The sequence below is a fragment of the Streptomyces sp. NRRL S-37 genome, assembly GCF_000721605.1.
Taxonomy (GTDB): domain Bacteria; phylum Actinomycetota; class Actinomycetes; order Streptomycetales; family Streptomycetaceae; genus Streptomyces.
The window spans coordinates 1-45756 of the sequence record NZ_JOIZ01000036.1 but is presented as its reverse complement, the minus strand read 5'-3'; the positions used below and the strand labels follow the sequence as shown (position 1 = coordinate 45756).

Here is a 45756-nt window from a genome sequence, read left to right as displayed (position 1 = left end):
TGCGCACGGCCATCGTGTGGGAGGGCCTGCGCGAGCCGGTGCAGGTGGTGTGGCGGCACGCCGAGCTCCCCGTCGAGGAGGTACAGCTCGACCCGCACGACGCCGACCCGGCGCGCGAGTTGGTCGCCCTGGCCGGATCCCGCATGAACCTGGGGCGAGCCCCGTTGATCGGTCTGCATGTGGCGGCCGTGCCGGGCGCCGACCGGTGGCTCGCGCTGTTCCGGGCGCACCACACGGTGCAGGACCACACGGCCGGCGTGGTGATGCTCGAAGAAGTGCAGACCGTGCTCGCCGGGCGGGCTGCCGAGTTGCCGGAGCCGCTGCCGTTCCGGAACTTCGTCGCACAGGCACGGGCCGGCCTCGACAGTGCGGAACACGAGGCGTTCTTCGCCGATCTGCTCGGTGACGTCACCGAGCCCACCGCACCGTACGGACAGGTGGACGTGCGTGGCGACGGCGCGGGCGTGAAGCGGGCCGGGGAGACGTTTTCCGGCGAACTGAGCGCGCGGTTGCGCGAGCTGGCGCGACGGATGGGCGTGAGCCCGGCCACGGTGATGCACGTGGCGTGGGCGCGGGTCCTTGCCGCGGTCAGCGGCCGGGACGACGTCGTCTTCGGCACCGTCCTGTTCGGACGCATGAATGCCGGTGCGGGGTCCGACCGGGTGGCGGGTCCGTTCATGAACATGCTGCCGGTGCGGGTGCGTCTGGGTGACGGTACGGGTGTCCTCGCGGCGGTGCAGGCGATGCGGGGTCAGCTCGCCGCGCTCCTCGAGCACGAGCACGCGCCGCTCGCCATGGCCCAGCGGGCCGCCCAGGTGGCGTCGGACGCCCCGCTGTTCACCTCGATGTTCAACTACCGCCACGAAGGCGGTCGTGCGTCGGCCCGAACACCGGAGGAGGAGCAGCGGCAGGGGGGTCTCGACGGGGCCAGGACCGTGCTGGTCGTCGACCGCACCAACTACCCCTTCTCGGTCGCCGTCGACGACGACGGTGACCGGCTGCGGGTGGTCGTCGACGCGGTCGAACCGATCGACCCGAGCACGGTGGGCGTGCTCGTCCGCACGACCACCGAGAACCTGGTGGGCGCACTGGAAGAGGCGCTGGACGGCGGGCCCGACGCTGCGCTGAACGGCATTCCGGTGCTCGACGAGGCCCGGCTCAGCCGGGTGCTCACCGAGTGGAACGACACCGCGGCCGACATGCCGCCGATGGCGGTGCCGGAGTTGATCGAGGCGCAGGCGGCTCGCACTCCGGACGCGGTGGCGGTCGTCGCTGACGGCACGGAGGTGTCGTACGCGGAGCTGGACGCCCGCGCCAACCGTCTCGCGCACCACCTCGTCGGCTTGGGGGTGGGGCCGGAGTCGCTCGTCGGTCTCTGCCTGCCGCGCGGCGTCGACATGATCGTGGCGATCCTCGCCGCGTGGAAGGCGGGGGCCGGATACCTGCCGATCGACGCGGAGTATCCGGCCGAACGGATCGCCTTCATGCTGGCGGACAGCGGGGTCGCGGTCCTGCTGAGCGACGAGGAGGTGCTCGACGAGCTTCCGGTGGGCCGAGTGCATGCCATGGCACTGGACGACCCGCTGGTCTCCACCGCGGTGGGCGCGTGCCCGGACACCGCGCCCGGAGTGCGCGTCGGGCCGGACAACCTGGCGTACGTCATCTACACCTCCGGCTCGACCGGCCGCCCGAAGGGCGTGGCGGTCACCCACGGGGGTCTGACGAACTACGTCGTGTGGGCGAGCCAGGCCTACGGGATGCAGGACGGTGGCGGGGCGCCGCTGCACTCCTCTTTGGCGTTCGACCTCACGGTGACCAGCGTGCTGGTGCCGTTGGTGTCCGGTGCCGCGGTGGTGGTGAGCCGGCCGGGAGGAGCCGAGGGGCTGGCTTCCCTGGTCGGTACCGGCGGCGGATTCGGGCTGATGAAGCTGGTTCCCGCCCACCTGCCGCTGCTGGCGGAGCTGGTGCCGGACGACCGGATCGCGGACGCGGCGCGCAAGGTCGTCGTCGGCGGCGAGGCGCTGACCGGGACCGTCGTCCGCTCCTGGCTGGAGCGGGCGCCTCACTCGACCGTCGTCAACGAGTACGGTCCGACGGAGACGGTGGTCGGGTGCACCGTCTTCGAAGTGGAGGCCGGCCAGGACGTCGGCGAGTCGGTGCCGATCGGCAGGCCGAACGCCAACACCCGGGTCTATGTGCTGGACAGTGCCCTCCAGCCGGTGGTCCCCGGTGTCGCCGGAGAGCTGTACATCGCCGGAGCGCAGGTGGCTCGGGGCTACGTGCGGCAGCCCGCGCTGACGAGTGGGCGCTTCGTGGCGTGTCCTTTCGAGCCCGGCGGGCGCATGTACCGGACCGGGGACCAGGTCCGGTGGACCGAGGCCGGACAGCTGGAGTACCTGGGGCGGGTCGACGAGCAGGTGAAGGTTCGGGGCTTCCGGATCGAGCCCGGCGAGGTCGAGGCGGCCTTCCTGGCCCATCCGTCGGTGGGCCGGGCCGCGGTCGTGGCCCGCGAGGACACGCCGGGCGACGTTCGTCTCGTCGCCTACGTCGTACCGGCCGAAGGTGAACACTCGGCTGACGAGGAACTCTTCGATATCCTGCGGAAGTTCGTGGCCCAGCGGCTGCCCGAGCACATGGTGCCGGCGGCGGTGGTCCCGCTGGAGCGGCTGCCGTTGACACCCAACGGCAAGCTGGACCGCAAGGCACTGCCCGCTCCGGAGTACACCGGGGCGGCGTCCGCGGGCCGGAAACCGTCGACGCCGCAGGAGCGGTCGCTGTGCGAGGCGTTCGCACATGTGCTGGGCGTGGACGACGTCGGAATGGACGACGACTTCTTCGAACTGGGCGGCCATTCGCTTCTCGCGGTCCGTCTGGTGAGCCTCGTGCGTGCGCGGCTCTCCGTCGAAGTCCCGTTGCGGGTACTGCTCGACAACCCGACGGTGGCAGGTCTCGCACAACAGCTTGGAAATCTGAAGTCAGCTCGGCCGGCGTTGCGGCCCATGCGTAACCAGGGGGAGTCCTGATGTTTCCGTTGTCATTCGCGCAGCGCCGTCTGTGGTTTATCGAGCAGCTCGAAGGGCCGAGCTCGACGTACAACATTCCGCTGGTCGTTCCGCTGTCGGGCGGCGTGGACCGGGAGGCGCTGAACGCCGCGCTGCGGGATGTGATCGCCCGTCACGAGGTGCTGCGTACGGTGTTCCCCACCGTCGACGGCGAGCCGTACCAGCACATCCTCAAACTCGACGACGTGTCCTGGGAGCTGTCCTTCGCCGAGGTGGCCTCGCATGAACTGCCGGCAGCCGTCCGCGAGGCGGTGGCCCGGCCGTTCGACCTCTCGAGCGATGTGCCGATCCGTGCCTGGCTGCTCACCACCGGGCCGGATGCGCACCTCCTCGTCGTGGTCGTCCACCACATAGCCAGTGACGGCTGGTCGACCCGGCCGCTGGCCCGGGACGTGTCGATGGCGTACGCGGCGCGGTCCGAGGGACGGGCGCCGGAGTTCGATCCGCTGCCAGTGCAGTATGCCGACTACACGCTGTGGCAGCGTGAGCTGCTGGGCGACGAGAACGACTCCGACAGTGTGATCTCCCGGCAGATGGCGTACTGGCGCGAGCAGCTGGCGGGCATCCCGGACCAGCTGGGGCTGCCGTACGACCGGCCGCGTCCCGCGGTGGCCGACTTCCGTGGCCACACGACGCCCCTGACGGTGCCCGCCGAGGTGCACGCACGGCTCGCGGAGGTTGCGCGCGGGTCGGACGCCACCATGTTCATGGTCGTTCAGGCGGCGCTTGCCGCGCTTCTGTCCCGCCTGGGAGCCGGCACCGACATCCCGATCGGTGCCGCGGTCGCCGGCCGTACCGACGTGGCCCTGGAGGACCTGGTCGGTTTCTTCGTGAACACGCTGGTCATGCGTACGGATCTGTCGGGTGACCCCACGTTCTCCGAATTGCTCACCCGGGTGCGCGAGACCGGGTGGAGCGCGTTCGCGCACCAGGACGTGCCGTTCGAGCGGCTGGTGGAGGAACTCGCACCGACACGCTCCCTGGCCCGGCATCCGCTGTTCCAGGTGATGCTCACCATGCAGAACACCGCCGACGCGGCTCTGGACCTGCACGGCGTGCAGGCCGGGGGCGCGGCGGCCGGTGGCCGGGGCGACCTGCTCACGGGCACCCTGGCAGCCAAGTTCGACCTGGAAGTGAGTCTGTCCGAGGCGTTCGACGCCGACGGGCGGCCGGCCGGGCTGCGCGGCGAGATCGTCGCTGCGGCGGACCTGTTCGACGGCGCGACGGTCGAGCGCCTGGCCGCGCGCCTGGGACAGCTCCTGGAGACGGTCGGCGCCGCTCCGGAGACCCGCTTGAGCGCACTCGACGTCCTGGACGCGGAGGAACGCCGCCGGGTCCTCGTGGAGTGGAACGACTCCGCCGTCGAGGTGCCGCAGGCCACCGTGGCGGAGCTGTTCGAGGCTCAGGCGGCCCGCACCCCGGGCGCGGTCGCCGTGGCGTGCGACGGTGCCGAGCTGACCTACGCCGACCTGGACGCGCGCGCCAACCGACTGGCCCGGCACCTGATCGGCCTGGGCGTCGGCCCGGAGTCGCGGGTCGCGGTGTGCGTGGAGCGCGGCGCGGACGCGGTGCCGGCCCTGCTCGGCGTGCTGAAGGCGGGCGGCGCGTACGTGCCGGTGGACCCGGCCTACCCCGCCGAGCGGATCGCGTACATGCTGGCCGACGCGGAGCCCGTGGCGGTCCTCGCCGACTCGGCCACCGCTGAGTTCCTTCCGCCCTCCGGGCCGCGGACGGTGGTTCTCGACGCTCCGGAGACCGTCACCGCACTCGCCGCGCTGCCTTCGCAGGCTCCGGCGCAGGACGAGCGGGTGGCTCCGCTGACCCCCGGGCATCCGGCGTACGTCATCTACACCTCCGGCTCCACCGGACGTCCGAAGGGCGTCGTGGTGGAGCACCGGTCGGTGGCGGGGTTGCTGGCGTGGGCGGCCGCCGAGTTCGGCGGCGCGGACTTCTCCCGGGTGCTCCTCTCGACCTCGTTCACCTTCGACGTGTCGGTCTTCGAGCTGTTCGGACCGCTGGTCACCGGCGGATCCGTCGAACTCGTCCCCGATCTCCTCGCACTCGCCGACGCCGCGCACGGCCCCTGGCAGGTGAGCCTCGTCAGCGGTGTCCCGTCGGCCTTCGCCCGCATCCTGGGCCGCTCCGCACCCGAGCTCCGTCCACGCACCGTGGTCCTCGCGGGCGAGGCGCTCACCGCCGACGCCGTCGCAGGCATCCGCCGGGAACTGCCGGGTGCGCGGGTGGCGAACATCTACGGCCCCACCGAGGCGACCGTCTACACCACCGTCTGGTATGCCGACACCGATGCCGAAGGCGCCATACCCATCGGCCGGCCCATCTCCAACACCCGCGTGTACGTCCTGGACGACCACCTGTCGCCGGTCGCGCCCGGAGTGGCCGGTGAGCTGTACATCGCCGGCGCCGGCCTGGCGCGGGGCTATCTGCACCGCCCCGCACTGACCGCCGAACGCTTCGTCGCCGACCCCTACGGGGCCCCCGGAGAGCGCCTGTACCGCACGGGCGACCTGGTCCGGTGGAACGCCGACGGGCAACTGGAGTACCTGGGCCGCGCCGACGAGCAGGTCAAGATCCGCGGCTTCCGCATCGAGCTGGGCGAGGTCCAGTCGGCGGTGGTCGCCCACCCGTCGGTGTCCCAGGCCGTGGTGGTGGCCCGGGAGGACGTGCCCGGTGACAAGCGCCTCGTGGCCTACGTCGTGACCGACGGCGAGCCCGAGGGGGACCTGTCCGCCGCGGTGCGGGCCCGGTTGGCGGAGCGGCTGCCGCACTACATGGTGCCGTCGGCGGTGGTGGCCCTCGACGCACTGCCGCTGTCCCCGAACGGCAAGCTGGACCGCGCGCAGCTGCCCGCCCCCGAGTACGCGGCCGGTTCCGGCCGCGGGCCGTCGACGGTCCGTGAGGAAATCCTCTGCGAGGTGTTCGCCGAGGTCCTGGGCCTGGACAGCGTGGGTGTCGACGACGACTTCTTCGCGCTGGGCGGCCACTCCCTGCTCGCCGTGCGTCTCGTGGAGGTCCTGCGTACCCGTGGCGTGGCGCGGCGAACGTCGCCGACATCTACCCCCTCGCCCCCCTCCAGGAGGGACTGCTCTTCCACCACCTCCTCGCCGACGGCGGCGAGGACGCCTACGTCCTACCGACCGTGGTGAGGTTCGACTCGCGCGCGCGGCTCGAGACGTTCACCGAGGTCCTCCAGCAGGTCGTGGACCGGCACGACATCCTGCGGACCGGAATCGTGTGGGAGGGCCTGCGCGAGCCGGTGCAGGTGGTGCGGCGCCGCGCCGCCGTGCCCGTCGAGGAGGTCTCCCTCGACCCGCACGCCGCGGATCCGGCGGCGGAGCTGGTCGCCCGAGTCGGCTCGGTCATGGACCTCCGGCGGGCGCCGCTCGTTCACCTGCACGTGGCGCCGGAGACGGACAGCGGAGCGTGGCTCGCGCTGGTGCGGATGCACCACATGGCGCAGGACCACACGGCGCTCGAAGTGCTGCTCGCCGAGGTCGAGGCGCTCCTGTCCGGACGCGGCGACGAACTGCCCGAGCCGCTGCCGTTCCGCGACTTCGTCGCGCAGGCACGCGGTGGGGTGGCCCGCGCCGAGCACGAACGTCACTTCTCCCGGCTCCTCGGCGACGTGACCGAGCCGACCGCGCCGTACGGCCTGGTCGACGCTCACGGCGACGGCGCCACGGCGGTCCGCGCCCGGCTGCCCATCCCGCCGGCCCTGGTGCAACGGGTGCGTGCCGTCGCACGGAGCCTGAGCGCCAGCCCCGCCACCGTGCTGCACGTGGCGTGGGCGCGGGTGCTCGCCGCCGTCAGCGGCCGCGAGGACGTCGTCTTCGGCACCGTCCTGTTCGGGCGCATGAACGCCGGCAGCGGGTCGGACCGCACGCTGGGCCCGTACATCAACACGCTGCCGGTGCGGATCCGTACCGGTGAACTCGGTGCGGCCGACGCCGTCGCCACGATGCGCGGGCAGCTCGCCGAACTCCTCCACCACGAGCACGCGCCGCTCTCCCTGGCCCAGCAGGCCAGCGGCGTGCCCGGGGACACCCCGCTGTTCACCTCGCTGTTCAACTACCGGCACAACAGCAGCCGTCCGATCGACACGGCCGTGGCCGAGACGAGCGCCGCGGGAACCGCGGGCATCAGGACGGTCTTCTCGCAGGAGCGCAACAACTACCCGCTGACCGTCTCGGTGGACGACGACGGGGCCGACGGCATGTCACTGGCCGTGGACGCGGTCGCCCCGATCGACGTACGGGCCGTGGGCGCGCTGTTGCACACCGCCGCCCGGAACCTGGTGTCGCTGCTCGAAGATGTTCTCGACGGAGGCCCGGACCAGCCGCTGCGCACCGTCGACGTGATGGACGCCGACCAGCGCCGCCGGATGCTGGTCGAGTGGAACGACACGGCGGACGGCACGCCGCTCCGGCCGGTGCCGGAGCTGATCACGGAGCGGGTGACCCAGAGCCCGGAGGCGGTCGCCGTGGAGTGCGACGGCGCCGAGTTCTCCTACGGCGACCTGGACGCGCGCGCCAACCGTCTCGCACACCTGCTCATCCGCCACGGTGTCGGTCCCGAGTCGGTGGTGGGACTCTGCCTGGAACGCGGTGTGGACGTCCTGGTCTCCGTCCTCGCGGTGTGGAAGGCCGGCGGCGCGTACCTGCCGGTCGACCCCGAGTACCCCGCGGAGCGTGCCGCGTTCATGCTGACGGACGCCGCGGTGACGTGCGTCCTTGCCGAACGCGGCACGCGCGACCGGCTCTCGGAGTTCGAACGCCGGTCGGACGCGCCGGTGCTGGTGCTCGACGGTCCCGACGCGTCGGCCGGGTCGGCCGATCTGCCGGAGACGGCGCCGGCGCCGGCGTGGGACACCGGCACCGCCCTGGCCGCCCGGAGCGCCTATGTCATCTACACGTCCGGCTCGACGGGCCGCCCCAAGGGCGTCGTGGTCACCCATGGCGGCCTGGCGAACTACGTGACGTGGGCCTGCCGTGCCTACGGCATGGCGGAGGGCGGCGGCGCTCCGCTGCACTCCTCGCTCGCGTTCGACCTGACGGTCACGAGCCTGCTGCTGCCCCTGGTGTCCGGCTCCCGAGTCGTGGTCAGCGGGGACGGAGGCCCCGAGGGCCTCGCGGCCCTGCTGCGTGACTCCGAGCCGTTCGGACTGGTGAAGGTCGTGCCGGGGCATCTGCCGCTGCTCTCCCGACTGCTGCCGGAGGGACGGCTCGCCGGGGCCGCCCGGCGCTGGATCGTCGGCGGTGAGGCGCTGCGGGGCGCCGATGTGCGCGCCTGGCTCGAACAGGCGCCCGAGACCGTCGTGGTCAACGAGTACGGGCCGACCGAGACGGTGGTCGGATGCTGTGTCTTCGAGGTGGCGGTTGGCCAGGAGGTGGGGGAGTCGGTGCCCATCGGGCGGCCGATCGCCAACACCCGTCTGTACGTGCTCGACAGCGACTTGGCACCGGTCCCGGTCGGCGTCGCGGGTGACCTGTACATCGCGGGGGCGGGCCTGGCCCGTGGTTACGCGGGTCGGTCCGGGGCCACCGCCGAGCGGTTCGTGGCGTCACCGTTCGCGCCGGGCGAGCGTATGTATCGCAGCGGCGACCTCGCGCGGTGGCGGGCCGACGGCGAGCTGGAGTACCTGGGCCGCTCCGACGAGCAGGTCAAGATCCGTGGGTTCCGTATCGAGCCGGGCGAGGTCGCGTCCCTGCTGGCCGAGCACCCGCTCGTGGCCCAGGCGGCGGTCGTGGCGCGCGAGGACGCCCCCGGTGACAAGCGGCTCGTGGCCTATGTCGTGCCGGACGGCGGAGCCCGGACCGGTGAACCGGCGCAGGAACTGCGCCGGTTCGCAGCCGAAGCGCTGCCCGCGCACATGGTGCCCTCCGCGGTTGTCGTCCTCGACGAACTGCCGCTCACCGTGAACGGCAAGCTGGACCGGGCGGCGCTGCCCGCACCGGAGTACGCGGCGGGTGCGAGCCGAGGGCCCGCCAACGCCCGCGAGGAGATCCTCTGCGAGGTGTTCGCCGAGGTCCTCGGCCTCGAGCGGGTCGGTGTCGACGACGACTTCTTCCGCCTCGGAGGGCACTCCCTGCTCGCGGTGACGCTGGTGGAGAGGCTGCGGTCGCGAGGCGTCTCCGTCTCGGTCCGGGCGCTCTTCGAGTCGCCGACGGTGGCCGGCCTCGCCGGGGACACGGCCGCCGCGCGTGTCGAGGTCCCGCCGAACCTGATCCCGGCGGGCGCTCGGGCGATCACGCCGGAGATGCTGCCGCTGGTCGACCTGACCGCCGAGGAGGCCGAGCGGATCGTCGCCACGGTCGAGGGCGGCGCCGCCAACGTGGCGGACGTCTACCCGCTGGCCCCGCTGCAGGAGGGCCTGCTCTTCCACCATCTGATGGCAGGGTCGGGACGCGACACCTACGCGGCTCCCACCGCGCTCGAGTTCGACTCGCGCGCTCGACTCGACGCCTTCGTGGACGCACTTCAGCAGCTGGTGAACCGGCATGACATCTACCGCACCTCCGTGGTGTGGGAGGGGCTGCGGGAACCGGTGCAGGTGGTGTGGCGCAACGCCCGGGTGCCCGTCGAACACGTGACGCTGGACCCGGACGGCGCCGGCCTGGTGGAACAACTCCTCGAACTCGGCGGCGCCACCATGGACCTGAGCCGGGCGCCCCTGGTCGACGTGCACGTCGCGGCCGTCCCCGGCAGCGACCGCTGGGCGGCGCTGCTGCGCATGCACCACATGGTGCAGGACCACACCACCCTCGAGGCCGTCTTCGAGGAGCTCCAGGCCTTCCTGAGCGGCCGGGGTGCGGAACTGGCGGACCCCCTGCCGTTCCGTGACTTCGTCGCCCAGAGCCGCGGCGGAGACAAGCGTGAGGAGCACGCACGCTACTTCGCCGAGCTCCTCGGCGACGTGACGGAACCGACCTTCGCGTACGGTGTCGCGGACGTGCACGGCGACGGCAGCGACCTCGCCAAGGCCCACCTCGGCTTCGAGCCGGATCTCGACGCCCGGGTGCGCGACACCGCCCGCCGCCTCGGAACCAGCCCCGCGACGCTGCTGCACGTGGCCTACGCTCGGGCCCTCGCCGCCGTCAGCGGCCGTGAGGACGTCGTCTTCGGCACCGTCCTGTTCGGCCGGATGAACTCCGGCGCCGGCTCCGACCGGGTGCTCGGTCTCTTCATGAACACACTGCCGGTCCGGGTGCGGGTGGCCGGCGTCGGAGTCCTGGAGGCGGTCGGCGCGATGCGCAGCCAGCTGGCCGGGCTTCTCGAGCACGAGCACGCACCGCTCGCCGTCGCCCAGGGTGCGAGCGGCGTCACCGGCGACACCCCCCTGTTCACCACTCTGCTGAACTACCGTCACAACACGACGAGACCAGCGGCCGCCCGCGCCGCGGACCGCGGCCAGGAGGAGGGCTTCGAGGGCATCCGCAGGCTGTTCATGCGGCCCCTCAACAACTACCCGCTGACCGTTGCCGTGGACGACAACGGTGACAGCATGGGCCTGGCCGTGGACTCCGCCGACCCGGGCGACCCGCACGCCGTGGGCCTGCTGGTGCGCACCGCCCTGGACAACCTGGTCACCGCGCTGGACTCCGCGCTGGACGGCGGCGCCGAGCAGCAGCTGAGCTCGGTCGACGTGCTGCCCGAGGACGAGCTGCACCGGGTCCTGGTGGAGTGGAACGACACAACGGACGAGGTGCCTTCGCGCACGGTCGCGGCTCGTTTCGCGGAGCAGGTGGCGCGTACTCCGGATACGGTGGCGGTCGTCGCCGACGACACGCGGGTGTCGTACGCGGAGCTGGATGCCCGCGCCAACCGTCTGGCTCATTACCTGATGGACCAGGGCGTGGGTGCGGAAGCGGTGGTGGGCCTGTGCCTGGGCCGCGGGATCGAGATGATCACGGCGATCCTGGCCGTGTGGAAGGCGGGCGCCGCCTACCTGCCGATCGACCCCGGGCAGCCCGCAGACCGGGTGGCGTACGTCATGACCGACAGCGGTGCGGCGCTCACGCTGACCACCGAGGAGATCCTGGACGATCTGCCGGCGGGCAAGCGGCTCGTCGCACTCGACTCACCGCTGGTGACGATGCAGCTGGCCGACGCCGAGGAGACGGCCGTCCAGGAGGCGGTGGCCCCGGACGGGCTCGCCTACGTGATCTACACCTCCGGGTCGACGGGTCGTCCGAAGGGTGTTGCGGTCACCCATGGCGCGCTGGCCAACTATGTGGCTGCCGTGCCGGGCCGGGTCGAGTTCGGCACTCCGGGCGACCGGTACGCGCTGCTTCAGGCGCAGGCCACCGACCTCGGCAACACCACGGTGTTCGCGAGCCTGACCACAGGCGGCGAGCTGCACATCCTGGACGAGGAAGCGGTCACCGATCCGGAGGCCGTCAGCCGCTACCTGGCCGAGCACCGCATCGACCACCTCAAGGCGGTCCCCTCCCACCTGGCGGCGCTCGGTGCGGCGGGGGACCTGGCCGGGGTGCTGCCCGCCAAGTCCCTGGTCCTCGGCGGCGAGGCCGCCCAGCCCGAGTGGGTACGGACCCTGCTGTCCGCCGCGGACGGCTGCGCGGTGTACAACCACTACGGCCCGACTGAGACCACGATCGGTGTGGCCACGACCCCGCTGACGGCCGAACTGGTGGCCGACGGCGTGGTCCCCGTCGGCACACCGCTCGCCAACACCCGCTTCTACGTCCTGGACCACCGGCTCCGGCCGGTGCCGGCCGGAGCGGCCGGTGAGCTGTACGTCACCGGTGCGGGTCTGGCGCGTGGCTACGTGGGCCGCCCCGACCTGACCGCGGAGCGGTTCGTGGCCAGCCCGTTCGGCCGGGCGGGGGAGCGGATGTACCGCACCGGCGACCTGGCCCGCTGGGACGCGGACGGCCGGCTGGTGTTCGCGGGGCGCTCCGACGAGCAGGTGAAGATCCGCGGTTTCCGCATCGAGCCCGGCGAGGTCCAGTCGGTCCTGGCCGCCCATCCCCTGGTGGCCCAGGCCGTGGTGATCGCCCGCGAGGACGTGCCCGGTGACAAGCGCCTCGTCGCCTACGTCGTGGCCGACGACCCGGAGGACACGCAGGACCAGGGACTGCCCGCGACGATCCGGAAGTTCGCCGCGCAGCGCCTGCCGGAGCACATGGTGCCCTCGGCGGTGGTGCTCCTCGACCGGCTGCCGCTTACGGGCAACGGCAAGCTGGACCGCAAGGCCCTGCCCGCTCCCGACTATCACGGGACCTCGCAGCCCGGGGGCCGGAACCGGTCGGCCGGAGTCCGGGAGGAGATCCTCTGCATGGCCTTCGCCGAGGTCCTCGGAGTGCCCGCGGTCGGCGTGCACGACGACTTCTTCGAACTCGGTGGCCACTCGCTGCTCGCGGTCCGGCTGATCAGCCGGATCAGGACGCTGCTCGGCGTCGAGGTGGAGGTCCGCGACCTGTTCGAGGCGCCGACCGTCGCCGGGCTCGCCGAGCTCCTGGCCGGGGCACGCGAGGCCCGGCCGCCGCTGACGGCCGGCGCCCGGCCCGACCGGCTGCCGCTGTCGTACGGTCAGCGACGCCTGTGGATCATCGACAAGCTGGAAGGCCCCGGTGACACCTACAACATCCCGGTCGCCGTACGCCTCGAGGGCGAGGTGGACCACGCGGCGCTGAACGCGGCGTTCCGGGACCTCATCGCGCGGCACGAAGTGCTGCGCACCGTGTACGCGGTCGTGGACGGCGAGCCGTACCAGCAGGTCCTCGACCCGGTCGCGCTGGAGTGGGACCTGACGGTGACCCGGGTCGCCCCGACGGAGCTGTCCGGTGCGATCGCCGACGCCCAGCGCCACACCTTCGACCTCTCGGCGGACGTGCCCGTCAAGGCCTGGCTGTTCGAGACGGACGGGCAGGACCATGTCCTCGTGGTGGTGATCCATCACATCGCCACCGACGGCTGGTCCTGGGCACCACTGGCCCGCGACCTGTCCCTGGCGTACGCCGCGCGCAGCGAGGGCCGGGCCCCGCGGTGGCAGGAACTGCCTTTGCAGTACGCCGACTACGCGCTGTGGCAGCGCGAGGTGCTCGGTGAGGCGGACGACCCGGACAGCCTGCTCTCCCGCCAGGTCGCCTACTGGCGAGAGGCCCTTGCCGGCATCCCCGAGGAGCTCACGCTGCCGACCGACCGGGGGCGCCCGGCCGTGGTCGGCCACCAGGGGTATCGCGTACCCATCGAGGTCCCGGCCGAGGTGCACGCACGGCTCCTGGAGGTCGCGAGGGCCGAAGGCGTGACGATGTTCATGGCGTTGCACGGCGCGCTCGCGGTGCTCCTGTCCCGCCTCGGCGCGGGTACCGACATCCCCATCGGATCGGCACACGCGGGCCGCACCGACGAAGCGCTCGACGACCTCGTCGGCTACTTCGTCAACACCTTCGTCCTGCGCACCGACCTGTCGCAGGACCCGACCTACAGCAAGGTGCTGGAGCGGGTCCGGGAAGCGGGCCTGGGCGCGTTCGCGCACGCGGACGTTCCCTTCGAGCGGCTCGTCGAGGAGCTCGCCCCCGCCCGGTCGCTGGCCCGTCACCCGCTCTTCCAGGTGATGCTGCTCCTGGAGAACACCGCGGAGGCGGTCGTCGACCTGCCCGGCCTCGACACCCGCGCCGACGTCCCGTCGCGGCCGGCGTCCGGCACGGCGCCGGGCGACGTGTCCGTGGCGGAGGCGGTGGTCAAGTTCGACCTGGACGTCAGCATGGTCGAGACGTACGACGCCAAGGGCGCCCCCGCGGGTCTGCGCGGCACCGTGACCGGCTCCGCCGACCTCTTCGAACCCGCGTCGGTCGTGCGCATCGCCGAACGCCTCAACCGCGTCCTCGCGACCCTGTCCGCCGCGCCGGACACCCGGCTCGGTGCCGTCGACGTCCTGGATGACGACGAGCGGCACCGCATGCTGACCGAGTGGAACGACACCGCGGCCGAGCTGCCGGACACCACGGTCGGTGCCCTGTTCGAGGCGCAGGTCGCGCGCACCCCCGACGCGATCGCCCTGACCTTCGGCGACACCGCCCTCAGTTACGCCGAGCTGGACGCGCGGGCCAACCGCGTGGCCCGGTACCTGGCCGGCCGGGGCGTGGGACCGGAGTCGGTCGTCGCGGTCGTCTTCGACCGCACCGTCGACCTGGTCGTGGCTCTGCTCGGCGTGGTCAAGGCGGGCGCCGCCTACCTGCCGATCGACCCGAACTACCCGGCCGACCGCATCGCGTACGTCATCGCCGACTCGGGCGCGGTGTGCGTGCTCAGCGGCGAAGGCATGAGGGACCGGCTCGACTCGTTCTCCGTGGACGCCGACGGCGACGCCGGATCCGGCGTGCCGGTGGTGCTCCTCGACGACCCCGAGGTGACCGCGGAGCTCGCCGCCCTGCCGGATCGGGCCGTCAGCGACGACGAGCGCACACGGCCGATGTTGCCCGGCCACCCGATGTGGGTGATCTACACCTCCGGATCCACCGGACGCCCCAAGGGTGTGCTCGTCGAGCACCGCGCGATCGTCAACTTCCTCACGGCGATGCAGAATTCCTTCCCGCTGGCCGCCGAGGACCGGCTGCTCGCCGTGAGCACCCACGGTTGCGACATGGCCGGATTCGAGTTCTACCTGCCGCTGCTCAACGGCGCGCGACTGGTCCTCGCCGCGCAGGAGCAGGTCCTCGACCCGTGGGCCCTGCGGGAGCTGATCCGCACCGGCGGTGTGACGATGGTGCACGCGACACCGAGCCTGTGGCGCGGCCTCGTGGCCGACGCCGACGACCCGGTGGACCTCAGCCGCGTCCGGGCCATGATCGGAGCCGAGGCGCTGCCCGGCGACCTGGCCCGCACCCTGCTGTCCCGGACACCGACCCTGACGAACCTGTACGGCCCGACGGAGACCACCACATGGTCGACCGCCCAGGTGCTGCTCCCCGACGCGGCCGACGTCACGTCGATCGGATCCCCGATCGGCAACACCCAGGTCTACGTCCTCGACGACGGCCTGGCCCCGGTGGCGCCCGGCGTGGCGGGCGAGCTCTACATCGCGGGCGACGGACTGGCCCGTGGCTACCTGGGACGCGCCGGCCTCACGGCGGGACGCTTCGTGGCCTGCCCGTTCGGTGCCGAGGGGCAGCGGATGTACCGCACCGGCGACGTCGTCCGGTGGACCGCGGATGGTGCACTTCAGTACGTCGGACGCGCCGACGACCAGGTCAAGGTGCGCGGCTTCCGGGTCGAACTCGGTGAGATCGAGGCCGCCCTGGCCACACACCCCGCGGTCGGCCAGGCCGTGGTCGTGGTCCGCGAGGACACCCCGGGCGACCACCGCCTGGTGGCCTACGTGGTGCCGGGCTCGGCCACCGACCCGAAGGCGGCGGAGGACCTCAGCCGGGAGGTGCGCGGCCTGGCCCAGGGGCGCATGCCGCAGTACATGGTGCCGTCCGCGGTGGTGGTCATCGACCGGCTGCCGCTGATGCCCAACGGCAAGCTGGACCGCAAGGCGCTGCCCGAGCCGGGCGTCACCGCCGCCGAGCCCACCGGCAACGGGGCCGTCACCGCCTTCGAGTCCAGCCTGTGCGAGGCGTTCGCCGAGGTTCTCGGGGTGGAATCGGTCGGAGTCGACGACGACTTCTTCGCCCTCGGCGGGCACTCCCTGCTGGCGGTCCGGCTCGTGGAGCGGCTGCGGGAGCGGGGTGTGTCCATCGCGGTGCGCGACGTCTTCTCGGCGCCGACCGTGGGTGAGCTGGTGAAGGGGATGAGCCTGTCGTCGGTGCGGGACGCCCTCGACGAACTGCTGCCGATCCGTACCGAGGGCAGCAGGCCGCCGTTCTTCTGCCTGCACCCCGCTGATGGCCTGAGCTGGTGCTACATGCCGCTGGCCCGGTACGCGCCGGCCGACATGCCGCTGTACGGCCTCCAGGACCGCGGGCTGCACGGAGCGGACCGACTGGCCCGGTCGGTAGGGGAGATGGCGGACCGCTACGTCGAGCAGATCCGCCGCGTGCAGCCCTCCGGCCCGTACCACCTGCTGGGCTGGTCCTTCGGAGCGGTGGTCGGACACGAGGTCGCCGTACGGCTGCGTGCCGCCGGTGAGCAGGTCGCGGCGCTGGTCCTCCTGGACCAGAACCCGGCCGTGGCGGACCCCGAGGCCGAGCCCCTGGAGGCCCCCAGCGAGGTCCCGGACGAGCTGTTGGCGAGCCTGACGGAAATGGTGCGCCATCAGGCGGCGGGAGCCCTCGGGGCCACCACGGACGAGGAGTACGAGAACATCGCGCGGGTCCTGGTCAATCAGCGCCACATCCAGCGGCGCCACGAGCACGGCCGGTTCGAAGGCGACGTACTGCTGATCACCGCCGACCGTGAGGACCGCGCCGACCCGGTCACAGAAGAGGCGTGGCGGCCCTACGTCTCCGGGGAGATCCACCGGACCGGTGTCGACTGTGTCCACCACGAGATGGGCACGCCGGACGTCCTGGCGAAGGTGTGGTCCGCCGTGGCGGACTGGATGAGCCTGGACGACTGACCGCTGCCGCGGTGCACGCCACCGCGGCAGCCCCCGGCGGACATGCCGAAACGGGCCGGGCGCCTCGACGACTTGAAGTCGTCGAGGCGCCCGGCCCGCCGTTCGTGCCGCCCGCCGTCCTCAGCCGCTGCGCGCCTCCTCAGACCGCAGCGGTGTCCGGGGCGGAGACCTCCTGGCCGGCCAGCAGTGCGGCAGCCAGACTCGGCTCGACGTTCCCACCGCTGAGCAGCACGCCGACGTCCGTGCCGAGGCGGGACGCGTGCTCCAGGGCGGCGGCGAGCGCCGCGGCCGCCGCGGGCTCGATGACCAGCCGGGCGTGCAGGAATGCGGCGCGCATCGCCTCGGCGATGGCTTCCTCCGACACCGTCTCGACCGCGGCCACCGCCCCTCGGGCGATGGTGAAGGGCAAGGCACCGATGCGGTCGGGGCGAAGTCCGTCGGCGATGGTGTACCCGGCGGTCACGGTCACCGGACGGTCCGCGCGCAGCGCCGTGGTGAGTGCCGGCACGGCCTGCGGTTCGGCCCCGACCACGGCCACCTCGCGCCCCTCGGCCGTGAGACAGGCACCGGCGATCGCACTGCCGCCGCCGACCGGGACGACCACCGCGTCCAGGCGCGCGCCCTGCTCCGCGGCCTGATCGAGGAGTTCGGCCGTGGCGGTCCCCTGGCCGGCGACGACGTGAGGGTTCTGGTACGGGTCGATGACGTCGTAGCCCAATGTCCCGCGCAGGTCGGACACGGCGGCCACCCGGTCGGCGAGCAGGGTGCCCGCCGTCACCACCTCGGCACCGGCCTCCCGGATCCGGTGGATCTTGGCCGGTGGGGCGTCGGTGGGCAGGACCACGACGGCCGGGAGACCGTACTGCCGGGCGGCGAGCGCGACCGCGATCGCGTGGTTGCCGGTACTCTGCGCGATCACCCCGCGGCTGCCGGACATGGCAAGGTGCTCCACCGCCAGGAGCGCCCCACGGACCTTGAACGAACCCCCGCGCTGAAGATTCTCCGCCTTCAGCCACAGCCGTGCGCCGCACCGGGTGTCCAACGGCTCGCAACGCAGCACGGGGGTCCGCCATACCCGGTCGGCCAGGCGTCGTCCGGCCCGCTCGACGGCCGCACGGTCCAGGCGCGCGCCCTCCTCGGCGCCGTCCGGCCCGCTCGTCCCGCTGTGTCCGTATGTGTGCTCTCGCGCATGACCGATGCCCATGAACTCCCCATGATTGCCAGAAATTCGGTGCCGCGACGATGCCGGAAGAGCCGGACTGCATTGCCGGCACGAGTGGGCTGCAAAAAAGAACCGATGCGGCTCTGTGGAAACAGCGACGCGGCTTTTCGGAAAACCCTGTCGAGGGCAGATCTGGGCGTCATGCTCGCATACTTGCTTTTGGCTGGGAAGAAGTGCTGATTTATCGCGGTGAGTACGCGGATGCCGACCACCGGAACGGTGGTCGGCATCCGTGGTCGCAGGTTTTCCCCGGGGGATGTAGGAAAATCCTGCCCGTCATTCGCTGCGCAGCGCCTCCGCGGTGGCCATACGGGTCGTTGTACGCGCCGGGAAGTAAGCGCCCAGAACCGTGATCACCACGCCGACGAGGCTGAGGAGCAACAGAACCGGCGCCTGCCACACGTCCAGCATGCGTGCCGGCAGTTCCACCTTCGCCGCCTCACTGGCGATCGGCATGATCAGGCGGTGGGCGAGCACGCCCAGGACCAGCCCGAGCACTCCGCCGATCACCCCGAGCGCCGTCATCGACGTCACCGTCATGCCGACCACCTGACGAGGTGTCATGCCCAGGGACTGCAGGGTGGCCAGGTCGCGGCGGCGCTCACGGGTGTTGAGCACGACCGTGTTGAACACACCGAGGCCCGCCACCGTCGCCAGCATCAGTGCGAGGACCACCGACAGACCGATGACGGCCCTGGTGAAGCCGGAGGAGCTGTCCGTCGGGCGGGTGTAGAGGCCCGGGTCCGTCGACCGCACCGCATCGACGTACTCGGCGACGCTCGTGCCGGGGGACACCTGCACCAGGTACTGGAAGCGGGAGTTGAGCTGCGTGGCGTCCAAGTCGAGGGCGGACAGCGCCCGCCAGTCCGCGTAGAGCAGATCGCCGTTGCTCATCAGCGAGGCGACGATCGTGGCACGGACAGGCTTGCCGCCCACCTCCATGGTCAGCCGGTCACCGACGTGCAGCCCCCGCTCGCGAAGGAAGGCCGTCGACGCGGCGACCTGTCCCGGAGCCTCGATCTGATGCCCCGTGACGATCTGGTCCTTGAAGTCCAGCGCGGAGGTGTCCCCGCGCCAGAACTCGGCGACGACCTTCTTGGACCCGGTGATGGAGACCGGGACGTGCGCGCGGACCGTCACGCTCTTGGTGCCCTGAAGGGACCGCAGCGCCTTCTCCGTCTGCGCGTCGTCCAACTTGGGGGCCGTCTCGCCGAACTGCGGCTGGCCCGGCTGGACGACGAGCTGGGCCGAGGAGGCCGGGCTCTTGGCCTGCCCGAACTCGGTGACCGTACTGGCCAGACCGGTCGCGAAGGCCGTGGTGGTCGCCCCGAGGAGTACCGCGACCAGCGTCATCACCGTCCGGGCCGGACGGGTGAAGGGCTGCCCCAGGCCGAGGCTCACCGATCGAGGCAGGGAACTGCTGCTCAGACGGCGCTGGATCCCGAGTCCGCGGCCCCGGCGCGGAGCACTGCCCGCGCTGATCGCCTCGGCTGCGGACAGCCGGTGGGCCCGCATCGCCGGGACGGCCGCGGCCAGGACGACGAGAAGCGGCATGCCGGCCAGGGCGGCGACCGGCACCCACCAGCTGATCGCGACACCGCTGAGGTCCATGCCGGTGCCCTGGAAGGCGTTGGTCAGCAGCGGATCGGTCGCGAGGACACCGCCGACGGTGCCCAGCACGCAGCCGATCAGCGCGGGGAGGGAGACCATGAGCAGATAGATCCCGACCACCTGACGTGGCGTGAATCCCAGCGACTTGAGCACTCCGATGTGCCGGAAGCCGGAGACGACGGCGCCGCTGATGACGTTGGAGACGATCACGACGGCGACGATGAGGCCGAGGATGCCGAAGACCATCAGGAACGGGACGTAGACACCGGGACCCGAGGCCACGTCCTCCTTGATCGTGAGATACGACTGCGTGGCGACCAGCGAGCCCTTCGGCAGTCCCTCCGTGGCCTTCTCCACGCTCCGCTCGACGTCGGCCTTCGTGGCCGCCGACGAGAACCGGTACAGCATCTGCTGGGCCGTCGGGTGCAGCGCCGTCATCTGCTCGGGCGTGACCCAGGCGTCGGCGGTGCGGCTCAGGGTGTGGGCATAGCCGACGATGGTGAGCTTCGTGCCGTCCGGGGTCACCACCTTGGCGTCCGCCGGGAACGGCGGTGCGCTGCCGTTCGCGGGCGGGGTCTGGTTCACCACGATCTCGCCGGGCTGTTCAGCCCAGCGGCCGCTCCACACGTTCACCTTGTCCACGGGGCCGCCCGCGTCCGCCCGGCCCACCACCGTGAGCGGGCCGGACAGGAAGGCGGCACTGCCCGGAGCGATGCTCACCGAGGTCTGGCCGAAGGGGCCGGCGGAGGCCTCGACACCTGGCCGCTCGGCGGTCGCGGCGAGCCGCTGCGCCGAGACCTCGGCGGGATCGAACGCGGCGACGGCGTGGGCCCCCTGCTGCTTCCCGAAAGCCCGGTCGAAAGGGCGGCTGGCGGAGTCGAGGAGTCCCGTCGCGATGACCATCGTCGCGGTGGACAGCAGAACGACCAGGCCGATGACGAGCGTCTGCAGCCGACGACGCCGGACGGCGGCCCGTGCGGCATGCCATACGGCGCTCATGCGGCCCGCTCCAGGACCTTCTCGCGGGCGATCCGGCCGTCCTCGAACTCGATCAGACGGGTCGCGCAACGTTCGGCGAGGCGCGGATCGTGCGTGACGATGAGCAGCGTCTGACCGATCCGGTTGAGGTCGAGCAGCAGGTTCATCACCTGCTCACCGCTGCTGCTGTCCAGAGCGCCGGTCGGTTCGTCCGCCAGCAGCAGGGACGGCTTGTTCATCAGCGCCCGGGCCACCGCGACGCGCTGTCGCTGGCCGCCGCTGAGCGTCGCCGGATAGTTGTTCCGCTGGTCCGCGACGCCGAGTTCGCCGAGGAGGTCGAGCGCACGCTTGCGGGACTGCCGGGCCGAGGTGCCGGAGAGCTGCCCGGCGAGCGCCACGTTGTCCAGCGCCGTCAGGTCGTCGAGCAGGTTGAAGAACTGGAAGACCATGCCGATCCGCCGACGCCGGTACAGAGCCAGACCTGTCTCGTTGAGGCTGCCCAGTTCTTCGCCGTGGACGTTGACCGACCCCGCGGTGGGGCGGTCGAGACCCGCGATCATGTTCAGCAGGGTGGACTTTCCGCAGCCCGACGGTCCCATGACCGCGACCGCCTCGCCCTCCCGGATCTCCATCGAGACGCCGTCGAGAGCGACGGACTGCCCGTACTCCTTGCGCACACCGTCGAGCCGTACGACGACCTGGTCAGAGCCTTTCTCAGTGGTCATGAGGCGACCGTAGGCGGTGCGCCGGCGGGCGGACGTCGGTCCCGGGAGGTAATTCGGCCCAGCCGTCATCCTTGCGATGTACGTCCGGCAGACACGAACGGCCCCGCCCGGGGTCTGTCCCTCGGGCAGGGCCGTTCGGCGACGGTGGCCGGAGCTCAGCGCATCTCGGCGGGGACGTCGGCGTCGTCCGGGGCCTGCTGTGCGAACTGGGTGCGGTACAGGTCGGCGTAGAGCCCCTCGGCGGCGAGCAGCTCCTCGTGGGTGCCGCTCTCCCGTATCCGTCCGGACTCGAGGACGATGATCTGGTCCGCTTCGCGGATGGTGGACAGCCGGTGCGCGATCACCAGCGATGTCCGGCCGGCCAGGGCGGTCTGCAGAGCGCGCTGGATCGCCGCCTCGGACTCCGAGTCGAGGTGGGCGGTCGCCTCGTCGAGGACCACCACGGGCGGGGCCTTCAGCAGCAGCCGGGCCAGGGATATCCGCTGCTTCTCGCCGCCGGAGAGGCGGTGGCCGCGGTCACCGACCACTGTGTCGAGGCCGTTGGGCAAGCTGCTGACGGTGTCCCAGACACGCGCGGCCACGCAGGCGTCGATCAGTTCCTGCTCGTTGGCGTCGGGCCGCGCGTAGGTCAGATTGGCCCGCAGCGTGTCGTGGAAGAGATGGGCGTCCTGGGGCACCACACCGACCGTGTCGCGCAGCGACTGCAGGGTCAGCTCGCCGATGTCGTGCCCGCCGATCCGGATGGTGCCCGAGGTCGGGTCGTAAAGGCGCGGCACGAGGTTGATGAGTGTGGTCTTGCCGGCGCCGGACGGCCCGACGAGCGCGGTCATCCGGCCCGCGGGCGCACGGAACGTCAGCTCGTGCAATGCCGGCTCCTCGCCGCCGCGTTCCGGCACGCGCGTGCCCACCGACTCCAGGGAGGCGAGCGAGACCTCCTCGGCAGTGGGGTACCGGAAGGTGACCCGGTCGAACACGATGTCCGGCGCCTTGTGGCCGGGGCCCGACACGGCCAGCGTGCGGGCGTCGGGGCGTTGCGACACCGACGGTTCGAGATCCAGAATCTCGAACACCCGGTCGAAGCTGACCAGGGCGTTCATCGCGGTGACTTGCAGGCTGGACAGCTGGTTGACCGGTCCGTAGAGCCGGATCAGCAGGGTCACCATGGCGACGAGCGTGCCGATCGGCAGGACTCCGTCGATGGTGAGGGCGCCGCCCAGTCCGTACACCAGGGCCGTGGTGAGCGAAGTGAGGACCGTGACGATGATGAAGAGCAGCCGGCCGTACACCACACCGCCGACGGCGACGTCGCGCACCCGGCCCGCGCGTGCCGCGAACAGGCTGTTCTCGTCGTCCACGCGGCCGTAGAGCTTGGCGAGCATGGCACCGGAGACGTTGAAGCGCTCGCTCATCATCGAGCTCATCTCGGCGTCGAGTTGCATCGTCTCCCGGGTGAGCCGCTGCAGCCTGCCGGCGATCATCCGCGCCGGCAGCAGGAACAGCGGAATCATCACCAGCGCGGCAACCGTGATCTGCCACGACAGGTAGAACATCGCGCCGAGGACGAGGACCAGTGTCAGGACGGTCGTGACCGCGTTGGTCAGGAGCGTCGTCACCGCCTGCCGTGCCCCGATGACGTCGGCGTTGAGGCGGCTGACCAGTGCGCCGGTCTGCGCCCGTGTGAAGAACGCCAGCGACTGCTGCTGCACGTGTGCGAACACCTTGGTCCGCAGGTCGTAGACGAGCCCCTCACCGATCCGGCCCGAACACCAGGTCTGCACGTACAGGGCCACGGCGTCCACCAAGGTCAGCCCCGCGATGGTCAGGCACAGCCCGACCACGACTCCGAGCCGGCGGGGCACGATGCCGTCATCGATGACCATCTTGAGGATCAGCGGGCCGGCGGCAGCGATGACGGCGGTGGCGACCGTCGTCAGGAGGAGCAGGACCAGCGCCCCGCGGTAGCGTTTGGCGTACGGGAGGATCCGCCGGACGGTGCCGGCCCGGACCCTCTGCCGCGTGATCGAGTCGTCGTCGAACCGCAGACCCGCCGGTCTGACCTTGGTCACGGAAACCTGCCTCACTGTCGTGTCCCGTCGTTCGACGGTGACGTCGCTCGACGGGTCGGTACTTGTCGACGGATCAGTACTTGCCGAGGAATTCGACGATGGCCGCGTTGACCGCCTCCGGACGCTCGAGGTAGCCGAGGTGCCCGCACCCCGGGATGTCCACCAGATCGCAGCCGGGGATCGCGTCGGCCACCTCGCCGGCCAGGTGCGGCGGGCAGATGAGGTCGTCGGAGAAGGAGATGACACGGCACGGCACCGTGACTCCGCGCAGGGCCTGCCGGCGGTCGCCGAGCGACTCGGAGACCGAGTCCTGGCCGGAGGCCCGTCCGTTGTCCCCGGACAGCTCGAAGATCTCCAGCCAGGTGGTGACGGCGGCCTCGTCGTTGAGGGTCGTCGGCGACATCATCTCCAGGACCGTCCGGAGCGCCGTGTACGACGGGGGCAGTGTCAGGCCGCTCTCACGCAGCGCGCGATCAGCCGCGGACTGCGCGCGGCGCAGCGCGTCCGCCCTCGCCCTGGTGGACATCAGGACCGCGGATCGCACCAGTTCGCCGTGGCTGAGCGCCAGTTCCTGCGCGATCATCGCCCCCATCGAGGTGCCGACCACGTGGCACGGGCCGAGGCTCAGGGCCTCCATCAGGCCGACCGTGTCGGCGACTAGCTCGTCGAGCGTGTACATGCCGGGTGGGGCGTCGGATCCCCCGATCCCCCGGTTGTCGAACGTGATCGTCTCGTAGCCGGCCGCGTTCAACGCCGGTGTCTGGTGCATGGTCCAGACGCGGCCCGCGGCTCCCGAGCCCATGATGAGGAGGACGGGTTCCCCCTGACCCTGGCGCTCGTAGGCCAGGCGGATCCCATTGGTGTTCACAAAAGGCATGGCTTCCCCGACTCGTTTCACTGCCGTTGACGGAAGTGCGCGGAGCGCAGACCGACGGGCAGAGGTGGACCTGTCCGTGACGGGGTGTGCGGCCCGCTGCTACGCCCCGGGCGGTTCGACGCGGTACGCGCGGAACGTGGAATTACAACGTGATCAGTACCATCCGGTCGATCGTCTGGTCGATCCCCCGACGTTCAACTGATGACTCCGCGCACTTGAACGAACCGCGCCCGGCGCGCGGAGGCCCTCGGGCTGAGGACGGGCAGGGGGAGGGCGGCAATTCCACCATTCCGGTGCGAACTCCCACGCAGAGCCGTGGATGCTGGAATAATGGTGCATCGAACATTTCCAGGGGGAGGCCTGCCGACAGGGCGTGGCGCTGCAGCAGATCCTGCGAGCCCGGCCGACGGCCTCGCCCGCTCTCGGTACGCAGCAACCTTCGTACCCGGACGGGGTACGGCGGAACAGCGCGCGACCCTCTCGGCCACCGTTGCCGTTTTCCCCCTCCCACCTGGTTCAACGCCTCGCCAGAAAGGTCGCGGATGAACTCCGACTCTCCGTCCAGCGGGCGCGCCTGGTTCACGAGGGAAGGCCCCCGCCGCTCGGGTGTCCACGCAACCTCCGTGACCCGGCTGCTGCTCTGGGCGGCTCGATGGCTGCCGGGGGCACAGGCCCGACTGCCCGTGCTGCGCTCGGCGGTGGCTCCCGGCGCGGTGTGTGTGAACTTCGCCGCTGCCGGTGCCATGTACAGCGTGGTCATGTCCATCCTCGCGGGGCCGACGGGGTGGGTGCATCACGTCGAGCCACTGGCACGCCCGCCTCGGTGGCCGACCGTGGTGGCCGCCCTGCTGAGGTACAGGAACATATCGGTGCACCACATGGCCGTGGGTGAGATCCCTCACCGGTGCGCCGCGGACTCCAGCTGCCGGACGTCTGCGCAGGCCGCCTGTCGGCTGTCCGTCGTACCGGACAGACCACCGCCCTCGGCCGGTACGGAGCCGCATTCCGCCTCCGCACCGATGCAGACGCTGGACGGCATGACCCGGTGGCTGGGTCTGGAACGGGTCGACTTCCTCATGGTCAAGCTCGATGCCGGGAACACCGGGAAGGCCGGGAGCCGGGTGCTCGCCGGAGCCTTCAAACTGCTGTTGCGCGACCGCCCCGTCCTGCTGGTGCGGATCGGCGGCTGGCCAGGTCTCGACCGCGGTTCCCTCGTGCACGGACTGACCAACACCCTGGGCTACCGCATGTACCGCTGGAGCGCGGGGGACTGGCGGCACACCGTCGCGGTCACGGAAGACTGCTGCACCTACCTCTTCCGCGCGGAGCCGACCCGGTTCCTGCGGGAGTAGCGCCGGCTCACGCCGGTCACGTCGACCGCCACGGGAGCCGGGCCTGGTTCACGAAGCCGCCTCCGAACCGGTGGCGTGCCTCGAGGGAACCCCCGTACGCGGCCAGCCTTTCCCGCAGTCCTATCAGGCCCCTGCCGTTGCCGGAGCTCGCCTGTTCCGTGCGGGTGCCACCGGTATCGGTGACCTCGATTTCCAGCCATTCCTCGTCATGGCGCAGTACGACCGAGGCGCTTGCTCCGGCCGCGTGCTTGAGCGAGTTGGTCAGGGCCTCCTGAACCACCCGGTACGCAGCGAGCTCGATGCCGGGCGGCAACGGTTCGGGCGGCAACGACATCTTGAGGTCCACCGGCATTCCGGTCGCCCGTACCCCGTCGACCAGGGTCTCGAGCTGATCGAGGCCCGGTTGTGGTTGCAGCCCTTCGACGGAGCCGAGGGGGGCGGCGAAAAGGCTCATGACAGCGCGGAGTTCGGCCATCGCGGCCCGCCCGCTGGCCTCCACCGCGTGCAGCGCCTTCCGGGCCTCCTCCGGGGCCGCGTCGAGGACCCGGTGCGCCGCGCCCGCCTGGATCACCATTACACTCACGTTGTGCGACACGACGTCGTGGAGTTCGGCGGTGATGCGGGCGCGCTCCTCCTCCACGGCCTTGCGGGCAGCCTCCTGCTTCTCCGTCTGGAGGGCGACCACATGCCGCTGGCTGGCCCTGAACTGGTCCTGCCAGTGCCGCACGGTGGCGGCGACGACTGCGGCGAGCAGCATGATCACGAAGGCGGCGGACCAGCCCGGCAGCTCCGGCGCGGCACCGTTGAAGGCGAGGCTGCTCAGCACCGCGGCGATCACCAGGCTCGTCGACGCGAGCACACGTCGACGGCTGTGGCCGATCGCGCTGTAGGCGGCCAAGGCGCAGACCGTGAGTGTGATCCAGGTGGCCTGGCTGCCCAGCAGCAGACCCAGGCCCACCGCGGCCCAGAACGCGGGCAGCGGATACCGGCGTCGAAGGGCCAGAGGCAGTGGATTGGCGGCGATGAGCCAGTAGTTCGGACGCCCGCCCCTCGGTATGTAGGTCGGCGCGTCCTGCGGGTTCACGCCGGACATGTAGTCGACGGGCTGGAACTTCCAGCTGGCGATGACCCCGACGACGGCCAGCGTGACCGCGAGCAGGGTGTCCACCAGCAGTGCCCGTGCCCTGGGACGCGCCTCGGGGCGCAGCACCTCACGCACGGACTGAGCCCATCCGGTCTTCACGTCGTTCGTTCCCTGTCCCACCCGGACATTGTGACGGCAGGCGGAAGCTGGTACACCGCTCTGTTCGGCCGACACCGAGGGTACGGTTGAACGGCCGGTCCGAATGCCGTTGCGATATGAAACCAGCCGAATCGAATGAGCCGCCCGGCCGCTGTTGTACCCGCTATTCGGGCCTGTGTACGGTTGATCTTCGTCGAACTCCCCGGAACACCCTGTCTTGTGTCGTCAGAAAAAGGAACTGAAGGGGCATGAGAACAATGCACGCGACGGAGTTCACGACGCCGACCAGGGAAGCACCGGACGACCGCTTCGCCGCAGTTGTCACCGGGCTGGGAACGTGCCTTCCCCGTACAGAAATCCACAATGCCTGGTTCGCTGAGCGCCTGGACACCAGCGACGACTGGATCCGTGCGCGCACCGGAATCGCCGCCCGACGGCGCGTGACACCGGATGTCTCCATGACGGATCTCGCCTGCGCGGCGGCCGACGCCGCCCTGCGCTCGGCAGGCCGTACGACGGTGGACGCACTGGTGCTCGCCACCACGACCCCGGACCGGCCGTGCCCGGCCGCTGCCCCCGAGGTCGCCGACCGTATCGGCCAGGGCGGGATACCGGCCTTCGACGTGTCGGCGGTGTGCAGCGGCTTCGTCTACGCGTTGGCGACCGCCACCGGGCTGCTCAGTGCCGGCCTGGCGGACAGCGTTCTGGTGACCGCCGCCGAGACGTACTCGCGCATCGTCGACCCCGCCGACCGGTCGACCGCGGTGCTCTTCGGCGACGGTGCGGGTGCGGTGGTGCTGCGCCGCGGCACCGCGCGGGAGGCAGGGGCCCTGCTCGCGTTCGATCTGGGCAGCGACGGCGCCGCCAGGGACGCGATTCACGTGCCCGGCGAGCGTGAACAGCCGGAGGGCGAACGCTGGTTCACGATGCTGGGCCGCAAAGTGTACCTACGGGCCGTCGAACAGATGACGGCCTCCGCTCTGAGTGTGGTGAAGGGCTGCGCCTGGGCCCCGGACGCCATCGGGGCCTTCGTGGCCCACCAGGCCAACGCGCGCATCATCGACGCGGTCGCGGACCGGCTCGGGGTGCCGTCAAAGGCCGTGGTGTGCGAGATCGCCCGGGTCGGCAACACCGCGGCCGCGTCCATCCCGCTGGCACTGGCCGATGCCGTCGACGGCGGGCGTCTCAAGCCCGGCCTCCGCACCGTGCTCACTGCCTTCGGCGGTGGACTGACCTGGGGATCGGCCTCACTGACCTGGCCGGACCTGACCCCCGTACGTTCCGAAATATGACAGAAGGAAACCCGCAGATGAGCTCCTTCCACACGCCCCCGTTCCTCGATCTTCTCGACCGGACCCACCAGGTCCCCGTCCTCGACCCGACGGCATGACCGCCCCCGCGCAGAGCCGATCCGACATCGTCATCACCGGCATCGGCATGGTCACACCGGCCGGACTCACCAGCGGATCGGCCTGGACGGCGACGTGCGCCGGTCTGTCCGGTGCCATGGAGGATCCCCGGTTGGCCGGCCTCGGCGTGCCGTTCAGCTACGCCGCGACCGGCTTCGACGCACAGCAGGAGCACGGTGGCGAGGCCCACCCGATGGATCTCTTCACCAGGTTCGCCGTCACGGCGGCACGCGCCGCCGTCGCCGACGCGTCCATGACCGACGACTCCTGGGACCCCTCTCGGGTCGGCGTCGTCCTCGGCACCGGGATCGGCGGACAGCGGGCCTGGCAGGAGCAGTGGCTGCGGCTGGCGGACCTGGGACCGCACGCGGTCGACGCACTGACAGTCCCGAAGGCCCTGGACAACATCGCGGCCGGCACCGTTGCCTGCGACATGGGCCTGCACGGCCCGTCCCTGACCGTGTCCACGGCGTGCGCTTCCGGCACGACCGCCCTGGGCACGGCCCTGGACCTGCTGCGCGCGGGTCGCTGCGACGTGGTCCTCGCCGGCGGCACCGAGGCCGCCGTGACCCCCTTGGTCTCCACCGGTTTCAACCGCCTCAAGGCGCTCTCCCGACGCTCCGAGGACCCGGCCCGGGCGTCCCGGCCGTTCGACGCGGGCCGCGACGGCTTCGTCCTGGGCGAGGGAGCGGCCGTGCTCGTCCTGGAACGGGCGGAGGACGCCCAGGCCCGAGGCCGGCGCGGATACGCGCGGCTGCTTGGATACGGCGCCTCATCAGACGCCCATCACCTCACCGCTCCCGACCCCGAGGGGCACGGCGCCCGGCTGGCCCTGCGGCAGGCTCTGGCGGACGCAGGGGTGGGCGCCTCGGAGGTGACCTTCGTCAACGCCCACGCGACCAGCACCCCACAAGGGGACGCCGTCGAGGCACGGCTCATCGAGGGGATATTCGGCACAGAGGTCGCCGTCACCTCCACCAAGGGCGTCACCGGGCACATGCTCGGCGCGGCGGGGGCGGTCGAGGCCGCGTTCACCGCGCTGTCCATCGAGCAGGGGCTCATACCGCCCACCGCCAACTTCGAGACCGCCGACCCGGATCTGCCCGACATCGACATCGTGCACGGCGGACCCCGGCACACCCCGGTGTCCGTTGCTGTGAGCAACTCGTTCGGCTTCGGAGGCCAGAACGCGGTCCTCGTGCTCGGCAGCGTCTGAATCGGACGACCCGGCCGGACGATCCCGGCGCACCGCCTGCCCGGGCTGATCCCTCATGGGCTACTCGCCTGGAGAGATCAGCCCGGTCTCGTAGGCGAGCACGACGGCCTGTACCCGGTCGCGGAGCCCGAGCTTGGACAGGATCCGCGCCACATGCGTCTTCACCGTGGAGGTACTGAGGCTCAGCCGTTCCGCCAACTCGGCGTTGCTCAGGCCGGTGGCCAGCAGGCGCAGCACGTCCAGCTCACGTGTGGTCAGTCGGGACAGATCCCGGTGCACCCTGGGCTTTGTCTCCGCGCGCGGAGAGAAGCGCTCGATCAGACGGCGGGTGATCTTGGGCGCCAACAGGGCGTCGTTGGCTCGTACGAGCCGCACCGCAGCCACCAGCTGGTCAGGGGAGACGTCTTTCAGGAGGAACCCGGCGGCGCCGGCCGACAAGGCCTCGTAGACGTACTCGTTCACGTCGTACGTGGTGAGCATGATGATGCGTGTCCGCAGGGAGTCGTTGGCGAGGATCCGCCGGGTCGCCTCGATACCGTCCATCTCCGGCATCCGGATGTCCATCAGCACCACGTCGGGTCGGGTGCGGCGCACCACCGCGACGGCCTCGCCGCCCGTGGTCGCCTCACCCACCACCTCGATGCCATCCGACATCAGGATCATGCGGAACCCGGTGCGCACCAGTGCTTGGTCGTCGACGATGACGGCGCGCAGGCCCGTGTCTGGGTCGTCAGTCATCGGCGGAGGCCTCTCGCCGTTCGCATTGTCATCATGGCCATATTCTGGACCATCCTTGGTGCACCGCCCGAACGCCTCTTCCGCCGCGGATGACGCTGGACCTGGTCAGCCGACCGAGCCGCCCGTCCCGGCGGCGAACCCGGAAAGAGCGGTTCCCATTCCTTGCCGACCCCCGTGCTCAACCGTGTGCAGACGGAGTTGAGGCATGCCCGGGTGACGGTGTTCGCGTGTTCCGAACCGGACGCCGTCGGCGAGGAAGGCCAGCCGATGAGTGCCCACGGCGCCTTCAGGGTTCTCCAGCCGCGCGGTGAGTGCTTCCGCGCCGTCGTACGTGTCCGCCGAGGTGAGGACGAAGGCAACACGCTTGGAGGCGCTGTGGGCGACGAGAGGGGCGACAGCCTGGCCGCCGACTGGTGGGCGCCTGCCCGGAACGAGAGACAGGCCGAACACCTCGGTGCAGAAGGCCGCGTAGTCGTTGAGGAGGTTCTCCTCCAGGCGAATGGCGATGTGGTCGTAGCGTCGGAGGTGCCCCGTGGGCTCTTCCGGTGCTCCTGGAAAGACTCTCCACTTGTGTCCCACGGGCGGAGTGATGGAGTCCGTCAAGGAGGCCGGGAGGAGGGTGTGGGAGACGGCGCCCCATCTCGAGACGACCGGGGCCCCGTGCGGCGAGCGCATGACCCGGGCACCTGCGGCCAGCGCCGCGCGGGCCGTCTCTGCGACATCGTCGCACGTCACAGCGATGTCGGCGACGCCGTCCCCGTACTTGGAAAGCCACTCACCGGTGCCCCAGCCCGATGTGACGACAAGTTGGGCGTCGCCCTGCCGCAACAGCACGGAACTCCGGTCCACGGCAACGGAGTCCGCGACCCGCGTGAAACCCATGGTGGAGACGAAGAAGTCAACGGTGGCGATTTTGTCTCTCGTGTACAGCTCGACATGCGATACGTCTCGCACGGCCATCGGTAAGGCTCCTCGGTGTGGGGCGTGTTGCAGAGCTGGGTAGGGAATCGGTCCATTTCCGCAGTCGGAGGAAGGGGTGATTGCCGTCCACGGCGAAGCAGGATGCCCGGCAGACAGGTAAGCGATCAATCACCAGATCAGTGGAGTCCAGCGGCGTGTACAACCGCGGCACCGCCAGTTGTACACGCCGCTCTCACCTGCCGGCTGTCGATGGGCGGTCGGAGCCGTCCGGCGGTACTACATCTCCCGACCGACACGGTCTGCGGAATCTAGCCCGAGGGACCGACGGATCGGAATCCGAACGGTGATGGGATGGTGCGTGTGAGATGGCCGCATCGGTGGACGGCGCCGCCTGCGATGTGACGGATAGTGCGTGCAAGGCCCTGGACTCAGGGTGGTGGCCGGAGGCCGGAAACAGCCTGGGCCATCAGTTGCAGGCTTTCGAGGGACCTGATTGTTCCCGTTCCTCCAACTGCTGTGCCAACTCCAGCCAATTAGCTGCGAATTGGCGGGCCAAGCTGCCTATCAGCTCGCCGCAGTGGGACGGCACGGCTGCGGTCAGGCTGGGCCACTGCGTCACCGCGTTCTGCTGGAGCAGCCGTAAAAGTTGGCGGCCGTCCTCCTTGAGGCGAAGGGACGGGTCGCGTGCCAGCTTGTCGAGAAGAGGGCCCGGGGTGTTTGTGGCCGGCACAGCACGGTGCCCCTGCGTCGGTACCTTCCGGGGTGAAGGGAGAACAGGCTTGTCGGCAGGAGCGGCAGCCTGCGCGGACGACACGTGGACCGGGTCCTGAGAGGCCGTGCCGGCTTCCGTACGGGTCGGAGCGGGGGGCTCGCCGGATTTGAGGCGCCTGCGGACGTCACTCGCGGTGGCAGGCGAAATTCCGGCCAGCCGGGCAATCTCCCGCAACGACGCCCCAGGATTCTGGGCGATCACCTCGGCGGCTTTCCGTCTGCCCTCGGCACCGTTCAGCGGGCGCACGCGTCCGTCCCGGCCCACGCGGGTGTTCAACTGCGCGATGGCGTCGGTTGAACGGCGACGGATGGCGGCCACCGCCTTGGAGCCGAGGCCCGAAGCACGGGCGATGGCCCGATCGGACATCTGCGGATGTGAGTCGATGATCCTGGCGGCGGCGGCGCGTCGGTCGGCGAGTGACAGTGGCAGACCGTGCTTCACGTTTGCTTCGACAGCCCGTAGGAACGCGTCCTCCGGAGACCCGTCGAAGAACTCGACGTCAACGGTCTCCTGACCCTTGATGTACGCTGCCAGAAGACGGTGCATACCGTCGATCACACGAAGGTCACGCCGGTTGACAAGAATGGGCGGAAGTGGGCCTTCGTGTTCGGCCAACTGGGTCGCGTGTTCCTGATCCAAACCATGCGTTCTTGGGGAATCACCAGGCAGTAGAGCCGCGATCGGGACCGAGATGGTTCCGGAGACCTTGGTTTCAGGTGTTCTGACTCCAGGCGTCTTATTCGGAAGATCGACTGATCTGCTGTGGGCAGAGACGATGGTCCTCATGTGTGAATCATGCAATGCGCTTCCCCCGTCTTGTTTTGTCAGTGATTGATCATTCCGAGTTTTCGGTGTTGCGTAAAGCAGTCTATGAGATTCCATTTTGATGAGCGGGTGTGATGGTGAAGTGCGATCCGGGTGGCGCATGACACAGTTATCTCCGTAGCTTTGCTTTGGAAGGGCTGGACGACGCCACGTTTGGGATTTCCCGGATGCGAGAATTGCCTGACTGGAAGGAACTGCCGTGTCTGGCGTCCCTTCAGCTGGCGCACTTCAGACGAAGAATTCACGAAACGTCGGTACTGTCGCTCCAGCGAGTCGTTGGCAACCTACTGGCGAGGCAAGCCGGTTCGCCCGCCGCCTGAAGCTCGGTTGCCAGTGGTGGGGCCTGGCTGCAGGACACATGGCCCCCTTGCCCTTGCCCCACCGGGATGTGGTGATGCAGAGGTGGGTCCGGCTGTCGACCTGAGCATTGGAATTGCGCGGCCTCCCCCTGTGGCTTGTCCGTATCTGCCGGTCACAGGTTAGATGATCTTGACGTGGCTGATGTGATTACGGGGTCGGAGTCGTTCTGGGCGGCATCGTTCACCGGACTGAGCCCGTATCGGGTCGGCAAGCTGATCGCAGAGCTGTGGCGGGAGGGCGCGGACCCGGTGAGCAAGGGCCGACCGGTCCTGGAGCCTGCCGCTGGAGGGTTGGGTCCTGCTGGTCGCCACGTACTGGCGCAGCAATCTCACCCTGCGCCGGCTCGTCCCGCTGTTCGAGGCGTCGAAGCCGGTCGCCGACCGTGCCGTCGACCGCCTCGGGCTCCGGTGGTGTAAGCGGTCCCGTAAGGGCACCGTGCTGATTGTGGGCGGAATCCTGATGCCCGCTGTGACCACCACGTCGCCGAAGTTTTGCTTTCAATTTTCTCGTTGCGCATGAATTCTCCATGGTGGCGCGAATTTCGTTTGTGCGGCGTGCGCAAATTACTGATCGTCGCAAGCTTGGAAAGCTGGACTTCATGGACGTCTCCGTGGTGTCGACTATATTTAGATATGAATGAAAACACTCTTGATGTAAGTCGATGTTAAGTCGTCTGTGTAATAGTATATGAGTGCGCTTTTGTGAGGTCAATTCTTCGATAGATGTGATCAATTTTGGTCAAATTGGGTGGTGGTTGGCGTAGGGTGCCGACGGAGTCGGCAGGCCGTTCCGCGTTCCGTAGCCGCCGGCGGCAGGCCGGTAGCCCGACTGGTGTGTCGGGTGGGCGCCGGGTTCCACTGCTCTGGAGACGCTGCTGCGCGCAGGGACGGGAAAGCTATTGGTCGGACTGGATCGGGCAGTTGGTCGAGCCGTTCGAGGGTGCTGGTGACGCCATGGGTCCATGGCCGGTGGGCGAAGCTCTTCCCGGTCTTCGCCTGCGAGCTGAAGTCCTGGCGGGTGGGCCCGGACAGCTCGACTCCGTGCGCTTGTTCGGTAGTCACTGTTAGATTGGCGCCGGTGCAACCGGAGTCGACGAGGCGAGTGTCCGGCAGCGGTCCGCGCTCGGCGAGGGCGGCGCGGACGAGCGAGGTCACGGCGTTGTCGGCGGTGCGTGCAGCGGTGAGCGTGCGGTGCGGATGTACCGCGCCGCGGAGCCGAAGTCCGTGATCCGCCGCATGGCCGAGGAGATCGGTGTCCATCACGAGGCTCTGCGCGGCTGGATCCGCCAGGCCGAGGCCGATGCCGGCGAACGCGACGATCTGCTCACCAGCGACGAACGCGCCGAGCTGGCCGCGCTGCGCAAGGAGAACACCCAGCTCAAGCGGTCGAACGAGATCCTGCGGACGGCCTCGGCTTTTTTCGCGGCACAGCTCGACCCGACCCGGCCCGGGTGACGGCGCTCTTCGACGAGCACCCTCACCTGGAGGTCGAGCCCACTCTCCGGGAACTGCACATCCCTTCCTCCACCTACTACCGCTGGCGCCAGGCGAGGAAGGAGCCGTGCGAACGGCGCCGCCGGGACACCGAGCCGACCGGGCAGATCCGGCAGATCCACACCGACTCCGGCGGAATCTACGGCTCACCCCGCGTGCATGCCGTCCTGAAAAGGGAAGGCGTCCGCGTCGGCCGCAAACGAGTCGAACGTCTCATGCGCGAAGCCGGCCTCGCCGGGATCAGCCCCCGCCGGACGGGTAAGGGCTTCACCCGCCGCGACCGGGACGCCGACCTCGCCCCCGACCTGGTCAGACGCGACTTCACCGCCGACAGACCGAACCGGCTGTAGGTCACCGACCTCACCATGATCCCTACCGGTGTGAGGTTCCCCCGAGATGCGGGAAGCGGTGACAGTAGGTCAGATGGGACTCACAGAGAGGGGCCCTGTTGATGCCTGCCCCGAGGAAGTACCCGCTCGCGACCCGACACCTTCTTGTTGGCGTCCAGTCCCGTCGTGGCCTCCGGGACAACATCACCCGCAGCCGCCTCGGACGCCTCACCCGCCAAGGCTTCCTCACTCAACCCGGACGAGGCCGCTACCAGAAGCGGACTTGACGTCCACCGAGAGCCACCGGTCGGGTCTCAGCACTGCCCCGGTACTGACGTAAGCGAGCTGTCGGCCGGATGTCAGTCAGCTGACGGAGGCTGTCGGCACGGTGGCCGAGCCATTCTCGTGGAGACATCGAATCCGCCCGGTACCCGGGCGAGACCACGAGGAGCGGACCATGAGCACCATCGCGCAGCACTGGATCAACGGACAGTGGACCGGCTCCGGCTCGGTCCTCGAATCGATCAACCCCGCTGACGGCACCGTCGTCGGCTCGTTCTACGACGGTGGCGAGGCAGAGGCCTCGGCCGCCGTGGACGCCGCCGCCGCCGCGTTCGAGACCACCGAATGGGCGCGCACTCCCTCGCTCCGGGCGACCGCGCTCAGCCGACTGGCCGACGCCCTCGAGGCGCGGGTGCCCGAGGTCGCGGCCATGTTGTCCCGGGAGAACGGCAAGCTTCTGGGGGAGACCACGTGGGAGGTCAGCGGTGCGGTCGGCTGGCTGCGGTACGCGGCGGCCTCTGCACGTACCCAGACCGCCGGACGCGCCGCCGAGACGGCACCCGGCCAGTACACCCATTCGGTGCCCGAGCCGCTCGGTGTCGCCGGGATCATCTCGCCCTGGAACTCCCCCGTCATGCTGACCGTGCGGGCGCTGGGCCCGGCTCTGGCCGCCGGCTGCACCGTCGTGGTCAAGCTTCCGGCTCAGACCGCGCTGACCAATGAGCTTTTCGCGCAGGTCCTGGCCTCGGTCCCGGAGATCCCGGCGGGCGTGGTCAGCGTGTTCACCGAGTCCGGCAACACCGGCGCCCCGTTCCTGGTCTCCTCGGACAAGGTCGACGTGATCAACTACACCGGCAGCACGCCGGTCGGGCGCAGCATCGCGGCCGCGGCCTCCACCACGCTCAAGCGGCTCGGTCTGGAACTGGGCGGCAAGGCGCCGATGGTGATCTTTTCCGACGCCGATCTGGACATGGTGATCCCGACCGTGGTGCAGTCGCTGGTGCTGATGAACGGGCAGTTCTGCTGCACCGGCTCCCGCGTACTGGTTCACCGGGACATCGCCGACCAGGTACGCACTCGGCTGACCAGCGCGCTCGCACAGGTGCGGCTCGGCTCGGGCGACGACGAGAAGGCCCAGCTCGGCCCGGTGATCGATCGGGCGTCCGCCCAGCGGGTGGACGCGATCGTCGAGGAAGCCACTTCGTACGGCACGGTACTGCTGCGCGGCGGCGTGGTCACCGACGGCCCCCTGGCCGCCGGCGCGTTCTACCGGCCGAGCCTGATCGAGGTGGACCGAACCGACGTCCGGATCGTGCAGGAAGAAGTCTTCGGCCCGGTCCAGACGTTCGAGATCTTCGACGACGAGGACGACGCCGTGACCAAGGCGAACGCCACCATCTACGGTCTGGCCGCCTCGGTGTTCAGCTCGGACTCGATGAAGGCCCGCCGGATCGCCCGGCGCATCCGCACCGGCACGGTATGGATCAACACCTGGGGAGCCATCAGCGAGGACTTCGAAGAGGGCGGCGTCAAGGGCAGCGGTTACGGCTACCTGTGCGGCCCGCGAGCGATCGAGGAGTTCCAGGCACTCAAGGTGTACGTGGAACAGGACCACACCCAGTTTGCTCACTGAGCAGATCAGGACCTGGCCCGGCGCCCACCTGGGCACCGGGCCGTCCCCTGCGCGGGAAGGTTGCACCAGGCGTCGATTCTGATCACCGGAGCGACGAACGGTCTTGGTCTCGCTCCGGCTGAGGAGCTTGCGGAAGCCGTGCACCAGTTGCTTCCGCACGGTCGTGACCCGCAGCAACCCATGCCGATCGCGCAGCGTTTCGGGGCCGAGCAATACGCCGCCGACCTGTCCGCTCCGGCCGAGCCCCAGCGACCCGCGGCCGAAGTGGCGGCACGGCACGATCGCCTCGACGTGCCGGTCGACAACCCGGGTGTGGGCTTCACCTGGAACGGCACCATCCGAAGCATGTCAGCAGACGGATACCAGCAGCGGCCGGCGGCGAACCGTCTGAGCCCTGTGCTGCTCACCCGGCAACTGCTGCCGCTGTTCGCGCGGGCAGCCCCTCACGCAGCGCCGGCATCGCCTCGGTCGCGCAGGAACCGATGGAATCAAAACGATACGCAGCATTTCGATGGGGAGTGGTCCATGAACGAGGGAATTGTTTCCCATGCCTACGGTGCCGACGATCCTGGACTGCCGAGCCCACCGGCAGTGACAGACATCCGGTCCACGCTCCGGGAGCAGAGCCGGAACGCGTCCGCGCACGCCGAACCCCGGCCCGGCCCCACCGTTCCGGCCGCCGTCCGGCGTTGGAAGCTGTGGCTCCTCACCGTGTGCGCTATCTACCCCACCATCGTCCTGCTGGGCCTGGCCACGAATCCTCTTCTGGAGGATCTGTACCTGCCGGTGCGACTCGCTGTACTCGTCCCGGCGGCGGCAGCAGCGATGGTCTGGCAGATCAATCCCCGACTGCAGCGGTACTTCGGAGCGTGGCTCACCAGATGACAAGCAGCCCGGCTCCGCCGCCGGTGTGCTCCGCGGCGCCCGCACACCACAGGCCACTGCGCAGGCTCACGGCGCGAGGCCGCGACGAGAGCCACCGCGGCGTCTCCCCACTGGAGCTCTTCTTCGACCTGTGCTTCATCGTGGCCATAGCCCAGGCAGGCGCCCAGTTGGTGCACGCCATGGTCGAGGGACACACGGGCGAGGGGATCCTCAACTACTTGATGATCTTCTTCGCCATCTGGTGGGCGTGGATGAACTTCACGTGGTTCGCCTCGGCTTACGACAACGACGACGTGCTGTACCGGATCGTCACGCTGATCCAGATGGCCGGCGTGCTCGTCCTGACGGCAGGCGTCTCCCAGGCGTTCGAGGAACACGCGTACCCGGTCGTCGTCCTGGGCTATGTGATCATGCGGCTCGCCATGACGGCGCAGTGGCTGCGCGTGGCGCGGTCGAGCCAGGGCCCCGAGCGGACGATGGCGCTGCGGTACGCCGTCGGGCTGTGCCAGATCGGCTGGCTGGGGCTACTGGTCCTGCCGGAGGCCGGCCGTCCGTGGGTCTTCCTGGCGATGGCGCTGCTGGAGATGGCCGTACCGCTGTATGCGGAGCGGGCCCACCCCACGCCGTGGCACCCCCACCACATCGCCGAACGGTACGGGCTGCTCACGCTCATCGTGCTCGGCGAGACCATCGCGGCGGCCACCGTCGCCGTGAAGTCGGGGATCGACGAGCACGAGGCCCTGGGTGAGTTGCTGCCCATCGCCGCCGGCGGACTGCTGATCATCTTCGCTGCCTGGTGGGTGTACTTCGCGGTCCCCGTCCACGGGCACCTCCGGTCCAACCGGCACTCCTTCCTCTGGGGCTACGGCCATTACCTGATCTTCGTCCCGGGTGCCGCGATCGGGGCCGGCCTGGAGGTGGCGGTGGAGCAGGCGGTGGGCAGGGCGCACCTTTCGGCGCTGTCCGCGTCGGCGGCGGTGACGCTGCCGACGGCGCTGTTCCTGCTCACGGTGTGGGCACTGCACTCGCGCTTCTACAAGGTGGGGATCGCCCAGCAGTCGGTGCTGCCGGCCACGGCACTGCTGGTGGTCGTCTGTACGTTCCTGGAGCGTTGGGCGGTGCTCGCGGCGGGGCTGGTGGCGGCGCTGGCGGTGGCAGCCGGGATGACGCTGACGGCGCTCGGGGCGAGCCCGGAGCGCGGGAGGGGCGAGGAAGGCGTCGCGGCAGTTCTGTGAGGGAACCCTCGCCGCCGCGGAAACCCGGCCGGCACGGCGTACGACGGCACCCGTGCCGTGCGGTGCGCCCGGTGCACCTGCTCGACGACGGCGACACGTTGTTCACGCCGACGACGGCGACACGTTGTCCACGCCGACGACGGGGACGCACCCGCTCGGCACCGCGAACCCGCCGGCCCGGGACAACGTCCTCACGGCGGGCGCGGACGCGGTGACCCACGCGACCGTACGCGCTGTGGGCACCGCCGAGTGGGGCGCGCACTCATCGACGGAGCCGAGACCACCAAGGTCCTCAACGCCGCTCAGGCCGCCAACGTCGACGCCACCCACCTCACCGTCATCAGCCGACTCGAAGGGCTCCCCGGGAAGGCTGACTGCCCTTGGTGCTGTCGTTGCGGTGGGGCTGCAGCGCCCGACGGGTGTTCTGCATGATCTTTGTTCGGGAGCTGCGGGTGTCGGCGAAGCAGATGGCTTCAGGCTCCGTTTGCCGGTGGGTGCAATACTTCCTGGTCAGGTGCGTGGCTGGTGGTTCGACTGCTTCGCGGGGCATACCGAGGGACACGGCGGATGTGGGCGAAGACAAGGACAGGCATGGGCGTCGGCCCGACCGGGCTGGTCGGCCGGGAGGGCGAGCTCGCCGAGCTTGCGGCGTTCCTGGACATGGCCGGGAAGGACGGAGCTGTCCTGCTGCTCACCGGTGATCCGGGCGTGGGGAAGACGGCACTCCTGGACGCGACCGCCGAGCTGGCGGTGGCGAAGGGAGTGCGGGTCGTCCGCGGGAGCGGCGACGAGTACGAGACGGACATCAGCTTCGCGGGACTCCATCAGCTCGTCGGCTCGCTGCCGGACGAGCTCGGTCGTCTGCCGCGTTCCACGCGGGAGGCCCTCGAGGTCGCCCTCGGTCTCGGCGCCGGTCCCGCGCCGAGCCGGATCGCCGTCCTGAACGCGGCACTGTCCTTGTTCGACGAGGCCGCGAAGGAGCGGCCGTTGCTCCTCGTGGTCGATGACCTTCATGCCGTCGACCAGGCGAGCCGGGCCGCGGTGGGTTTCGTCGCCAGAAGACTGGGCGGTCGCCGCATCGGGCTGCTCGGAGCGCAGCGGGCGGAGTCCGGCGAATCCTTCCGGTCCACCGGTCTGTCGGAGCTCGAGGTCGCGCCGCTGGGTGACGCAGATGCCCTGCGGCTGCTGTCCCGACGCTTCGCCCACCTTCCCCGCCGGGTTCTTTCGACCGTGGCGCACGAGGCGCAGGGAAATCCCCTGGCGCTGCTCGAGTTCGCCGGGTCCGCCGGGATGTCCGGCGGCCGACACGGCCAAGGGCCGGGGTGGGCGCACGGCCCGGGGCGGGACGTGCGCGCTCTGTACGGCGCCCGCGTCGGACGACTGCCGCGGGGAACGCGTGAGGTACTGCTGCTCGCGGCTCTCGAGGGCTCCGGCGACATCGGCGTCCTTGAGGCGGCCGGCGGGCCGGGCAGCCTCGAGGAACTCGCTCCCGCGGAGCGTGACCATCTGGTCATGGTCGCGGAGAACGGCCGCACGGTGCGCTTCAGGCATCCGCTGGTCAGGTCCGCGGTGGTCGACGGTTCCACCGGCGAGCAGCGGCGCGGCGCCCATCGCCGACTGGCCGACGCGCTGGCCGACCAGCCCGAGCGGCGCGGTGATCACCTCGCGAGAGCCACGACGGCGCCCGACGAGGCGGTCGCCGCCGTCGTGGAGTCGGCGGCCCGGAGCAGCCTGCGGCGCGGTGACGCCGACGGCGCGATCGCGAGGCTGCGGCGCGCGGCCGAGCTGAGCCCCGACCGCGCGGACCGCAGGCGCCGCCTGTCGCAGGCCGCCTATGCCGCCGCCTGGGTCGCAGGCCATCTGGAGGTCAGCCACGAGATCATGCGTGAGGTCGAGGGCGATCCGGCGGCCCGGTCGCTCTCGGCGGCCGCGACGGCCGGCTTCCTGGTGCTCGTCACGGAAGGCGACGCCGACACCGCCCACGCGCTGCTGATGGAGGCGGTCGAGCAGGCGCCGATGTCGCCCGAACCGCCGCATGAGGAGCTGGAGACCGCGCTGTTCACCCTCACCCTCGCCAGCCAGTACTCGGGCCGGCCCGAGCACTGGCAGCCTCTGGTCGACGTGCTCGCCCGGTTCCCCGAGGCGGCGCCCGCCGCCGCGGCGTCGCTGGCGCGGGTCCACCACGACCTCGGCTCCGTCACCGACGGCATGCTGCGCCGCCTGGACGAGGAGATCGCGAGGCTGAGGGACCAGAGTGACGCCGACGTGGTCATCCGCACCGCCCTGACCGCCTCGTACCTCGACCGGCTTCCGGGCTGTCGCGAGACCGTGTCCCGGGTCATACGCGACGGCGGCGCGGTGGGGTCGAGCATGCCGGCCCTGATGTTCGTCGCCCTGGACGACTTGTACGCCGGCCGGTGGCAGGCGTCGGCCGGCGCGGCGGACGAGCTCATCGCACTGTCCGAGGAGACCGGGTACCACCTGTTCGCCCAGGTGGGGCACTACGTCGCTGCGATGGCCGCGGCCCAGCGCGGCGACCTCGACGCGTGCCGCCGCCACTGCGAGGCCGTCTGGGGGTGGTCGGGGCCCAGGGGACTGCGGCGGCTGGAGAACTGCGCCCACCAGGCGGCGGCCCGGGCTGCCCTCGGTGCCGCCGACTTCGAGACGGCGTTCCGGCACGCCACGGCGATCTGCGCCCCCGGTGTGCTGCCGCCCTTCAGCCCCGAGGCCGTGTGGTCCGCGCCGGACCTCGTCGAGGCCGCCGTGCGCACCGGGCGGCACGCGGAGGCGCGACGGCACGCGGACGCGCTGCGCGACGCCGGTGTCGGCCACCTCTCGTCGCGGCTCGCGCTGAGCTCGGCCACGGTCACGGCGATGACATCGGCTGCCGACGACATGGTCCGGTGCTTCGAGGAGGCACTCGCACTGCCGGGCGTCGAGCAGTGGCCCTTCGAGGTCGGCCATGCTCGTCTGGCGTACGGCGAAGCGCTTCGCCGGCAAGGACTCAACCGTGACGCCCGGGCGCAGCTGGCCGCCGCCCGCGACCGCTTCGAGGAACTCGGGGCCCGTTCGTGGGAGGCCCGGGCCGCGGCGGAGCTCCGCGCCACCGGCATGACGCGGACCGGCCGGGGCAAGGCCGGTGAGGCCCTCACCCCGCAGGAGCTGGAGGTCGCCAGGCTCGCGGCGACGGGGCTGTCGAACCCGCAGATCGCGTCGCGTCTGTTCCTTTCGCCGCGGACCGTGTCGTCGCATCTCTACCATGTGTTCCCGAAGCTGGGGATCACGTCGCGGGCCGAGCTCCGCGACGCACTGGAGGCGCTGCCTCCCGAGCCTTCGGCCACCCGGCTGTGAGAGCTACCGGTCGGGTCCCAGCACTGCCCCGGTACTGACGTAAGCGAGCGGTCGGCCGGATGTCAGTCAGCTGACGGAGGCTGTCGCTACGGTGGCCGGGCCATTCTCGTGGAGACATCGACACCGCCCGGTACCCGGGCGAGACCACGAGGAGCGGACCATGCCGTTCGTCACCGCCGGCGACGGAACCGAAATCTTCTACAAGGACTGGGGCTCGGGCCGGCCGGTCATGTTCCACCACGGCTGGCCGCTGAGCTCGGACGACTGGGACGCCCAGCTGCTGTTCCTCGTCCAGCACGGCTACCGCGTCATCGCCCACGACCGCCGCGGGCACGGGCGCTCCGCCCAGGTCGGCCACGGGCACGACATGGACCACTACGCGGCGGACGCCGCCGCCGTGGTGGCGCACCTCGGCCTGCGCGACGTCGTCCACGTCGGCCACTCCACCGGTGGTGGAGAGGTCGCCCGGTACGTCGCCAGGCACGGTGCCGGGCGGGTCGCCAAGGCCGTCCTCATCGGAGCGGTCCCGCCGCTCATGGTCCAGACCGAAGCGAACCCGGGAGGGCTGCCGGTCGAGGTCTTCGACGGCTTCCGCGAGGCCGTGGCCACCAACCGCTCCCAGTTCTACCTCGACCTCGCCTCCGGGCCGTTCTACGGGTTCAACCGCCCGGGCGCGGACGTGTCCCAGGGTGTCGTCTGGAACTGGTGGCGCCAGGGGATGGCCGGTGGCGCGCAGGCGCACTACGAGGGGATCAAGGCGTTCTCGGAGACCGACTTCACCGACGACCTCCGGGTGATCGACGTGCCCACGCTCATCATGCACGGCGACGACGACCAGATCGTCCCGATCGCCGACTCCGCCGAGATGGCGGTCACGTTGGTCAAGAACGCGCGCCTGAAGGTCTACCCGGGACTGTCGCACGGCATGTGCACCGTCAACGCCGGCACCGTCAACGCCGACCTCCTCGACTTCATCAAGAGCTGACACCGGCCCGGTACCGACACACAGCCCGTCAGCACGGAACAGAAAAGGAATCACCATGACCGCAACACCCACCGGCTACGTGACCGTCGTCTGGGACGCGAAGGCGAAGGCGGGCAGGGAAGCCGACCTCAAGGCGTTCATCACCGCCGCCGTCACCCCCTCGCGCAACGACCCCGGCAACATCGACTACGAGTCCCACGAGGTCGAGGGCCGACCCGGCGAATTCGTCATCTACGAACGCTGGGAGACACGCGCCCACCTCGACGCACACCTCGCCGCGCCCCGGATGCGGGAACTCGTCCCGCAGATGCTCGAACTGATCGACGGATCCATCGAGGACGGCATCCGCCTGCTGCGCCCGTTCCGTCCCGCCCACTAGAGCAGGACGCCCGCCGACGCCGACGCCGACGCCGACGCCGACGCCGACGCCGGCGTCGACGGAGCGCACCGCCGCGAACCAATCCGTCGGGTGCTCCCGGTGACCGCTTTCCGGGAGCACCCGCTCCGACGACGCGCACAGGAGAGACACGACGTGACCACCACATTGATCACCGGCGGCACCAGGGGCCTCGGCCACGAGAGCGCGCGCCGACTCGTCCAGGCGGGCCAGACGGTCTGGATCGGAGCCCGGGACGCCGGGAACGGACGCAAGCCGGAAAGGTGGAACGGCAGTGCGTAGGACACGTCCAAGGGGAGACGGACTGCATCGGCGACCGCCGCTTCATGAATACGGTCTGTGACCGCTGGTGAGGTTGGCTGGAGCGCGTCGCAGGTGCGTCCTGGATCGTCTGGTGGGTCTGTACCAGCACGGGGTGATCCCGGTGCTGGTTCGGTGCTGGCTCGAACGCCCGAGATCAGCCGAACCCGCAGGTCCTAGTCTCGATCGAATGAGTTGTCGTACCACTCGATGGTGGTGCCGATGAGGGACGCGGCGACGATGCGCTTGAGGTTGTCCGGGGCAGGTGGAGCGGTTGCGGGCGACGACATCGGCACCACTTCCTGGGCTGTGACGGGGACGTTTGCGTGTCGCCACACCGTAGGAATCCGCAGGTCAGGCCCACATGTGGTGGGGCAACATAGTTCGAGGGCCGGCTATGCGCGCGGCCACCATGCCGGCTTAGGGAAAGGCGTCTCAGGTGATCGATGGTGGTCGAAAAGAGTGCCGTCCGGGACGCGTGGTTCAGGGGGATCCGACGGTGCGGTGCCGGCTCCCGTGCTGGTCCGGTGCCGACTGAAAGCCCACGTCGTCAGCTGATGCCACAGGGCCGGGCGGAACGCCGAGCGCTCCTCGTCGACGGCCCGCGCACGGAAGGCGGCGACCACCCGGCCGCTCAGCTCGGTGTCGTGGAACGCCCGGCGCCGGTGGGCCGTTCGATCCGGCCGCGATACAGCGCCCGGCCTCGCGCGTCCGGTCGACGTGGTCCCTGCGCAGGATCCCGCTGTCACCTGACAGCCCCGCCGGACCGCGGACGCCGAACGCCCCACGGCTCAAGCCGAAGAGGTACAGGCCGTCGTCAGGCTCGTAGCTCTCCACGGGAAACCCGGCCCACGGGAAACCCGGCCCACGGGAAACCCGGCCCACGGGACCTCGGCCGACGGAACGCGTCGGCCGAGGGGAACATCCGGAACGCACGCGTGCGATCTCAAGGGCACCTGTCCGGCGGAATGCTCACACGACGTTCCAGTTGTCCTCGCCGAGCCGGCCTTCGGAGTCGGTGAGTTCACCGGGGACGTCGAGGGTCGGCGTCACGATGGATTCACGGCTGGACCGCGCCACGACAGCGTAGAGCCGGAAGGAGTGCACGGCGAAGGCGTCGAGCTTCGATTTCAGTCGTGGCCCGACGGCCACGACGAAGGCATCAGGGCTCTCGCCTCCTTGAAGGGTTCACTCGATGATCCACAAGTAGGTTCGCTCTTCGCTGTGGTCCTTGAGGAACACATGCCGGTCGTCATGCAACCCCGCCCTACGGTCCGTGAACGTCCGCGCGGCAGGGACGAGTTCTTCGGCGACGAAGCGGTTGAACGCGTCCTCGTCCGCTTCGGGGCGCAGCGTGATGTGATGAATGCAAACCGCCATGCCTTTTCCTTCCGCCGGTGCTGCGTCCGAAGACGTCCGGATACGGGCCGGGCTTCGGGAATCCGGCCCGAACGACCGGGTCCCTCCGGTGTCCGGACAGGAATTCCCGGCGCGACGCCAGAGTTTCGGCTCCGGCCCTCGACCGAGACGTCACGAGTCCCTGGTTACCGTGCGGAATGTTTCCTTCGCGTCCGGCTGGCTCTGCCGGCGATGCGATTCCCCCTCATGGGCTACACCTCCGGCTGTGAGCGGACCCCTGTGACATTTCCTGTCCGTTTCGGATCAGGACCACGCGGTGGCCGACCGCCCTCATCCATGCGGTGATGCCCTGCCGGACCGCTTCCGCTCCCCGCTGCTGAGGCTGAACTCGTCACGTCGCATGGCCGCTCAGGTGGGTCGGATGGTCGGCCCGCCCTGTGGATACCGCATGGGCGGCGGGCTCACCTGACCGGCCCCTCCGCCTGACGTCTGTCACGCGGCCGGCGCCCGGGGGGTCTGGGCCGGTTTGCCGGCCGTGCTGTTCGGCCCGCCCACCGAGTTCAGGACGCTTTGCGCCTGGTTGTCGACGA

At 70.4% G+C, this 45756-nt stretch carries 27 protein-coding genes and 2 pseudogenes; 16 read left to right on the top strand and 13 right to left on the bottom strand.

The genetic code is table 11. From position 1 onward, the window contains the following. The 3 genes from IH50_RS38985 to IH50_RS38975 form a co-directional block, all read left to right on the top strand. Positions 1-3023, top strand: a 3023-nt coding sequence (locus IH50_RS38985; protein WP_158801393.1) for a non-ribosomal peptide synthetase, incomplete at its 5' end; no start/stop codon positions are given. Next, entirely contained in the window at positions 3023-6226 is a 3204-nt protein-coding gene (locus tag IH50_RS38980; protein WP_051767574.1) for a non-ribosomal peptide synthetase, read from the top strand. The genes IH50_RS38985 and IH50_RS38980, both read left to right, overlap by 1 nt. Next, a complete protein-coding gene (locus IH50_RS38975) occupies positions 6133-16602 on the top strand; it encodes a non-ribosomal peptide synthetase (protein ID WP_324617165.1) in 10470 nt (3489 codons plus the stop codon). Before IH50_RS38980 ends, IH50_RS38975 begins: the two co-directional genes overlap by 94 nt. Before the next feature lie 139 nt (positions 16603-16741). Here IH50_RS38975 and IH50_RS0134910 read toward each other — a convergent pair whose 3' ends face one another. From IH50_RS0134910 to IH50_RS41845, 6 genes are all read right to left on the bottom strand, one after another. Continuing rightward, positions 16742-17806, bottom strand: coding sequence for a threonine ammonia-lyase (locus IH50_RS0134910; protein ID WP_051767572.1), 1065 nt, complete (start codon positions 17804-17806; stop codon positions 16742-16744). Between the two features lie 294 nt (positions 17807-18100). Beyond that, entirely contained in the window at positions 18101-20434 is a 2334-nt protein-coding gene (locus tag IH50_RS0134905) for an ABC transporter permease (RefSeq protein ID WP_030871842.1), read from the bottom strand. Then, positions 20431-21138 carry an ABC transporter ATP-binding protein gene (locus IH50_RS0134900; RefSeq protein WP_030871838.1) on the bottom strand — a complete coding sequence of 236 codons (708 nt, stop codon included), beginning with the start codon at positions 21136-21138 and terminating at the stop codon, positions 20431-20433. Before IH50_RS0134900 ends, IH50_RS0134905 begins: the two co-directional genes overlap by 4 nt. 155 nt (positions 21139-21293) lie before the next feature. Further along, a complete protein-coding gene (locus IH50_RS0134895; protein ID WP_234328311.1) occupies positions 21294-23204 on the bottom strand; it encodes an ABC transporter ATP-binding protein in 1911 nt (636 codons plus the stop codon). Between the two features lie 73 nt (positions 23205-23277). Next, positions 23278-24081, bottom strand: coding sequence for an alpha/beta fold hydrolase (locus tag IH50_RS0134890; protein WP_030871832.1), 804 nt, complete (start codon positions 24079-24081; stop codon positions 23278-23280). A gap of 898 nt (positions 24082-24979) precedes the next feature. Then, positions 24980-25120, bottom strand: a complete 141-nt coding sequence (locus tag IH50_RS41845; RefSeq protein ID WP_158801391.1) for a hypothetical protein — start codon at positions 25118-25120, stop codon at positions 24980-24982. Here IH50_RS41845 and IH50_RS0134885 point away from each other — a divergent pair. After that, positions 25119-25433, top strand: coding sequence for a hypothetical protein (locus IH50_RS0134885; RefSeq protein ID WP_158801389.1), 315 nt, complete (start codon positions 25119-25121; stop codon positions 25431-25433). The two genes, IH50_RS41845 and IH50_RS0134885, sit on opposite strands and share 2 nt — an antisense overlap. Before the next feature lie 16 nt (positions 25434-25449). Here IH50_RS0134885 and IH50_RS0134880 read toward each other — a convergent pair whose 3' ends face one another. After that, the gene (locus tag IH50_RS0134880) at positions 25450-26697 is read right to left on the bottom strand and encodes a sensor histidine kinase (RefSeq protein WP_051767571.1); all 1248 of its coding nucleotides are present in this window, start codon (positions 26695-26697) and stop codon (positions 25450-25452) included. A gap of 227 nt (positions 26698-26924) precedes the next feature. Between IH50_RS0134880 and IH50_RS0134875 the strand changes: the two genes are divergently transcribed. Together IH50_RS0134875 and IH50_RS0134865 are read left to right on the top strand one after the other, a co-directional pair. After that, positions 26925-27968, top strand: coding sequence for a beta-ketoacyl-ACP synthase 3 (locus IH50_RS0134875; RefSeq protein WP_324617164.1), 1044 nt, complete (start codon positions 26925-26927; stop codon positions 27966-27968). Positions 27969-28062: 94 nt separating this feature from the next. Further along, positions 28063-29301, top strand: coding sequence for a beta-ketoacyl-[acyl-carrier-protein] synthase family protein (locus tag IH50_RS0134865; protein ID WP_030871823.1), 1239 nt, complete (start codon positions 28063-28065; stop codon positions 29299-29301). A 60-nt stretch (positions 29302-29361) separates the two neighbouring features. Here IH50_RS0134865 and IH50_RS0134860 read toward each other — a convergent pair whose 3' ends face one another. The 3 genes from IH50_RS0134860 to IH50_RS0134850 form a co-directional block, all read right to left on the bottom strand. Continuing rightward, the gene (locus IH50_RS0134860) at positions 29362-30039 is read right to left on the bottom strand and encodes a response regulator (protein WP_030871822.1); all 678 of its coding nucleotides are present in this window, start codon (positions 30037-30039) and stop codon (positions 29362-29364) included. 105 nt (positions 30040-30144) lie between these two features. Beyond that, positions 30145-30999 (bottom strand): VOC family protein, encoded by an 855-nt coding sequence (locus IH50_RS38970; protein ID WP_051767569.1) that lies wholly within the window; start codon positions 30997-30999, stop codon positions 30145-30147. 427 nt (positions 31000-31426) lie between these two features. Further along, entirely contained in the window at positions 31427-32518 is a 1092-nt protein-coding gene (locus IH50_RS0134850) for a ParB and winged helix-turn-helix domain-containing protein (RefSeq protein WP_107062221.1), read from the bottom strand. Positions 32519-33051: 533 nt separating this feature from the next. Here IH50_RS0134850 and IH50_RS42955 point away from each other — a divergent pair. The 10 genes and pseudogenes from IH50_RS42955 to IH50_RS41360 all read left to right on the top strand — a co-directional run. Further along, a pseudogene (locus tag IH50_RS42955) lies at positions 33052-33405 on the top strand (IS5/IS1182 family transposase); the annotation flags it as partial. Between the two features lie 708 nt (positions 33406-34113). Next, the gene (locus IH50_RS0134845) at positions 34114-34371 is read left to right on the top strand and encodes a transposase (protein ID WP_030871818.1); all 258 of its coding nucleotides are present in this window, start codon (positions 34114-34116) and stop codon (positions 34369-34371) included. Further along, entirely contained in the window at positions 34368-34760 is a 393-nt protein-coding gene (locus tag IH50_RS0134840) for an IS3 family transposase (protein WP_030871816.1), read from the top strand. Before IH50_RS0134845 ends, IH50_RS0134840 begins: the two co-directional genes overlap by 4 nt. Positions 34761-35196: 436 nt before the next feature. Next, on the top strand, positions 35197-36654 hold the full coding sequence (locus IH50_RS0134835; protein WP_030871815.1) for an aldehyde dehydrogenase family protein: 1458 nt from the start codon (positions 35197-35199) through the stop codon (positions 36652-36654). A gap of 60 nt (positions 36655-36714) precedes the next feature. Further along, entirely contained in the window at positions 36715-37539 is an 825-nt protein-coding gene (locus tag IH50_RS40440; protein ID WP_078914202.1) for an SDR family NAD(P)-dependent oxidoreductase, read from the top strand. Next, on the top strand, positions 37536-38774 hold the full coding sequence (locus IH50_RS0134825; RefSeq protein ID WP_030871810.1) for a low temperature requirement protein A: 1239 nt from the start codon (positions 37536-37538) through the stop codon (positions 38772-38774). The genes IH50_RS40440 and IH50_RS0134825 overlap by 4 nt, the downstream gene beginning before the upstream one ends. 591 nt (positions 38775-39365) lie before the next feature. Beyond that, complete coding sequence (locus tag IH50_RS0134815; protein WP_234328310.1) at positions 39366-42125, top strand: ATP-binding protein; 2760 nt, start codon at positions 39366-39368, stop codon at positions 42123-42125. Between the two features lie 160 nt (positions 42126-42285). Further along, positions 42286-43110, top strand: a complete 825-nt coding sequence (locus tag IH50_RS0134810) for an alpha/beta fold hydrolase (RefSeq protein WP_030871800.1) — start codon at positions 42286-42288, stop codon at positions 43108-43110. 55 nt (positions 43111-43165) lie between these two features. Then, positions 43166-43489 carry a putative quinol monooxygenase gene (locus IH50_RS0134805; protein ID WP_030871797.1) on the top strand — a complete coding sequence of 108 codons (324 nt, stop codon included), beginning with the start codon at positions 43166-43168 and terminating at the stop codon, positions 43487-43489. Positions 43490-43642: 153 nt separating this feature from the next. Further along, a pseudogene (locus IH50_RS41360) lies at positions 43643-43762 on the top strand (short-chain dehydrogenase); the annotation flags it as partial. Positions 43763-44290: 528 nt separating this feature from the next. Here the strand turns inward: IH50_RS41360 and IH50_RS43375 are convergent. The 3 genes from IH50_RS43375 to IH50_RS0134790 all read right to left on the bottom strand — a co-directional run bounded on the left by IH50_RS43375 (position 44291) and on the right by IH50_RS0134790 (position 45187). Next, the gene (locus IH50_RS43375; protein WP_324617163.1) at positions 44291-44644 is read right to left on the bottom strand and encodes a phospholipase effector Tle1 domain-containing protein; all 354 of its coding nucleotides are present in this window, start codon (positions 44642-44644) and stop codon (positions 44291-44293) included. A 135-nt stretch (positions 44645-44779) separates the two neighbouring features. After that, positions 44780-44959, bottom strand: a complete 180-nt coding sequence (locus IH50_RS0134795; protein ID WP_030871794.1) for a hypothetical protein — start codon at positions 44957-44959, stop codon at positions 44780-44782. Between the two features lie 36 nt (positions 44960-44995). Beyond that, positions 44996-45187 (bottom strand): hypothetical protein, encoded by a 192-nt coding sequence (locus IH50_RS0134790; protein ID WP_030871791.1) that lies wholly within the window; start codon positions 45185-45187, stop codon positions 44996-44998. Positions 45188-45756: the final 569 nt, after the last annotated feature.

What these genes read in the sequence shown, in the direction of transcription:
- IH50_RS0134875 (WP_324617164.1), top strand. Translation starts at nt 26,925, where the DNA reads ATGAGAACAATGCACGCGACGGAGTTCACGACGCCGACCAGGGAAGCA.
- IH50_RS41845 (WP_158801391.1), bottom strand. Translation starts at nt 25,120, where the DNA reads ATGCCGTCCAGCGTCTGCATCGGTGCGGAGGCGGAATGCGGCTCCGTA.
- IH50_RS0134860 (WP_030871822.1), bottom strand. Translation starts at nt 30,039, where the DNA reads ATGACTGACGACCCAGACACGGGCCTGCGCGCCGTCATCGTCGACGAC.
- IH50_RS0134910 (WP_051767572.1), bottom strand. Translation starts at nt 17,806, where the DNA reads ATGGGCATCGGTCATGCGCGAGAGCACACATACGGACACAGCGGGACG.
- IH50_RS0134890 (WP_030871832.1), bottom strand. Translation starts at nt 24,081, where the DNA reads ATGCCTTTTGTGAACACCAATGGGATCCGCCTGGCCTACGAGCGCCAG.
- IH50_RS0134815 (WP_234328310.1), top strand. Translation starts at nt 39,366, where the DNA reads ATGGGCGTCGGCCCGACCGGGCTGGTCGGCCGGGAGGGCGAGCTCGCC.
- IH50_RS0134865 (WP_030871823.1), top strand. Translation starts at nt 28,063, where the DNA reads ATGACCGCCCCCGCGCAGAGCCGATCCGACATCGTCATCACCGGCATC.
- IH50_RS0134810 (WP_030871800.1), top strand. Translation starts at nt 42,286, where the DNA reads ATGCCGTTCGTCACCGCCGGCGACGGAACCGAAATCTTCTACAAGGAC.
- IH50_RS0134835 (WP_030871815.1), top strand. Translation starts at nt 35,197, where the DNA reads ATGAGCACCATCGCGCAGCACTGGATCAACGGACAGTGGACCGGCTCC.
- IH50_RS0134805 (WP_030871797.1), top strand. Translation starts at nt 43,166, where the DNA reads ATGACCGCAACACCCACCGGCTACGTGACCGTCGTCTGGGACGCGAAG.
- IH50_RS0134905 (WP_030871842.1), bottom strand. Translation starts at nt 20,434, where the DNA reads ATGAGCGCCGTATGGCATGCCGCACGGGCCGCCGTCCGGCGTCGTCGG.
- IH50_RS0134790 (WP_030871791.1), bottom strand. Translation starts at nt 45,187, where the DNA reads ATGGCGGTTTGCATTCATCACATCACGCTGCGCCCCGAAGCGGACGAG.
- IH50_RS0134825 (WP_030871810.1), top strand. Translation starts at nt 37,536, where the DNA reads ATGACAAGCAGCCCGGCTCCGCCGCCGGTGTGCTCCGCGGCGCCCGCA.
- IH50_RS0134885 (WP_158801389.1), top strand. Translation starts at nt 25,119, where the DNA reads ATGACCCGGTGGCTGGGTCTGGAACGGGTCGACTTCCTCATGGTCAAG.
- IH50_RS0134900 (WP_030871838.1), bottom strand. Translation starts at nt 21,138, where the DNA reads ATGACCACTGAGAAAGGCTCTGACCAGGTCGTCGTACGGCTCGACGGT.
- IH50_RS38980 (WP_051767574.1), top strand. Translation starts at nt 3,023, where the DNA reads ATGTTTCCGTTGTCATTCGCGCAGCGCCGTCTGTGGTTTATCGAGCAG.
- IH50_RS38970 (WP_051767569.1), bottom strand. Translation starts at nt 30,999, where the DNA reads ATGGCCGTGCGAGACGTATCGCATGTCGAGCTGTACACGAGAGACAAA.
- IH50_RS0134850 (WP_107062221.1), bottom strand. Translation starts at nt 32,518, where the DNA reads ATGAGGACCATCGTCTCTGCCCACAGCAGATCAGTCGATCTTCCGAAT.
- IH50_RS0134845 (WP_030871818.1), top strand. Translation starts at nt 34,114, where the DNA reads ATGTACCGCGCCGCGGAGCCGAAGTCCGTGATCCGCCGCATGGCCGAG.